The 57,671-nt window shown below is 35.4% G+C and carries 46 protein-coding genes (2 of these 46 only partly in view); 23 read left to right on the top strand and 23 right to left on the bottom strand.

Annotation, left to right across the window (positions count from 1 at the left end):
• On the bottom strand, nt 1-604 hold the 5' portion of the coding sequence (locus HNP25_RS04670; protein ID WP_184131019.1) for a TonB-dependent receptor. It extends 2,621 nt beyond the left edge of the window; only the first 604 of its 3,225 coding nucleotides appear in the window; its start codon is at nt 602-604; the stop codon falls past the left edge of the window.
• Nucleotides 605-898: 294 nt separating this feature from the next.
• Between HNP25_RS04670 and HNP25_RS21670 the strand changes: the two genes are divergently transcribed.
• Nucleotides 899-1,069 (top strand): hypothetical protein, encoded by a 171-nt coding sequence (locus tag HNP25_RS21670; RefSeq protein WP_221432399.1) that lies wholly within the window; start codon nt 899-901, stop codon nt 1,067-1,069.
• 214 nt (nt 1,070-1,283) lie between these two features.
• Here HNP25_RS21670 and prfB read toward each other — a convergent pair.
• Nucleotides 1,284-2,358, bottom strand: a protein-coding gene (prfB, locus tag HNP25_RS04665; protein WP_184131016.1) for a peptide chain release factor 2 whose coding sequence is annotated in 2 segments (ribosomal slippage) — nt 1,284-2,297 and nt 2,299-2,358 — 1,074 coding nt in all. Because the reading frame shifts where the segments join, the coding sequence is not laid out codon by codon here.
• A gap of 338 nt (nt 2,359-2,696) precedes the next feature.
• Here prfB and lpdA point away from each other — a divergent pair.
• The 4 genes from lpdA (at nt 2,697) to HNP25_RS04645 (ending at nt 6,574) form a co-directional block, all read left to right on the top strand.
• Nucleotides 2,697-4,091: a dihydrolipoyl dehydrogenase gene (lpdA, locus tag HNP25_RS04660; protein ID WP_184131014.1), complete on the top strand. Its 1,395-nt coding sequence runs from the start codon at nt 2,697-2,699 to the stop codon at nt 4,089-4,091.
• A 217-nt stretch (nt 4,092-4,308) separates the two neighbouring features.
• Entirely contained in the window at nt 4,309-5,025 is a 717-nt protein-coding gene (gene lipB, locus HNP25_RS04655; RefSeq protein ID WP_184131011.1) for a lipoyl(octanoyl) transferase LipB, read from the top strand.
• 93 nt (nt 5,026-5,118) lie between these two features.
• Nucleotides 5,119-5,526, top strand: coding sequence for a hypothetical protein (locus HNP25_RS04650; RefSeq protein ID WP_184131008.1), 408 nt, complete (start codon nt 5,119-5,121; stop codon nt 5,524-5,526).
• A gap of 325 nt (nt 5,527-5,851) precedes the next feature.
• Nucleotides 5,852-6,574 (top strand): 3'-5' exonuclease, encoded by a 723-nt coding sequence (locus HNP25_RS04645; RefSeq protein WP_184131005.1) that lies wholly within the window; start codon nt 5,852-5,854, stop codon nt 6,572-6,574.
• Here the strand turns inward: HNP25_RS04645 and HNP25_RS04640 are convergent.
• Nucleotides 6,571-7,026: a sterol desaturase family protein gene (locus tag HNP25_RS04640; RefSeq protein ID WP_184131002.1), complete on the bottom strand. Its 456-nt coding sequence runs from the start codon at nt 7,024-7,026 to the stop codon at nt 6,571-6,573. The two genes, HNP25_RS04645 and HNP25_RS04640, sit on opposite strands and share 4 nt — an antisense overlap.
• A 212-nt stretch (nt 7,027-7,238) precedes the next feature.
• Here HNP25_RS04640 and HNP25_RS04635 point away from each other — a divergent pair, with 212 nt between their 5' ends.
• Nucleotides 7,239-7,733: a hypothetical protein gene (locus HNP25_RS04635; protein WP_184130999.1), complete on the top strand. Its 495-nt coding sequence runs from the start codon at nt 7,239-7,241 to the stop codon at nt 7,731-7,733.
• A 3-nt stretch (nt 7,734-7,736) separates the two neighbouring features.
• Nucleotides 7,737-8,225 (top strand): GAF domain-containing protein, encoded by a 489-nt coding sequence (locus HNP25_RS04630; RefSeq protein WP_184130996.1) that lies wholly within the window; start codon nt 7,737-7,739, stop codon nt 8,223-8,225.
• 8 nt (nt 8,226-8,233) lie between these two features.
• Here the strand turns inward: HNP25_RS04630 and HNP25_RS04625 are convergent, their stop codons facing one another.
• Nucleotides 8,234-8,587 carry a YraN family protein gene (locus HNP25_RS04625; protein WP_184130993.1) on the bottom strand — a complete coding sequence of 118 codons (354 nt, stop codon included), beginning with the start codon at nt 8,585-8,587 and terminating at the stop codon, nt 8,234-8,236.
• Between the two features lie 100 nt (nt 8,588-8,687).
• Nucleotides 8,688-11,639, bottom strand: coding sequence for a M16 family metallopeptidase (locus HNP25_RS04620; RefSeq protein WP_184130990.1), 2,952 nt, complete (start codon nt 11,637-11,639; stop codon nt 8,688-8,690).
• A 342-nt stretch (nt 11,640-11,981) separates the two neighbouring features.
• On the opposite strand from HNP25_RS04620, the gene HNP25_RS04615 reads away from it, so the two are divergent.
• The 5 genes from HNP25_RS04615 (at nt 11,982) to HNP25_RS04595 (ending at nt 18,547) form a co-directional block, all read left to right on the top strand.
• Entirely contained in the window at nt 11,982-13,361 is a 1,380-nt protein-coding gene (locus HNP25_RS04615; RefSeq protein ID WP_184130987.1) for a monooxygenase, read from the top strand.
• A gap of 201 nt (nt 13,362-13,562) precedes the next feature.
• Nucleotides 13,563-15,506, top strand: a complete 1,944-nt coding sequence (locus HNP25_RS04610) for a KUP/HAK/KT family potassium transporter (RefSeq protein ID WP_184130984.1) — start codon at nt 13,563-13,565, stop codon at nt 15,504-15,506.
• A gap of 23 nt (nt 15,507-15,529) precedes the next feature.
• Complete coding sequence (locus tag HNP25_RS04605) at nt 15,530-16,591, top strand: NAD-dependent epimerase/dehydratase family protein (protein ID WP_184130981.1); 1,062 nt, start codon at nt 15,530-15,532, stop codon at nt 16,589-16,591.
• A 490-nt stretch (nt 16,592-17,081) separates the two neighbouring features.
• The gene (locus HNP25_RS04600) at nt 17,082-17,684 is read left to right on the top strand and encodes a YkgJ family cysteine cluster protein (RefSeq protein WP_184130978.1); all 603 of its coding nucleotides are present in this window, start codon (nt 17,082-17,084) and stop codon (nt 17,682-17,684) included.
• A 197-nt stretch (nt 17,685-17,881) separates the two neighbouring features.
• Nucleotides 17,882-18,547: a hypothetical protein gene (locus HNP25_RS04595; RefSeq protein WP_184130975.1), complete on the top strand. Its 666-nt coding sequence runs from the start codon at nt 17,882-17,884 to the stop codon at nt 18,545-18,547.
• Here HNP25_RS04595 and HNP25_RS04590 read toward each other — a convergent pair.
• Nucleotides 18,544-19,239 (bottom strand): AlbA family DNA-binding domain-containing protein, encoded by a 696-nt coding sequence (locus tag HNP25_RS04590; RefSeq protein WP_409012496.1) that lies wholly within the window; start codon nt 19,237-19,239, stop codon nt 18,544-18,546. The genes HNP25_RS04595 and HNP25_RS04590 overlap by 4 nt on opposite strands.
• A 304-nt stretch (nt 19,240-19,543) precedes the next feature.
• On the opposite strand from HNP25_RS04590, the gene HNP25_RS04585 reads away from it, so the two are divergent.
• From HNP25_RS04585 to HNP25_RS04575, 3 genes are all read left to right on the top strand, one after another.
• Nucleotides 19,544-20,233 (top strand): phosphoadenylyl-sulfate reductase, encoded by a 690-nt coding sequence (locus HNP25_RS04585; RefSeq protein ID WP_184130973.1) that lies wholly within the window; start codon nt 19,544-19,546, stop codon nt 20,231-20,233.
• 140 nt (nt 20,234-20,373) lie between these two features.
• Nucleotides 20,374-21,315 (top strand): sulfate adenylyltransferase subunit CysD, encoded by a 942-nt coding sequence (gene cysD / locus HNP25_RS04580; protein ID WP_184130970.1) that lies wholly within the window; start codon nt 20,374-20,376, stop codon nt 21,313-21,315.
• 95 nt (nt 21,316-21,410) lie between these two features.
• Nucleotides 21,411-22,655 (top strand): sulfate adenylyltransferase subunit 1, encoded by a 1,245-nt coding sequence (locus HNP25_RS04575; protein ID WP_184130968.1) that lies wholly within the window; start codon nt 21,411-21,413, stop codon nt 22,653-22,655.
• Nucleotides 22,656-22,794: 139 nt separating this feature from the next.
• Here the strand turns inward: HNP25_RS04575 and HNP25_RS04570 are convergent, their stop codons facing one another.
• The 4 genes from HNP25_RS04570 to HNP25_RS04555 form a co-directional block, all read right to left on the bottom strand.
• Entirely contained in the window at nt 22,795-23,328 is a 534-nt protein-coding gene (locus HNP25_RS04570; protein ID WP_184130966.1) for a hypothetical protein, read from the bottom strand.
• A 5-nt stretch (nt 23,329-23,333) separates the two neighbouring features.
• On the bottom strand, nt 23,334-24,065 hold the full coding sequence (locus tag HNP25_RS04565; RefSeq protein WP_184130964.1) for an endonuclease/exonuclease/phosphatase family protein: 732 nt from the start codon (nt 24,063-24,065) through the stop codon (nt 23,334-23,336).
• A gap of 96 nt (nt 24,066-24,161) precedes the next feature.
• Nucleotides 24,162-25,187: a dienelactone hydrolase family protein gene (locus HNP25_RS04560; RefSeq protein WP_184130961.1), complete on the bottom strand. Its 1,026-nt coding sequence runs from the start codon at nt 25,185-25,187 to the stop codon at nt 24,162-24,164.
• Between the two features lie 185 nt (nt 25,188-25,372).
• Nucleotides 25,373-25,834, bottom strand: a complete 462-nt coding sequence (locus HNP25_RS04555; protein ID WP_184130958.1) for a GyrI-like domain-containing protein — start codon at nt 25,832-25,834, stop codon at nt 25,373-25,375.
• 287 nt (nt 25,835-26,121) lie between these two features.
• Here HNP25_RS04555 and HNP25_RS04550 point away from each other — a divergent pair, with 287 nt between their 5' ends.
• Nucleotides 26,122-27,114: a YhdH/YhfP family quinone oxidoreductase gene (locus HNP25_RS04550; protein WP_184130955.1), complete on the top strand. Its 993-nt coding sequence runs from the start codon at nt 26,122-26,124 to the stop codon at nt 27,112-27,114.
• 75 nt (nt 27,115-27,189) lie between these two features.
• On the opposite strand, the gene glpK is transcribed toward HNP25_RS04550, so the two are convergent.
• The 5 genes from glpK to gldB form a co-directional block, all read right to left on the bottom strand.
• On the bottom strand, nt 27,190-28,680 hold the full coding sequence (gene glpK, locus HNP25_RS04545) for a glycerol kinase GlpK (RefSeq protein ID WP_221432398.1): 1,491 nt from the start codon (nt 28,678-28,680) through the stop codon (nt 27,190-27,192).
• A 153-nt stretch (nt 28,681-28,833) separates the two neighbouring features.
• Complete coding sequence (locus HNP25_RS04540; RefSeq protein ID WP_184130952.1) at nt 28,834-32,034, bottom strand: S41 family peptidase; 3,201 nt, start codon at nt 32,032-32,034, stop codon at nt 28,834-28,836.
• A gap of 537 nt (nt 32,035-32,571) precedes the next feature.
• Nucleotides 32,572-32,997, bottom strand: a complete 426-nt coding sequence (locus tag HNP25_RS04535) for a Fur family transcriptional regulator (RefSeq protein WP_184130949.1) — start codon at nt 32,995-32,997, stop codon at nt 32,572-32,574.
• Nucleotides 32,994-34,910, bottom strand: a complete 1,917-nt coding sequence (locus HNP25_RS04530; protein WP_184130946.1) for an ABC transporter ATP-binding protein — start codon at nt 34,908-34,910, stop codon at nt 32,994-32,996. Before HNP25_RS04530 ends, HNP25_RS04535 begins: the two co-directional genes overlap by 4 nt.
• Before the next feature lie 165 nt (nt 34,911-35,075).
• A complete protein-coding gene (gene gldB / locus HNP25_RS04525) occupies nt 35,076-36,110 on the bottom strand; it encodes a gliding motility lipoprotein GldB (RefSeq protein WP_184130943.1) in 1,035 nt (344 codons plus the stop codon).
• Between the two features lie 74 nt (nt 36,111-36,184).
• Between gldB and HNP25_RS04520 the strand changes: the two genes are divergently transcribed.
• A complete protein-coding gene (locus tag HNP25_RS04520) occupies nt 36,185-36,949 on the top strand; it encodes an outer membrane beta-barrel protein (RefSeq protein WP_184130941.1) in 765 nt (254 codons plus the stop codon).
• Here HNP25_RS04520 and HNP25_RS04515 read toward each other — a convergent pair.
• Together HNP25_RS04515 and sppA are read right to left on the bottom strand one after the other, a co-directional pair.
• Nucleotides 36,946-37,443, bottom strand: coding sequence for a SixA phosphatase family protein (locus HNP25_RS04515; RefSeq protein WP_184130938.1), 498 nt, complete (start codon nt 37,441-37,443; stop codon nt 36,946-36,948). The genes HNP25_RS04520 and HNP25_RS04515 overlap by 4 nt on opposite strands.
• Nucleotides 37,444-37,588: 145 nt before the next feature.
• Nucleotides 37,589-39,364, bottom strand: coding sequence for a signal peptide peptidase SppA (sppA, locus tag HNP25_RS04510; protein WP_184130934.1), 1,776 nt, complete (start codon nt 39,362-39,364; stop codon nt 37,589-37,591).
• 223 nt (nt 39,365-39,587) lie between these two features.
• Here sppA and HNP25_RS04505 point away from each other — a divergent pair, with 223 nt between their 5' ends.
• The gene (locus tag HNP25_RS04505) at nt 39,588-41,468 is read left to right on the top strand and encodes an ABC-F family ATP-binding cassette domain-containing protein (RefSeq protein WP_184130931.1); all 1,881 of its coding nucleotides are present in this window, start codon (nt 39,588-39,590) and stop codon (nt 41,466-41,468) included.
• 73 nt (nt 41,469-41,541) lie between these two features.
• Here HNP25_RS04505 and HNP25_RS04500 read toward each other — a convergent pair whose 3' ends face one another.
• From HNP25_RS04500 to hpt, 4 genes are all read right to left on the bottom strand, one after another.
• Complete coding sequence (locus HNP25_RS04500) at nt 41,542-43,107, bottom strand: glycerol-3-phosphate dehydrogenase/oxidase (protein ID WP_184130929.1); 1,566 nt, start codon at nt 43,105-43,107, stop codon at nt 41,542-41,544.
• A gap of 221 nt (nt 43,108-43,328) precedes the next feature.
• Entirely contained in the window at nt 43,329-43,781 is a 453-nt protein-coding gene (locus tag HNP25_RS04495; RefSeq protein ID WP_184130926.1) for a hypothetical protein, read from the bottom strand.
• 294 nt (nt 43,782-44,075) lie between these two features.
• Nucleotides 44,076-45,158 (bottom strand): alpha/beta hydrolase, encoded by a 1,083-nt coding sequence (locus tag HNP25_RS04490; RefSeq protein WP_184130925.1) that lies wholly within the window; start codon nt 45,156-45,158, stop codon nt 44,076-44,078.
• Between the two features lie 285 nt (nt 45,159-45,443).
• On the bottom strand, nt 45,444-45,983 hold the full coding sequence (gene hpt / locus HNP25_RS04485) for a hypoxanthine phosphoribosyltransferase (protein ID WP_184130924.1): 540 nt from the start codon (nt 45,981-45,983) through the stop codon (nt 45,444-45,446).
• A gap of 192 nt (nt 45,984-46,175) precedes the next feature.
• Between hpt and HNP25_RS04480 the strand changes: the two genes are divergently transcribed.
• A complete protein-coding gene (locus HNP25_RS04480) occupies nt 46,176-47,414 on the top strand; it encodes a tetratricopeptide repeat protein (protein ID WP_229202789.1) in 1,239 nt (412 codons plus the stop codon).
• Between the two features lie 468 nt (nt 47,415-47,882).
• Nucleotides 47,883-50,819 (top strand): DEAD/DEAH box helicase, encoded by a 2,937-nt coding sequence (locus tag HNP25_RS04475; RefSeq protein WP_184130923.1) that lies wholly within the window; start codon nt 47,883-47,885, stop codon nt 50,817-50,819.
• A 2-nt stretch (nt 50,820-50,821) separates the two neighbouring features.
• Here HNP25_RS04475 and HNP25_RS04470 read toward each other — a convergent pair whose 3' ends face one another.
• Entirely contained in the window at nt 50,822-51,073 is a 252-nt protein-coding gene (locus HNP25_RS04470) for a hypothetical protein (protein WP_184130922.1), read from the bottom strand.
• A 59-nt stretch (nt 51,074-51,132) separates the two neighbouring features.
• Complete coding sequence (locus tag HNP25_RS04465) at nt 51,133-51,699, bottom strand: hypothetical protein (RefSeq protein ID WP_184130921.1); 567 nt, start codon at nt 51,697-51,699, stop codon at nt 51,133-51,135.
• Between the two features lie 200 nt (nt 51,700-51,899).
• On the opposite strand from HNP25_RS04465, the gene uvrA reads away from it, so the two are divergent.
• The 3 genes from uvrA to HNP25_RS04450 form a co-directional block, all read left to right on the top strand.
• Nucleotides 51,900-54,788, top strand: coding sequence for an excinuclease ABC subunit UvrA (gene uvrA / locus HNP25_RS04460; RefSeq protein ID WP_184130920.1), 2,889 nt, complete (start codon nt 51,900-51,902; stop codon nt 54,786-54,788).
• A gap of 465 nt (nt 54,789-55,253) precedes the next feature.
• On the top strand, nt 55,254-56,453 hold the full coding sequence (locus HNP25_RS04455) for an MFS transporter (protein ID WP_184130919.1): 1,200 nt from the start codon (nt 55,254-55,256) through the stop codon (nt 56,451-56,453).
• Nucleotides 56,454-56,611: 158 nt separating this feature from the next.
• On the top strand, nt 56,612-57,671 hold the 5' portion of the coding sequence (locus HNP25_RS04450) for a sigma-54-dependent transcriptional regulator (protein WP_184130918.1). Its footprint extends 308 nt past the window's final position; the window shows 1,060 of its 1,368 coding nt (coding positions 1-1,060); the start codon lies at nt 56,612-56,614; its stop codon lies off the right edge, out of view.

The raw sequence follows: 57,671 nt of genomic DNA, 5'->3' as shown, positions 1-57,671 counted from the left end.
ACATACTACGTGCGTTTACTCCATCCATTGTTACGTTGGTAGATGAAGTACGCTGACCGCTAAAACTACCATTTTTACCTTGTAAGGGAGAAAGGGCAGTTAAAGCCGAAAAGTTTCTGCCTTCCATTGGTAACTGTTTCATTTGTAGAGAAGTAACCGCAATGGCAGCACCAGCACGCTCAGTTTCTTTGTTGATAAATGAATTAGCACTCACTGTCACTTCTGATAATTGTGTACTTCCCTGAACAAGCTTAGTATCAATCTTCAATTTATCACCTTGGTTCAAGGCATAATTTGAAAGTTTTTGGCTTTGATAACCTACAAACGAGAACGAAATTGAATAGGGTCTTCCTAAAGGAAGTTGTTGTAAGTAATATTCGCCTTTTTCATTGGTTACTGTACCCGTCTGGAAACCTGTTGATTCGTTTCTAACACGAATAGTTACTCCAGGCACAACTTCGCCTTTTTCGTCTAATACTTTTCCAGAAATGGTAGCATCAGTACCTTGTCCGAAAGACATATTACCCAAAAGAGTAATGAAAAATAGTAAAAAGAGCTTTTTGAAATAACTCTTTTTTGAGGAGTAAAGAGTAAGGATTTGCATGTTGAAGATGGATTAAGTGAATTGTTAAACACAAAATTATCTTCAGTATTTGGCGATAAACGGTTTTAAATATTACCAAATTATAACCAGCCCAAAAGTTAAAATGGGCATAATGCTAGCTTCATATGAGTAGGCAAGCGTAGCAGTTTTGATAATTGTTTATTATTATTTGATTAGCATATTCTTTGAGGAGGAGGATTTTTAAAGAAGTGTTCCCAATTAATTGAAGGCATTGAATTTTGTGTTGGTTTTGCGGTTTTCTTCGGTTTTTGAAGCAAAAAAGATACTTAAAGTATGTCGATAGATACTTTAAGTATATCACGAGATACTTTTTACCGCAAAATACCGCAAAAAAATATCTCAATACATACTTCAAGTATGTCGAGCGATACTAAATACCGCAAAATACCGCAGAAAAGTATGTCGATAGATACTTTGAGAATGATTCGTGATGTTTTTAGATGAAAATTAGGATAAACAGAGGTGTAAACAAAAAACGGTAACCGCAAGGGTTACCGCTACTTATAGTCTAATTTTTAATCTTGATTTTCTATAGAAAGCAAAAAAATCCTAAAGTCTTCAAGTCCAAAATCCTTCAGTAAGCTCAAGAACTGTCGCTATGATGAGATAGTCAAGAAATTCAAAATCTTGTTTTTAATATCTTGTCTCTTTTATCTAACTAAGCTTCCATCAAATAAGCCTTAATAAACTCATTAATTTCACCATTTAGCACGGCATCAGTATTAGACGTTTGATAATTCGTTCGGTGGTCTTTCACTCGTCTATCATCCAACACATAACTTCTGATTTGTGAACCCCACTCAATTTTCTTTTTACCGGCTTCTACTTCTGCTCTGGCAGCATTACGTTTATCAATTTCGATTTGATACAATTTCGATTTCAAAAGTCGTAAAGCAACTTCTTTATTCATCAATTGCGAGCGTTCTTGCTGACAAGCAATGATAATTCCCGAAGGTCTGTGGGTTAAACGAACCGCTGTTTCTACCTTGTTTACGTTTTGTCCACCAGCACCACCCGAACGGAAAGTATCCCAATCAATATCGGCTGGGTTTACTTCTATTTCGATGGTATCATCTGCCAAGGGATATACATATACCGAAGCGAATGAAGTATGACGACGAGCGTTTGAATCAAAAGGTGAAATTCTTACCAAACGATGTACGCCATTTTCAGATTTTAGATTTCCGTAGGCAAATTCTCCGTCGATTTCTAAGGTAACAGATTTGATACCCGCTACATCGCCATCGTTGTGGTCGGCTTCTTTTACTTTGAAACCGTTTTTTTCTGCCCACATAATGTACATCCGCATGAGCATACTTGCCCAGTCTTGCGATTCCGTTCCGCCAGCACCCGCATTGATTTCAAGTACTGCCGACATACTATCGCCTTCTTCGGACATCATTTTGCGGAATTCTAGTTCAGCTAATTTTTCTTCTAATTTTGCCCCTTCTGCATCTACTTCATCCTCACTTGCTTCGCCCATTTCGTAAAACTCCCAAATCGTGTCAAGGTCGCCAACAAAAGTATTGAGTTGGTCGAAACCGATTGTCCAAAACTTCAATGCTCTAATCTTTTGCATAGTCGATTCTGCTTTTTTAGAATCCGACCAAAACTCTGGGTCGAGCGTAATTACTTCTAATTCTTCAATCTGGAATTTCTTATTATCGTAGTCAAAGATACCCCCTCAAAGCCTCTACTTTGGCTTTCAGGTCATTGAACCTGTCTTTTGTCATGCGTTAAATTGATGTTTTAAGTTGTTTTAGTCCAACCAACATATTGAATGCTTTCGGTTTTTAACAAACAAAGATAAGTATAAAAGTAAAGCCTTCTGCTTTTTTAATGTAAAGGCTTTTTTCTATAAAATTAATTACCAAAGAGTAACCCTTTTTGAAAATCTTTTGTTGGCAATAAAAAGAGAAAAAAGGTAGTTGTGATCAGGGAATCTTAACGGAGTAATTATCAAAGGCTTGTCACTCATTCAAAAACTTCTTACTAAGCCCCTTTCAATTCCCCGCTTATCCTTATCTTTGTAGCATAAAATTTGAAATTACCCTTAAAAAATAAAAATTAAATGGCACAAGTTTATGATTTAATCGTGATTGGCTCAGGTCCTGGTGGATATGTAGCGGCAATCCGTGCTTCGCAATTGGGTTTGAAGTGTGCGATAGTGGAGCGTGAGTCTTTAGGTGGTATCTGTCTTAACTGGGGTTGTATTCCTACAAAGGCATTGCTAAAATCTGCACAAGTATTTGAATACATCAAACATGCTGCCGATTACGGAATCACGGTTTCTGAATCTCATGCCGATTTCGGAGCAGTCATTAAGCGTTCTCGTGGTGTTGCCGATTCTATGTCAAAAGGTGTTCAATTCTTGATGAAAAAGAACAAAATTGATGTAATCATGGGTAACGGGAAAGCCTTGAAAAACAAAAAAGTTGAAGTAACTGCAGCAGACGGAAAAGTAACAGTTTATGATGCTAAGAACATTATGATTGCTACTGGTGCAAGAGCAAGAGCTTTACCAAATATTCCAATTGATGGCGTAAAAGTAATTGAATACCGTAAAGCAATGTCATTAGAAAAACAACCTAAATCAATGGTTGTAATTGGTTCTGGTGCTATCGGTGTTGAATTCGCTTACGTTTATGCAGCAATGGGAACGAAAGTAACGATTGTAGAATTTTTACCAAACGTTGTTCCTGTTGAAGACGAAGACGTTTCAAAGGAATTAGCAAAACAATATAAAAAATTAGGTATTGATATTCATACAAACTCTTCGGTAGAATCAGTTGATACTACTGGCGAAGGCTGTAAAGTATCAGTAAAAACACCAAATGGTAATATCACGATTGATTCAGACATCGTATTATCAGCAGCAGGTGTAATTTCAAACCTTGAAAATATAGGTTTAGAAGAAGTAGGCATCATTACTGATAAAGGTAAAATTTTAGTAAATCAATGGTATGAAACTAACATTCCGGGCTATTTTGCTATCGGTGATGTTACGCCTGGTCCAGCTTTGGCACACGTAGCTTCGGCAGAAGGTATCATTTGTGTTGAGAAAATCGCAGGACATAAAGTTGAGCCTTTAGATTATTCAAACATTCCGGGCTGTACTTATTGTACTCCTGAAATTGCTTCGGTAGGTTTAACTGAAAAGAAAGCTAAAGAAGCGGGTTACGAAATCAAAGTTGGTAAATTCCCATTCGTAGCGTCTGGTAAGGCTACTGCGGCTGGTGCAAGAGATGGCTTTGTAAAAGTAATTTTTGATGCTAAATATGGTGAATTCTTAGGAGCTCACATGATTGGCTACAATGTAACTGAAATGATTGCAGAAGTAGTAGTAGCTCGTAGATTAGAAACGACTGCCCATGAAATCATGACTTCTATTCACCCACACCCAACCATCTCAGAAGCTATCAAAGGAGCTACTGAAGCAGCTTATGGTTGTGCTGTTGATTTGTAATAAATAAGTATAAATAGATAGTCGAATCCCTTTTCTTTTAGAAAAGGGATTTTTTTTGTAACACGAGTTTCCAACTCGTTATTATTCACGCACGAGTTGAAAACTCGTGTTACAGGGGGCATTTGTTTACACAAAAGCGTAATTTTAAAGAAGTTTTCAAGCGAAACCATAACTACAGAAAATGCGTTGATTAATCTTAGTGATAAATTAGAAGAAAGTGACTCAGAATAAAAATGTAATTTTCCAGTATCTGGGATTAATAGATTATCAAACCGCATGGGATTATCAAGAAAAACTCCATGCTGAAATTGTTGCGATAAAACTAAATAATAAACATTTATCGCTTGAAAATCAGGAGATAACGCCCAATTATTTGCTTTTCTGTGAACATCCTCATGTTTATACTTTAGGCAAAAGTGGCAAGCCCGAACATCTTTTATTAGATGAAAATGGTTTAGAAAAATACCAAGCTAAGTATTATAAAATCAATCGTGGGGGCGATATTACTTATCACGGGAAAGGTCAATTAGTTGGTTATCCGATTTTTGATTTAGAGAATTTCTTTACAGATATTCATAAATACATGCGTTTTTTGGAAGAAGCCGTGATTCGTACTTGTGCGGATTTTGGTATTGATGCTGGTAGAATTCAAGGTTTAACAGGCGTTTGGATTGACCATCTCGAACAGAAAAATCCAAGAAAAATCTGTGCAATGGGCGTAAAAGCCAGTCGCTGGGTAACGATGCACGGTTTTGCCTTGAATGTAAATACAGATTTGAATTATTTCAAACACATTGTTCCTTGCGGAATAGACGACAAAGCTGTTACTTCCATCGAACAAGAGTTAGGCAAACCCCAAGATTTCCAAGCCGTTTCCGATAGCATGGCGAAACATTTAAAAGATATTTTTGGAATTGAAGCGATGAATATTTAGCTTTCGGATTTCGGATGTCAGCTTTCGGCTCATAAATACATGAAAAGAAGCTGACATCCGATGTCCGAAAGCTGACAGCTTATAAATTAACCCATGAAAAAAGACATAGAATTCCCCAATGTTGAAGGCGTAAAAATTGCGATTGCCAGAAAAGTAAATGAGTACAATGAAGTAGAATGGGACGTGTATTTAATCAACCGTTTGTCCATTCCTTTAGAAACCGTTTTTGTGAATTCACGTGGTTATGGTGTTAATCCAGATGGACAAGAAGCAAAAACTTCTCAACTCAGACATTTTTATAAAGAAGTACCTGCACGAGAAATTATCAAAGTAGAAATCATCACTCCAGATGTTTTTCATTTGAATAATGAATATTGGGTGAGTTATTATATTGGTAATCAGATTTTTGATAAAAAATTTATCTTTGTACCTGAATCAATTCGTGAGGAAAATTTGATGCTTATTAATCAATTGAATTTAGAAGGTGTTTTGCATGAGTAGGTTTTTGAAGACTTTAAGATGAAAGATACAAGAAGCAAGATACAAGAAGCAAGACATTTTTGGACTTTAGGACTTGAAGATTAAAGACACAAGAAGTAAGAATTTTTGATTTTGAGAATTTCAGACTTTAGGATTTTAAGATAAAAGATTCAAGAAGCAAGAGACAAGATAAGATTTTAGGCTTTAAAGCTAAAATACCATTAATTGATAATTATAAATACTCAAAGCTGATAGCTCGTTGCTCACAGCTGAATGATTAACATCTACATTGCTCAAGGCTGATAGCTCATTGCTGACAGCTCAAAGCTCATAACTCAAAGCTTATATGGACTTTCAGAAGTTTGCTAAAAACCTATTATTTATCGACATTGAAACGGTTTCTGGAGAAAGTAATTTCAATTTACTTTCCGACAGAATGAAAGCTTTGTGGCAACATAAAGCCAGTTTTTTAGGTAATCCCAATCAATTAAATGAAGAAGAATTTTACTTTGACCGTGCAGGAATTTATGCTGAATTTGGTAAAATTGTGTCGATTGGTTTAGGTTTTTTTCATTGGAATGAAGAGCAAGAAATTTGTTTGAAAGTAAAATCTATCAGCGGAGACAACGAGGCAGCACTTTTGCGTGAATTCAAAAATCTTATTGAGAAAAAGTACAAAGCTGATTTGGCATTTTGTGCCCACAATGGAAAAGAATTTGATTATCCCTATTTGTGCAGAAGAATGTTGGTAAATAGCGTCGAAATTCCAAGGGCTTTGCAGATTGCTGGCAAAAAACCTTGGGAAATTCAACACTTTGATACTTTAGAAATGTGGAAATTTGGCGATAAAAAACACTACATTTCGCTGGATTTATTGGCTTGTATTTTTGATATTCCAAGTAGTAAAGGGGAACTCAGTGGCGATAAAGTAAATTTTACTTATCACAAAGAAAACGATTTGCCAAAAATTGCTTCCTATTGTCGTGAAGACATTATTGTTTTGGCACAAGTATTTTTGAAGTACCAAAATATGGATTTGGTGAAGGAAGAAAATATCGAAAGAATTTAAGATTTCACTTTTGTGTCATCGTACTTTTTTGGTGCATACAAAAAACCAAAAGCCTCTGCACCTTCACGCTCATGTACTTTGTGATGAACATAATGTGCTTTCATGATACGTTTCATGTAAGGATGTTTTGCCACAAATTTGATTTTGATTCTGCGGTGAACAATCACATCATGGAAAATAAAGTAGAAAATTCCATACATCGTAACGCCTAAGCCAATCCAAAATAAGTACCAAAAGTCTGGATTGAAATTCCCCAAAGCAATTGTTGCGATTGAAACCGTAGAGAAAACCAAAGCAAACAAATCATTTTTTTCTAATACTTCATTATGATGCACATGGTGCGAACGATGCCAACGCCACATAAAACCGTGCATGATGTACTTGTGTGTAAACCAAGCCGTTCCTTCCATCAATAAAAAAGTACCGAATAATAAAGCAACTCTGATAAGCATTTTGATTAAGTTTATGGGATGAATTCAGTGTCCAATCAATTATAGACTTAACCAAAAGTACGAGATTTTTGTTTGCATTGTGTCTTATTTGAGATGGGATTTCTGACAAATGGGCTTCAATGCTTGTTTTCACTCAATCGATTCCGACTATTTAGGAACTGATTTTACTTAAAATCCATTATCTGTTTAGTGAAAAAGAAAACACAAAAACTATGTTTATTCCTTTTGAAAAAATGCCAGATTATGCCCGTGTTTGGGTATATCAAACCGATAAAAATTTAAGCGATGCTGAATTTATTTATGTGCAAGAAACCCTTGAAGCACAAGTAAATCAATGGGCGGCACATGGTGTGCCATTGGTAGGTTCTGTGAAAATATTTCATAATCGCTTTATCGTTGTAGCGGTGGATGAAGTACAGAATCAAGCTTCTGGCTGTTCAATTGATGCTTCTACTCGTTGGTTAAAAGAACTTGGTGCCGAAATGAATCTTAATTTCTTCGACCGTTCTATCGCTTTTATTCATGAAGATGCTATTCAAAGTGTAGAAATGTTGAAAATCAAAGCAATGGTAGCGGAAGGAATTATTCATCCTGAAACCTTAATTTTCAACAATCTAGTTGCTAATATTGGCGATTTTAAAAATACTTGGCAAGTAAGTGCAGCCCAAAGCTGGATGAAACGTTACTTCCAAAATACTACTGTCTAAAATATGTCTGAAAGTTTATATCTTCCATCAACGACGAACCGTCAAGAAATTTATGAAAGTTTATTGCCACAAATCAAAGCACTTGTTGCTGGTGAAAGCGATTTGACGGCAAATCTTGCTAATATTTCAGCCGCTTTAAAAGAAGCTTTTAATTTCTTTTGGGTTGGATTTTATCTTAAAAAAGAAAACCAATTGGTGTTAGGGCCTTTCCAAGGGCCAATCGCTTGTACTCGTATCCACTTCAATAAAGGTGTTTGCGGACATGCTTATACTACCAAGGAAATTGTGATTGTGCCAGATGTTGAGGCTTTCCCTGGACATATTGCTTGTTCTTCTGCTTCAAAATCTGAAATCGTTTTACCTGCGAAGGATAAAAATGGAGAAGTATTTTTAGTACTTGATATGGATTCTGACGAGCTAAACGATTTTTCGGAAGTAGATGCCGCAGGTTTATCGCAAATCATTCAATTGATTGAAGCAATGGTAGTATAGATTTTCAATCAATAAAAAGCATCTTCAAAATGTGATACTTCAACAGTGTCGTTCTTGAAAATTACAGCTACAATATCAAAGCGAATTTGTTGATGCCAATTGTTTTTAAACACATAAAAGTCGGCGGCTTTGGTTACCATCGCTACTTTGTGTTTATTCACACCAATTTCGGGCATTCCGAATTTTGTGTTGGTAAGTGATTTTACTTCAACGAATACTAGGAAGATTCCTTTGCGTACAATCAAGTCAATTTCTGCTCGACCATAGCGATAATTTCTGTGTAGGATTTTGTAGCCTTTTTCAATGAGAAAATTGGCTGCGATGTCTTCGGCTTTTTTGCCTGTTTCAAGGTGTTCTGCCATTGTTTTTCGGTATAGGGTTTCGGCTATCAGTCATCAGCTTTCGGATATCATTTTTGATACCTGAAAACTGATGACCGATAACCGAAGACTGATAGCTAAATTAATATCCAAACACGTCTTCCAAAGTCAATTTCTTTACTTCTCCGTATTTTTTCAAATCTTCTAAGTTTACTTTTTTCTCAGAAGCAACAATGCACATCGAATATGGTTTTTTAGCCAATAAAGTATCTTGGAATTTCTTCAAATCGGCCAAAGTTAGTTTATCCAAAGCCTGATAAATCGCCTGACGCTCATCTGTTTTTACGCCTTTGTCAAGACCATTCAGATAAGTATAAATGATGTTGTCTTGCGTAATTCTTTCTGTCTGATAATTCTTTTTCATGCTTGCGATAGCAGTTTCCAAATTCTTTTCAGACGAAGGAAATTCGTTCAATAATTCATCCATTCCAGCAATTGATTCATGAATTTTATCTGCTTGTGTACCGATGTAAGCAATCATACGATACTTCTCATCTTTGGTATTTGGTGTTTGGTAAAAAGCATAAGTAGAATATGCCAAAGCCTTAGACTCACGAATGGTTTGGAATACAATTGACGACATACCACCACCGAAGTAATTATTGTATAATTCTACAATTGGAGTTTCTGATGGACTAAACGGAATTGTTGGACGCACCCAGTTGATTTCAGCCTGAACCATGTCATAATCTGTAAATAATACTGCTGGTTTAGTTGGCGATTCCATTTTGAAATCTGCTATTAGAGGTAAATCAGCTTTGAAAGTAGTATTGATTTGGTGAACGCCTTTCAATGCTACCGCTAACTCTTCAACAGATTTTGGTCCATAATAAACTACAGCATGTTTGTACGAGAATAAATCGTGCAAGAAACTGATTAAATCCTCTGACTTCAAGGCTTTCAATTCAGCATCTGTGAACTGTAAAGTATTTCTTGGATTTTTAGCACCATAAGATGCGTAAGTAGCCAAACCTTGTAAAATTGCTCCTTTATTTAATTTAGCATCGCTTCTTTGCTTTAACAATCTACCTTTTAGTAATTCTAAAGCGGCATCGTCTTTCTTGCATTTAGTTAATAAATCTTCAAAAAGACTTACTGTTTTAGCAAAATTTTCGTTCAAGCCCGACATCGCTAAAGTAATGTGGTGGTCGGTATATGAAGTATTGAAATTACTCGCTAAACGATAAAATGCAGTACTGATTTGTTCAGCGTTCATTTTATCAGTACCTACAAACTGTAAATATTGTAAGGCAATTGGCAATACTTTGCTATTCCAAGAACCCATATCAAAACGGTAGCTTAAACGGAAAAGGTCGTTATCTGTATTTTTAACAGTCAACGCTTCTAAAGTCCCAACTTTACCTTTTTTAATATCTTTATTAAAATCCAACCATTTTGGTTCGATGTTCGACATCGCCGTTGTGTTTACATCTTTCAAAAATTCAGACTGTGCTTCACGGTTTACTTCTACTGGCGTAATGGCTGGCTTATCAACTTTAGTAATATTAGTGTCTGTTCCTTTGCGTTTGTAAACAATTACGTAGCCATCGCCACAGTATTTTTTAGCGAAATCCATTACATCTTGTTTTGTTACTTTGCCCAAAGCATCGTTGATAGCCACATAATCAGTCCAATTATTAGCTTTATCGGCTACAAAACTTTCAAGCAAGCTATAAGCACGAGAAGAATTGTTTTCTAAACCTTGAATGGCATTCATTTTATAATTGGCTGCAATCGCTTTGATGATAGATTCATCAAAAGTTCCAGATTTCAATTTATCTAATTCGCCTAACAATAATGCTTTTACTTCATCAAGACTTTGGTCTTTTTTAGGTGAACCAGTCATTTGCCAAACGGCATAATCTTTGTTCCATTCTGGGCTACAGCTTGCTCTTAATACTTTTTGAGCTTTCACTAAGTTTAAGTCAATTAAACCAGCTTTTGAATTCGACATCAATTCATCTACAATTGTACCAATGATTTTCTCTTTAGCATTTAAAGAACCAGACCAACGCCAAGCAATGGTAAGGGCATCTGGAGTAGGACCAAATACTTCACGAACCAATGGGGCAGTAATTGGTGCTTCTGGTGCTGACTTGTATTCTTGCACTGGTTTTGCAACCATGTATTTGAAAGAAGCTTCAATTTTTTTGATTAAAACATCAGAATTGAAATCGCCCACCATGATGATTGCCATGTTGTTTGGCACATAGTATTTTTTGAAGTAATTGCGGATTTCAACCAAAGAAGGGTTTTTCAAGTGTTCAATCGTTCCAATAGTTGTTTGTTGTCCGTAATTATGTGTTGGGAACAATGCAGCGTTACGAGCTTCATAAACTTTCCAGCCATCGTTATCTAAACTACGATTTTTTTCTTCGTAAACTGCTTCTAATTCTGTGTGGAAAATACGAAGAATTGGGTTGCGGAAACGTTCGCCTTGTAATTTCAAAAAGCGGTCGATGGCGTTAGCGGGAATGTCTTCTGTATAAACTGTTTGTTCATAAGAAGTAAAAGCATTCGTGCCTTGTCCACCCATCGAAGCCATCATTTTATCGTACTCATTAGCGATAGCAAATTTGGCAGCTTCTCCAGATACTCGGTCGATTTCCTTGTAAATAGCTTTACGTTGTGATGAATCTGTTGTTTTATTGTACTTTTCGTAAAGAGCATCAACTTGGTCAAGTAATGGTTTTTCTTTTGACCAATCAAGCGAACCAAATTTGTCAGTTCCTTTGAACAACATGTGTTCTAAATAATGGGCAAGACCAGTATTAGTTCTTGGGTCGGTATTAGAGCCAGCACGAGTAGGAATCAAAGCAGCGATACGTGGTTCTTTGTGGTTTTCGCTAAGGATTACAGTCAATCCGTTAGGTAATGTGTAAAAACGAGCTTTCATTGGGTCGTTACTTACATATTTGTAAGTATAGCCAGCAGAAGAGGCTGTTTTCCAATCAAAAGTTTTTTGAGCAAATGCTAGCGTGTTTAGAAGTAGCGATAACACGACTCCCAGCAGAGATAACCTAAGGTTTTTCATGCGAAGTAGGTTGGTTGAATTTTAGAAAAAGAAACAATTAATAGATTTACTGACAAAGTAACTATTGTTTTTTGATAAACGGTATTGTTAGTTGAATGTTTTGAGCGTTATTTTCAAAGATGGTGTTTTTGCTTCAAAAGTTGCACAAAGATTAAATGATGATTCGTAAAATGCTTTTATTCAATTATATGCTAAAAAAGTTTTTTACAAGAAATCAGTACCTTTTTGTATAATTTGCCGTACTTCACTTACGTAAACATTTCGTTCATTCGTTTATCTATTATCAAGAGTGTTTATTCATGTTAAATCAGAAATTTTAGGAAAATCCAATACAAGACGATTATGAAGAAGTACCTTTATTATAATATTATCTTATTGTCTTTTGGCTGTTTAATAATAGCGTCGTGTTCTAAAAATGCAGTAGATGATAAACAACCAGCCAAAGAAACTTCAAGTTTTTCTTTACTGCAAGATAGAATCATCACACCTACTTGTGCTACGGCGGGCTGTCATGCTGCTACTTCAGATGCCACTTATGCACAACATGGATTAGTACTAGAAAAATCGGTCACTTATGCCAATTTAGTGGGTGTTGTGCCTAAAAATGAGCTTTCAAAAGCAGATGGACATCTCAGAGTAAAAGCCTTTAAATCTTTAGAGAGTTTGTTTTACCATAAATTGAATTGGGATGCCTCTCATCATGGAGGCAAGCAGTATGCTTCGCCAATGCCTTTGGGTGGAAAGGCTCTTTCGGTTGGACAAATAGAATTTGTACGTCGTTGGATAGAAGCAGGTGCACCCAAAACTGGCGATGTGGTGGATAAAACTTTATTGGACGATACAACGCCAAGTACTTCTACAAGCGATGATTTCAAAACCATGCAAACTCCTCAAGAAGAAGGAATGACAGGTTATCAAATGAAAGTTGAAAAATTTACCATTCAGCCAAATTTTGAAAGAGAACTTTTTATCAGAAAAACAGTAGGCAATACAGTTGATGTTTATGTGAATAAACTTAAGTTTCAGTCTCGTCCCAATAGCCATCACATGGTTTTATATGATTTTAGGGATAAAAGTACAAGTACTTTACCAGCCATCAATACCATCAGAGATTTGCGTAATGCAGACAATTCATTAAATCTATTGACGGCAATTCAAATGTCAAATCATGTTTTTTTAGGCGGAGGAACAAATGCTAGTCAGGAATATACTTTTCCAGAAGGAACAGCTTTACTCTTACCCGCTGGCATGACGATTGATTTGAATCCACATTATTTTAACAAAACTACAGATATTCATTTTGGCGAGAATAATGTAAATCTTTACACGGTGGATAAATCAAAAGTAAAATATGTGGTAAAAACCATAGATTTTAATAACACTAATTTCAGTTTACCAGCAAAAACCATTACAACAGTTACGAAAGATTTTAAATTTAATACAGCTGTAAAAGTGGTTTCATTGACTTCACATAATCATAAATATGGACAAAAATTTGTGATTAAAATTCTGGGTGGTGTTAGAAATGGGGAAGTAGTTTATGAAAGTACCGACTGGGAACATCCAGCGATTATAAACTATTCGACACCAATTACTTTGAAAAAAGGAGAAGGACTTACATCCATCGTTACTTATAATAATACTTCCGATAAAACTATTTCATTTGGACTAACTTCTGAGGATGAAATGGACATTATTTTTGGTTATTATTATGAAGAATAAAGTGAAAAAGGCTAAAAAAAGGGAACTAAAAAATGATAAAGACTTCTAGGAAATTAGAGGTCTTTTTTTGAATGATGGAATTAATCCAGAAGAGGTATTATATTTGCTTGCAATTCAGACAAAAATCTGCCTTTTTTTGAATAAAATTTTACTTAACCAATAAAAAATTGTAACCATCGGTGTTATAATTGCTTCCTCTTTATGGAACATAAAAGTATGGACAAAGCAACCGCAGCGGGTCTGCTGGTAGCGATGGGAATTATTTATGGTGATATTGGTACTTCGCCACTCTACGTAATGCAGTCGATTATTGGTACTGTGCCAATAGATGAGAGAACTGTTCTCGGCGGACTATCATGTATTTTTTGGACATTGACGCTGCAAACCACCTTCAAGTATGTAATCTTAATTCTTCGAGCTGACAACCGTGGTGAAGGTGGTATCTTAGCTCTTTTCGCATTGGTGAGACGTCATGCAAAATGGCTTACTTTTCCTGCTGTAATTGGAGCCTCAACACTTCTAGCAGATGGAGTAATTACTCCGCCAATTTCGGTAGCTTCTGCCATTGAAGGGCTTCTGAAAATTTATCCTGATCTTCAAACGGTTCCGATTGTACTCGCTATTATTACGGGCTTATTTATGTTCCAAATCTTTGGTACTAAAGTAGTTGGTAGAGCTTTTGGTCCAATTATGTTGATTTGGTTTTCGATGTTGGCTTTCTTTGGAATTATTTGGATTGCACAAGACTGGACAGTTCTAAAAGCATTATCTCCATATTATGCCTACGATTTGTTGACAAATTCGCATGGAGGAGAAAGCGGATTCTGGCTTTTAGGAGCAGTTTTCTTGTGTACAACAGGAGCAGAAGCTTTGTATTCTGATTTAGGACATTGCGGTCGTGGAAATATTAGAATCAGTTGGATTTTTGTAAAAATCGCCTTGCTACTTCAATACTTCGGACAAGGAGCATGGTTGATTTCACAAAATGGACAATTACTAAACGGACGTAAACCAATTTTTGAATTAATGCCAGAATGGTTCTTGATTTGGGGAATTGCTATTGCTACCGCAGCAGCCGTAATTGCCAGCCAAGCCTTAATTTCGGGTTCTTTCACTTTAGTTTCAGAAGCTATCCGTTTGAATTTTTGGCCCAAGGTTCGTTTACATTATCCTTCCGACCAAAAAGGACAATTGTATGTGCCAAGTATGAATATTTTCTTATGGTTGGGTTGTGTAGGCGTGGTTTTATGGTTTAAAGAATCTGCCAATATGGAAGCTGCATACGGTTTAGCGATTACCATGACGATGCTAATGACCACCGCTTTGATGGCATATTACCTCCATACTCGAAAAGTTGATATGTGGTGGGTCGTAGGTTTTATCATTCTTTACGTTTCGATTGAAGGGGCTTTCTTGGTAGCAAACCTTCGTAAATTTGTTCATGGTGGATATGTTTCATTGTTTATTGCGGCAGCGATTATTGCTTTAATGGTAATTTGGTTTAGAGCCAATATCATTAAAATGCGATTGACTGAATACGTAAAACTCGCTGACTATATTGAACCTTTGAAAGAACTTAGCCGAGATATGAGTATTCCTAAGTACGCAACGCACTTAGTATTTATGTCGAATGCGGCTAGAACCAGTGAAATAGAATCTAAAATTATTTACTCTATCTTTCAAAAACGCCCAAAAAGAGCAGATATTTATTGGTTTGTCCACGTTGATACGATGGATGATCCATATACAATGGAATATAAAGTAAGCGTTATTGAGCCCGACGATGTGATTAAAGTAAATTTCAGATTGGGTTTTAGGGTTGAACAAAGAATAAATCTTTACTTCCGAAAAGTAGTAGAAGATATGGTGAAAAAAGGTGAAGTTGATATTACTTCTCGTTATGAATCCCTGAATAAACAAAATGTAATTGGAGATTTCCGTTTTGTAGTGTTAGAGAAATTCTTGTCGTTTGATAATAAATTATCGCTTATAGAAGGTTTAATCATGAAGGCTTACTTCTTTATCAAAGACTTTACTCCTTCAGAAGACAAATGGTTTGGGCTTGATACCAGTGCGGTAAAGGTTGAGAAAGTACCTTTGATTATTCGTCCAGTAGAAAATGTAGTATTGAAAAGAGTAGATTAAACCTTAATTTATACATAAACATCTTGAAAATTCTTATCACAGGTGGAGCAGGTTTTGTAGGTTCTTCGCTCGCCATTAATATTAAAACTAATTATCCTTCATACGAAGTAATTTGTTTGGATAATTTAAAACGCAAAGGTTCAGAATTGAATCTGCCTCGTTTAGCAAAAGCTGGTGCTATTTTCGTTCACGGAGACATCCGTAATAAAGAAGATTTTGATGCTTTGCCAATCGTGGATTTTGTCATTGAATCTTCCGCAGAACCGTCAGTTTTAGCAGGTTTGGAAGGAACTCCAGACTATTTGATTAATACCAATTTAGTAGGAACAATCAATTGTTTAAACTATACTAAAAAGTGCGGAGCTGCTTTTATATTTTTATCTACAAGTAGAATTTACCCAATTAAAGCGATTGAAAAATTGAATTTTGAAGAAGCAGAAACCCGTTTTGTGCTTTCAGATGAACAATCAGTTCCAGGTGTGTCTTCAAAAGGTATTGCAGAGAATTTTCCATTGGATGGGGCAAGGTCATTGTACGGAGCAACAAAATTGGCTTCTGAATTAATGATTCATGAATACAATGAGTTTTACGGCATGAAAACCGTTATCAACCGTTGTGGAGTATTGACTGGTCCTTGGCAAATGGGTAAAATTGACCAAGGTGTAATGGTACTTTGGGTGGCAAAACATTACTGGCAACAGCAATTAGCATACATTGGTTATGGTGGTTCTGGTCGCCAAACTCGTGATATGTTGCACGTAAAAGATTTATATCGTTTGATAGATTTCCAATTACATAATATTGATAAAGTAAACGGAGAAATACTGAATGCTGGTGGAGGTGTTGAAGTAAGTGCTTCTTTACAAGAACTTACTCAAATTTGCCAAGAAGTAACAGGCAAAACCATTCCAATTAGTAAAGTAGCTGAAAATCGTGCGGCGGATATTCGTTTGTACGTAACAGACAATACAAAAGTAACAGCTTTAACAGGTTGGAAACCTGAAATTTCAATGAAACAAATTGTGACTGAAATCACAGAATGGATTACTGAAAACGAAGAAGCCTTGGCTTATGTATTGAAGTAATGATATTGATTTTGCATGAGTCATCCCGAATTTTTAAATCACAAAAAAGCGGTTGAAATTAGTTCTTCGACCGCTTTTTGTGATTGATAGGCAACGAATTCCTACTGTTTGAGCGAAGCGAGTTTAGGAATTCTTGATTTTTTTGTTACTTTTTGTATCAAGACAAAAAGTAAGGACGAGAACAAATCCAAAAAACTTTTAAATCTTCTAAAACTCGCTATTTTAGGAGAAAATTCGGTATGACTCATGTTTCTAAGAGTATTTTATGCTATCCAAGTCGCTTTGCTTTCTTTAATGACCATTGGCTATACTGATACTTTTCATAATTGCTGTTCAGACACCTATTTAAGAATAGAAGATGAGTAAGGCAATCTTTATAAATTTTATAGGCTTGAATTATCAGCTATTCTACCTACCTTACATCGTAGCCAGAGCTTTCCGTAAATATACGTATAGGGTTAAATATTTTTAACCCTAATGAGGAAACGGAATGAGGCTAGCTGAAAAAGTAAATGCTGTAACAAATTTTTATACCGAGCTAAATGCCGATTTGGCTAATTTACAAGCAAAAAGTGGACTGTCGTGTTTAAGTGGCTGTTCTAACTGTTGTAAGTCGCCAAATGTTGGAGCAACTATCTTAGAACTTCTTCCCTTCGCTTATCATCTTTATCAAGAAAACAAAGCCGAGCTTTTTTATGATGAATTGGTAAACAATTCTCAAACGGATGTTTGTATGTTGTATAAACCTGCATTAACTCCTTTAAACAATGGAGGTTGTAGCGATTATACTTATAGAGCCATGATTTGTCGCCTTTTTGGTTTCTCTTTTAGAAGAAACAAAGAAAACAAACCAGAAATGGTTACTTGTAAAGAAATTAAAACAGCTTATCCTTTACCTTATCAGGAACTTACGCAACAAGCAGAAGCAGGAATGTTAGTGCCACAAATAAGTTATTATCATTCAAAACTATCAGCGATAGACTATTCGCTAAGTCAAGAACAATACCCCATCAACAAAGCGATAGAGCTTGCGTTAGAAATGGTTTTAAATCATTTTTATTATACTGACAGCCTCGAAACGATTGAAATTTAATGTGTGTTATTTGTTTAGACTTGAAATAAGTTGACATCCATTAGATGATGAAATTCCACCAAATAACGCCTTCTTTTACGCTTTTCATTTTTATAGGAAGAAATATTCAATATATACCACTCAAATAATTGACAGTCAGAAAACTAGCAATATAAAAAAGTTGTATATTCGTTGATTATAAATAAACCGAACTGAATATGAAAAGACTGATACTTATTTTGATATTCTTCCCTTTTTTATCACAAGCACAAATTCAGGTAAGTAGTGGATTGAGCTATGTAACAGAACCAAGTTTTGGTGAAGACGGTGCTTATACAGGTTCGGGTATAGACATCAGTTTGCGTAAACACCTCACCGAAAAATGGAAACTCACAGCTTACTCTGGTATTAATAAAATGAGAGTAACCTTGGCTGTACAATCGAGGTTTGATTATAGCACTAAAATTTACGGATATTATTACAAAGATGTTGTTCCTGTTTCCTTCGGGGCAGAATATTACATCTGGAACAAAAAGTTTATTAAGCCTTTTGTTGGATTAGAAACTGGTGCTTATTTTACGAGTTATCAAACACAAATCGACCCAAATTATCTGTCTTTTGCCAAAAATATACCTGCTGGAAGTTCTATCAATTGGGGATTTTCACCCAGTTTAGGCATTCAGTTTCAAGAAAATGCCGACAGATTAGGCTTATTCTTAAAAGTAAAGCATACAGGAATTGTATATGGCAATGCAGGCTTGTCGAATATATTCAGTTTTAGTGCAGGTTTTACTTTTAAATTTGGAAGAAAAATTATGTGGAAACCACCTGTAATTGAAGTACCAACGCAAGCTCCATATTATGAAACAAAAGATTTGTATTAAGCGACTGAGTACCAATCAGCTGTTTCATGTGCTTGAATTTTTAGCACATTCGCCAAAACAAGTAAAACGAGTGTTCTTGAAGCCAGCCAAGGTGGAATACTCGCAATTTTAGCAAATTCAGCTAAGGTGATTTGTTTGTTGACTGATAGATAAGTCATCAATACTTTCTCTTTCTCTCCAAAACTGAACTGAATTCCTTCTTCGTTTTCACGTCTCAAAATTTGTTTCATTTCTTTACTTGCTTGTACCGAACGGTCAGCGACTCTAACATAAGCTTTTCCCATTTCTTCGGTTTCTAGCTGTACATAATGGGGTTTCTTCTTGCTTTTAGGAATGGTAATGACTAATACTTCACGGTCGTCGGTTACACTGATGCGTTCAATATCGTAAGCAATAGGAGGGAAGCAGTTTCGTTCTATCGCTCGCACCAAAATATACTCATCTTCATCTACAAATTTTAGTCCCGGAATACTTTTGTCATCTCCAACACCAATCAATAAAGTACCTCCTTTGGTATTAGCAAAGGCAACAACTTCACGAACAATTTTTTCAGGATGGTTTGCTTTTAGTTTAAACTCAAGTTGAAGGTTCTCTCCCTGACGGACAAGGCTCTTTAAATCCTTTAAACTCATTCCCGACACACGACTGTGATTCTCAGTCTTTTCAAAATAGGATACAAGTGCCTGATTCATACAGATTTATGATTTAGGTATGCTTATAAACAAAGATGGATTTGTTTTAAAGATAACAGATTTAGAAATACATTACTTTTTTTAGTTTAAAAATATTTTAGACAAAATCTACCCAATTAATAGACTTTATATGTTTTTTTTAATAGACTTTGTCTAACTTTGCACTCCTAATAACTTAGCTACCAATAATTAAACTATTTGCTAATGGATAAACAAGTCTAAAAGCTGAATAGTTTGCCAAGTGTAACTAAGCGAGATGAAATTTTGTTAAGCTCAAAATAGAGGATAAAATTCAGGATTGCTTATGTCAGATTTAAGTCAATTAAAACAAGCCTTAGAAGGTCTTTCGCTTACAGAAGGGCTTAGTTACATGGCTGAAAACTATGGAAACGTAGTTTTTTCTTCATCGTTTGGTCAAGAAGACCAAGTAATTACCGATGCAATTTTCAAAAATAATATCAACATCAAAGTCTTTACCCTAGATACTGGTCGTTTGTTTCAAGAAACTTACGAGTTGATGGATACTACCAAAAACAAGTACGGTAAAGAATTTGAAACCTACTTCCCGAACACTGCAAAAGTAGAAGCTTTAGTAAAAGAAAAAGGTTTTAATAGTTTTTACTTTTCTGTGGAAAACCGTAAAGAATGTTGTGGAATTCGTAAGATTGAACCTTTGAAAAGAGCTTTGGCTGGGGCTGAAATCTGGATTACTGGTTTGCGTTCAGAACAATCTGAAAACCGTTCGGATATGGAAGTTGTAGAATGGGATGCCAACAATAATGTGATTAAATTCAATCCATTGATTCACTGGACTTACGAAGACGTTTTGGCTTATATCAAAGAAAACAGAGTACCCGACAGTCCTTTGCACAGAAAAGGTTTTATTTCTATCGGTTGTGCCCCATGTACCAGAGCTATTCAAGAAGGTGAACATCCACGTGCTGGTCGTTGGTGGTGGGAAGCTTCACAAAAAGAATGTGGACTACATAGTTAGTGATGAGTTGTGAATTGTGGCTTTCAATAATTTACAATTTAAGATAACTAAGATTGCTTGATTATATATAATAAAAATCTCATAGCTTAAAGCTCACTGCTAATAGCTAATAATCAAAGAATTAATAAATATTAATAAATATGGTTGATAATTTAAAAAATCCGAGTTCAGAAGTTTCTGTTCCGAAATTCGGTTTTTTCCCTCGTGAGTTAGAAGACGAAGCAATCTATATTATGCGTGAAGTGGTTGCTCAGTTCGAGAAACCAGTACTTTTGTTTTCTGGCGGGAAAGATTCTATTACTTTGGTGCGTTTAGCCCAAAAAGCTTTTTATCCCGGCAAAATCCCCTTCCCATTACTCCACGTTGATACAGGACATAATTTCCCTGAAACCGTTGAATTTCGTGATTGGTTAGCCAAAGAAACGGGTGCAGAATTAATTGTACGCTATGTACAAGATTCTATCAACCAAGGAAAAGTAAAAGAAGAATCTGGAAAATATGCTTCTCGTAATGCTTTACAAACGGTTACTTTATTAGATGCTATCGAAGAATTCAAATTCGATGCTTGTATCGGTGGAGCAAGACGTGATGAAGAAAAAGCTCGTGCCAAAGAACGTATTTTCTCAGTACGTGATGATTTTGGTCAGTGGGATGCAAAACGCCAACGCCCAGAATTATTTGATATGTTGAATGGTCGTATTGCGATTGGTGAAAACGTAAGAGTATTCCCGATTTCAAACTGGACAGAATTAGACGTTTGGAATTATATCAAAGAAGAAGAAATGGCAATTCCTTCTATTTATTATTCGCACAAACGCCAAGTAATCCAACGTGATGGAATGCTTTGGGCTGATTCTGAATTCTTGAATAAAGATGCAGACGAAATTCCTTTTGAAGAAACCGTTCGTTTCCGTACTGTTGGTGATATGACTTGTACTGCTGCCGTCGCTTCTGAAGCGATTGAATTAGACGATATTATCGGCGAAATTCTTTCCGCAGAAATCTCTGAACGTGGTGCCAGAATCGACGACAAACGCTCGGAAGCAGCCATGGAAAAACGTAAGCAACAAGGATACTTTTAATTAATTGAGTGATTGAGCGAGTTAGTGATTGAGTGAATAGTTAATATTCAAATAAAATCACTCAATCACTCAATCACCATTCACTCAATAGAAAAATGGACATACTTAGAATAGCAACAGCAGGTTCGGTGGATGATGGGAAAAGTACCCTCATCGGACGACTTTTATACGAAACAAAATCAATCACTCGTGATAAAATTGAAGCACTTGAAGCGGCTTCAAAACGTAAAGGTTTAGACTTTTTAGACCTTTCTTTATTAACGGATGGACTTATCGCCGAACGTGAACAGGGTATCACTATCGACGTTGCCAATATTTATTTCTCGACTCCAAAACGTAAATACATCATCGCAGATACGCCCGGTCACTTTGAATATACTCGTAACATGGTTACTGGTGCTTCAAACACAAAGGTTTCTATGATTTTGGTGGATGCTCGTAACGGTGTATTAGAACAAACTTTTCGTCATTTTTTCATTTCATCAATGCTTCGTATTCCGAAAGTAATTGTATGTGTGAACAAAATGGATTTAGTGGGATATTCAGAAGAACGTTTCAACGAAATCAAAGATGCTGTTCAAGCGTTGGCTGATAAAGTATCTTTTGAAGGACAAGAAATTACTTTTATCCCGATGTCTTCTTTGTACGGACAAAACCTTTCTACGCAATCAACAGAAATGCCTTGGTTTACAGGAGCACCTTTGTTGGAAGAATTAGAAGAAACTAATTTCGACGAAATCAAAAAGCCAGCACGTTTCCCAGTACAATTTGTAGTTCGTCCTAAAACAGAAGAATTCCACGATTACAGAGGTTATGCAGGTAAAATTTCCAGTGGTTCTTTCTCGGTTGGAGATGAAATTACGGTTTTACCAACGGGACAAAATTCTAAAATTGCCACGATTGAAAAATTCGGTACGCAATTAGAAAAAGCAGGAGCAAAAGAATCAGTAGTAATTACTTTAGAAACTGACGTAGATGTTTCTCGTGGTAATATGTTGGTGAAGTCAACTTCAACACTTGAACCATTGAAAGAAATCACCGCAAGAATTTGTTGGATGGATTCAAAACCATTGATTTCGGGCAAAACATATATTCTTCAACACGGTATCAATGATTCAAAAGCAAAAGTAATTGCTTTGAATAATAAGATTGACGTAGTGAATCAAGACACGATTGTAGATGCCGTTTCGGAATTGAAATTGAACGAAATTGGAGAAATCGTATTAAAAACTGCGAAACCAATTTTTGCAGATAAATACGAATACAACCCTGCAAACGGAGCCTTTATTTTAGTGGACGACCAAACAAATTCAACCGTTGGCGTTGGCTTTGTTTTATAGGAATAAAGATTTGATGATAATGAAAAAGCTCCAAACTCTGGGGCTTTTTTTGTGAGGTTTACGTTTTGTGATTCTGTGAAATATTTAGTGTATAAGCATAAGCATACTTTTTTGAAGGAAATAATAACTTTATAATCTTCTACCCAATAATGATGGATATAGTCTCTAGATTATTGTTATCATTCTTACTGTATGAATAATTAGATTCTTTTCTTAATGAATCCCATACTCTTAAATATTCTACTGTTGGGTTATCCCTATTTTCTTCCCTGTTAATAGAAATATATTTAAACTCACACAACACTCTTTGAAAAATCTTCTTACCTAACTTCTTATTTTTAAATGATTCTGGAAGTCCATCAGATATATGAAATGTATTGTTTTTATATTCTTGACATTCAATATAACAAGAAACTAAAAAACCAAGGTACTCATAAGTACTATCTTTCCATATCTTCTCATTTATTATTAATTTATCGGTTTGATACGTAGGCTGATTGCAAATTAATTCCCAAAAGCTATTAATTTTCTTTTGCTGTAGACTAGGTAAGTGTATATCAAAGAAAAGTACTGAATTCTGAATCTCAGTAACTTTTAGCTGTAAATCATGGAAATCAATATTCTCAAGTTCTTTATCTATTAAATCTTCTAAATATAAAATGGCGTCTTTCATTTGTATTATTTATTTAATTGTCTCATATTATCTTCAAACACAACTATCATCGGCGAATGGTCGCTTAAATGCTTCCATTTTTCAAAAGGTTCTATGGTAACATTACTAAGATTATTGACGAATTGCATTGAAGCAAAGCAATAATCAATGTGATATGGTTTCAGCGTATTGCGGTGTAAGAAAAAAGTAGGCTGAGATTCCTTTCCTTGTTTTTCTTGAGTAAAAGTATGATATAGACTTTCAATATTTATTTCTTTTAACTCCTTTACTACGTCTGAATGATTCCACCACCTGTCCCATTCATCCCAAATGGTGTTACTATTAAAATCACCAATAATGATAGTATTAGTTAGATGATGTTTATTTATCTGTAAATATTTCCAGAACTGTCCGATATAACCAAAGTTTGGTGAATTGTTTTGATGTGTCCAAACAGCAAGTAATTCAAATTGTTTATTTACAGAACAAGGAAGGAAATGTTTGACTTTGTGTCCATTATAAATATCTGACCAATTTAATCGCTGTAAATCAATATTTTGTTTCGCAAATACACCAATACCTTTACTCTTAATATCACCAGCCCATAAATAGTTTACAGCCCAATCTACGTATTTTTTATCTTTTGATTCAGCAGGATTTTCACATTCTTGAACAATAATCAAATCAGCATCGAAGTCTAAAAGACTTTCAAACTTTTTTCTAAAAGCTCCATTGCAGTTCCAAGTAATAATTTTCATTTTGTTATATCTATTAAAAGTATATTTGTAGCACGAGTTTCCAACTCGTTAAACTTCAAGAAGACTCAGCGAGTTGGAAACTCGTACTACTGCTATCTACTTTAACCATTCCATCCATTCTTTAGCGACTTCATTCCCACGATAAATTTTATCAATAACTTTTCCTGAAGTATCTTTTTTCAATTCAAAAAATTGATGGTCATGGTTTGGATATGCTTTTAATGTTAGGTTCTTTTTCCCTTTTTCTATGAAGTCTAATGGTAAATAATCTAAGCCAATTGTGATTTCTTTATCATCCGTTCCATAGGCGATATAAAGTGGAATCTTAATCTTGAGTAAATTATCTAGATTTTTTCTTGAGAAAGAATGCCACGCATAATACGTGTCACCAAAGCTTTTATCTGTTGATTTTGGGTTTTTACAAATATCTTCCCACAACTTATAAAGTTCTTCAATTTGTTTTTGCGCAGTATCAGCATCTATTTGACCTTGTTTGACAGCATCTCTAATCTGATATATTTCAAATTCAAAACGCCTACCAGCATGACCAGAGAAAAGGATAGTATGTGTGATGAATTGATTATAGTTCGCTACTAAATTAGCTCCAACTGTAAAACCTTCTGAACCACCACAGAAAACAATTTTACGAGTATCAACCCAAGGTTGTTTTACTAAATAATTAATAACTTGATTACACTGTTCAGTTGCCTTGTCAAGATTATTGTTTTCTTGATATTTTTTCGTGAAAATTTTTGGGTCTCCAGTTTTCAAACCTTCTTCTAGCTGAGTCATATAAGTAGAATCAGCAAGAAAAACTGTTCCTGATTTTTGTATCATCACAAAGTGATAGTCTTTTTGATAAGGCTTAATTCTAAAAGGTAATTGAGGATAAAATTTTCTTTGATAGAGTTCAAGTAAAGGTCTTGGCTGAGAACCTTGTCGGAAGAGAAAAAGTGGTTTTTTGATTTTTAAATCTTCTTTTGTGCCAAAAACAATAAAGGTTGTAGTGTCTTTTTTATTAGGAATGTGGAAGACTTGGCAAAGATTTTCTAGTTTGTCTGTTTGTGCGAATCCAAGGTTTGTAAAAAAGATTAGAGAAAGGAGTAAAACTGTTTTTTTCATAGTTTTCAGGAAATGATTTATGAAACAAAACAACAGGTTTTAACGCTAAAAGGCAATCTGTTTAACACTTTTTAAGCAAAAGGAAGTATAAATCTTAACGAGTTGGAAACTCGTGCTACGGTTTTCATCGTTCGGACATTGATGCCCGAACGATTACTTTTAAAACGAGGCTTTATCCCAATCACCTACGCTATCCCCAACAAAATCTCAGTAACATTTTCCGAAGAAGTTAAGTCCACCCAATTGATATAAACTTCTCTGGTTTGAGTTGTTGGTTTGTGTCCTTGTGCAAAAAGTTGTTTGAACATTTCTTCATAAACAGGCATCACATTACTGAAATCACCATGATGTGTATAAGCCAAAGCCTTGAAAGAAGGATGTTCTAGCAATTCATAATGTGCAGGAATTGTTACTTCTTCATCGCCCACAGGCAAGGCAATTTCTAAGATAAAAGGCTTTTCTACATCGCCCGTTGCACCCCAATAGATAAACTCCATATTGCCAGCAATACTTAACCCTAATTGTCCGACGGCAGTATAAAGGGCATCAACTTCACGTTCTGCAATGGCGTTTACATTTAAAAGGGTGGTTTCTGTACGATAAATAAAATACTTTTGAGCGGGTACTTCTTTTACTTGTGTGTTCATTTGATTGTTGAGGTTTTATTATGATTTTTTTGATTAACGATACAAAGTAAATCTGGCTTACTGACAACAGTATGTCAGTGCAAAAATGCTTTTTTAAATTTAAATTTTATTAAGTATTTATAAACCTATAAGGATTTGATGTTAAAATGTTTATTATTAGGTAATTATATGAATTATTATAGGTTTAACTAAATGCTTGCAAGTATTGTAATCGCTTGACTTTCAGTATTTTTTTGTGGAGGTTTACAGCTTTAATATAGCTTCCTTCACAAAACAAAAACAAAACCATGAACCATTCTTTTAAAGCTTTGCAGATTATAGAAAGTGCTGATAAACAATATACACGAGCGATTGTTCAAAGAGCGATTGCAGATTTACCTGTAGGCGATGTTTTAATCAAAGTCCATTATTCAGCCTTGAATTATAAAGATGCTTTATCGTCAATCGGGAATAAAGGTGTAACAAAACAATTTCCACATACGCCTGGCATTGATGCTGCTGGTATTGTAGCAGCTAGTGATTCTCCAGCATTTAAAGTGGACGATGAAGTAATTGTTACCAGTTACGATTTAGGCATGAATACTTCGGGTGGTTTGGCTGAGTATATCTCTGTACCTGCAAAATGGATTGTAAAATTACCCACAGGATTAAGTTTGAAAGAAGCTATGATTCATGGAACGGCTGGATTAACCGCTGGTTTGTGTGTCAATGCTTTAATCAACCACGGATTAAAACCTGAACAAGGAAAAGTTTTAGTAACAGGCTCAACAGGAGGAGTAGGTACTTTGTCGATTGCTATTTTAGCTAAATTAGGTTTTGAAGTCGTAGCCGTAACAGGTAAACCCGAAGCTGTTGAATTCTTAAAACAAATAGGAGTCAGTGAAATTGTAAGCAGAGAAGCCCTAGATGACCAATCTAGTCGTCCATTATTGAAATCAATTTATACAGGCGTAATTGATACTGTTGGTGGGAATATTTTAGCGACTGCTTTGAAGTCTTTAACTTACGGAGGTTCGGCTGCCATTTGTGGTTTGGTTGCTTCTGCGGAATTACACACAACCGTTTTGCCTTTTATTCTTCGTGGAAATACTTTGTTTGGAATTGATTCTGCCGAATGTCCGATGTCTTTGCGTGAAAGTATTTGGCAGAAATTAGCATCCGATTGGAAACCAACAGATTTAACAATACTCGCCAAAGAAATTACTTTAGAAGAAGTACCCGCCCAACTGGATTTGATGTTGCAAGGAAAAGCTTTTGGGAAAACAATTGTTAAATTATAATTTTATGAACCGTAGCACGAGTTTCCAAACGTCAAATTACTCTGACACGAGTTGGAAACTCGTGCTACGATTTTATTATTCTTCCCACTCAAAACTACGAGTAACGGCTTTTTTCCAATAATGATAAAGGTTATCTCTTTTTGAAGCTTCCATATCTGGCTTCCAAGTTTGTGCGATTCCCCAATTTTGTTTTAAATCGTCTAAATCTTCCCAGTATCCTATTGCCAAACCTGCTGCATAAGCAGCACCCAAAGCGGTGGTTTCAATCATCGCTGGACAAACCACGGGTACATCAACCATATCTGCCTGAAACTGCATTAAAGTTTCATTGACTACCATTCCGCCATCTACTCTTAATGATGAAATCTCAATTCCTGCATCTTTTTCCATCGCTTCTAATACTTCTAAGGTTTGAAAAGCAGTAGCTTCTAAAGCTGCACGAGCAATGTGTGCTTTGGTAACATAACGAGTAAGCCCAACAATCACACCACGAGCATCCGCTTGCCAATAAGGTGCATATAAGCCAGAGAAGGCTGGCACGAAATAACAACCGCCATTATCTTCTACCGAATTGGCTAACGTTTCAATTTCTGCACTATTTTTAATGATTTCTAAATTATCACGAAGCCATTGTACTAAAGCACCTGTAATAGCAACAGAGCCTTCTAAAGCATATTGTACTGGATGATTACCAAACTGATATGCAACGGTAGTGAGTAAGCCATAAGTGGATGGCGTGATTTTCTCGCCTGTATTCATCAACATAAAGCAACCCGTTCCGTAAGTATTTTTAGCTTCGCCTGCGGCAAAACAAGTTTGTCCGACTAATGCTGCTTGTTGATCGCCTAAATCTCCTGCTACTGGTACGCCTGAAAGTACGCCACGAGCTTCTCCATAAATTTCACTGCTTGATTTAATAGCGGGCAACATGGCTTTGGGAATATTTAACTTGGTAAGAATGTCGTCATCCCAAGCTAAAGATTGCAAGTTCATTAATTGAGTTCTGCTTGCATTGGTAACATCCGTAATATGAATGCCGCCATCTGTTCCGCCTGTTAAATGCCAGATGATAAAAGTATCAATATTTCCAAAAATAGCAGTTCCTTCTTCTGCATCTTCCCGTAAACCTTCTACGTTTTCTAAGAGCCATTTTAATTTTAATCCACTAAAATATGTTGCCAATGGCAAACCTGTTTTTGCTCTAAAACAATCTGCTCCGCCTTCATTTGCTAATTCAGCTACCATATTGCCGACACGAGTATCTTGCCAAACGATAGCATTATAATATGGCTGACCAGTAAAACGATTCCAAACAACGGTTGTTTCTCGTTGATTGGTAATGCCTACTGCTGCAATATCTAAGGGAGAAAGGTTTGCTTTGCCTAATGCTAAACCGATTACTTCTTGGGTATTGCTCCAGATTTCATCTGAATCGTGTTCCACCCAACCTGCATGTGGATAAATCTGAGAATGTTCTTTTTGTCCGACAGAGATTTGATTGCCTTGTTTGTCGAAAATGATGAAGCGGGTACTGGTAGTCCCTTGATCGATTGAGCCGATATACATTTTTATGATTGCTTTTGACAGTTAAATTAGAGCGATTGTTTTAATCGAAATTTAGTGATTTCAGCAAACATTACCATTCATGAATGGAATTAATATCAGTCTTTTATTACTATTGAGAGAAATATTTCTCTCAATAGTAATCTTTAATGTATTTTACTTCTTAGCGTCAATATCTTTCAAAAGTGTATCTACTGCGACTTTCAATTGCTCGTCTGTTCCTTTGGCAATCCAGTCTGGAGTATTTTCAACGATAATATCAGGAATGGCTGCACCCAATTCTTGGTTTTTATCAGTTGCTTTAGTGTACCATCCTCTTCCCGGTAATCTTACAAATGAACCATCCATTAAAGATTTCCCTCCCGTAGAAATTACTGAACCATTGGTTGGTAAACCTACTAATTTTCCAATGCCTAAAGATTTATAAGCATGCGAGAAGATTTCTGCATTAGAATAACTTCCTTCATTACAAAGTGCGATTGAAGGTTTTGTCCAAGCGGCATAAACCAAACGTTCTCCGATTGGATAATACTCTCTGAACTTTTTCTTATCTTTTTCTAAATCAGTACTTGCACCTCTTGGAATAGTATAAGCATGTTGTTTGTAGTTCAAAATCGTCATTAAATAATCGGTTGTTGAACCGCCACCATTATAACGAACATCAATCAAGATACCTTCTTTCCCATAACCAGCAGCTGTAAATTCTCTTTCAACTACTTCAAAACTTGGGAAATCCATTCCTTTGATGTGAATATACCCTAAGCGACCATTAGAGAATTTCTCTACTAATTTCTTTCTGCTGTCAACCCATTCGTTGTATAAATTATCGCTGATACTTTGTGTAAGACGAACTACAACTTCTCTGTTTTTTCCATTGGCATCGCTAACATTTAAGAGTACTTTTTCATTAGCCAAGCCGTTTAATAAACCATAGAAGTTTTCACTTTCACTTACTGCCTGTCCATTTACAGCCGTAATTACTTCTCCTTCGTTGATTAAGCTCTTACTTTTAGTCACTGGCGTTTCTGGTACTACGTGGTTTACTTTCATTCCTGTTGCCGTTGGAATCAATTCAGTTCCTAATAAACCTGTAATTTCTCTTTGTGTTTCAGCACGGTCTGGTGCTGTTAAGCCCATGTGGCTTGAGTTTAATTCACCCAATAGTAAATTAAACATATCTCTGAAATCATTTGAAGTACTGGCATTGATACAACGCTCTTTGTACTTATCGTGCAATTGTAACCAATTATTTCCGTGGAATTTAGGATCATAAAAACCATCACGAATAGTTCTCCATGCTTCTTCAAATACTTGTGTGCGTTCTGCCAAATAATCAATTTTCATTTTAGCAACGAATGGCAAGGCCTCAGGCAATCCTGTTTTCACATCAACACGAGAGAGTGCACCACCTATTTTTGTGTAATAAATGTACTTGCCTTCTTTATCAAGCGTCAAATTATTAGGGTTGCTTCCACCTTTGGTAATTTCTTTTAATTCTTTGCCATCCCATTTAATACTGAACAAATCTCTTCCTTTTGCCGAGCTACTTGTGGTTGTGTAAAAGAAGGTTTCACCATCTTTTGAAATCACAAATTCGCTTTCATTACCAGGGAAATTTGTTACTTGTACTACTCTTTCATGAATATTGTCAAAATCAATCACAATTGGTTTTACTCCTTTTTTGTCTGGTTTAGCATCGGCTGCTGGAGTTTCTTTTTCTTGCCAATCTTGTGTTTCTTTCTCCCAGTCTTCTTTTTTCAACCAAACAAACCAAACATCTGCACTACGAGCAGCGCTTCTTTCAGAGACAAAACCTAATTTTGAACCATCCGCACTCCAAAACGGATTTCCATCGCCACGTGGGTGCATAGATACGTTGACAGGCTTGCTTGAATTATCGGCAGTTCTGATAAATACTTCTTGGTTAAAATATAAATCTCCTTGACTATAAGCTAAATATTTGCTGTCTGGACTCCAAGCTATATCACTAGGTTTGTTCCAGCCTTCACTTAATATTTTTTCGTTCGTTAATTTACCATCAGCACTGATGTCTGCTACTACAAAATTTCCTCTGCCTTTAATGTAGGCTATTTTCTTATTATCTGGCGAAATCACTGGCGAAGATTCATCTTCCGTAGTTTTTGTAATTTGTGTGATTTGATGTTTCAGCGATTTAAAAATATTACGTTCTGAAGCATCGGATGAATTCACCAAATACAAGTCGAAATTGCCATTGTTTCTATCACTTGTAAATAAGAGTGTTGAATCATTCAACCAAGTAGGAGTAATATCACGGAAAGCGTGTTGAGAAACATTGATACTCTTTGTTTTTTCTTTATCTGCTTCTTTGATAAAAACTTCACCACGAAGACTATACGCTAGTAATTTGCCATTTGGTGATACTTTGTATTCTTCTAAGCCTGTCGCAAATGTTTTTTGTTCAGCAGCATCAAAACGTTCGTCGGCATTAATGTTTACATTAATTTTTGCAACAGAACCATTAGCTACATTGTATGTAAAAAGCCCCATTTCTTTTTCAAAAACAATGGTATTGCCATCTTTTGAAATACTGAAATGACGAATTGATTCATCCTTGAATTGTGTTAATTTTTTAGGAGTACTTTCTGCTTTTCCGTCGCCAGAAATTTTGATTTGATAGAGATTATACGCACCATCAACACTGCTCAAGAAGTACAATAAACCATTTTTCCCCCATTGTGGAATAATATCATTGGTTTCAAACAATGCAATTTTATTAAAGCTTTTTGCTTTGGTATTATAAATCCAAATATCTCTGTTTGAGCTTCCATCATAAGCCTGACGAGCAACGGGATTGATGTCTCCACGTACAAAAGCAAGCAAATTCCCATCAGGAGAAAGTACTGGCTCAAAGCCTACGGCATCAAGCATTCTTGATTCAGTTCCTCCTTTTGCACTGATTGAATATACTTCTTGCGGACGTTCGATTTGCTTAAATTCACGACTGGTAGAGAATAAGATTTTATCTGCTTGCGTCCAGCTTGCTACTAAATCCTGACTAGAATGGAAGGTTAAACGTTTTGGTAAACCACCTGTAGAAGGCATTACAAAAATATCATTATTACCAAAGCGTGTACCTGAAAAGGCGATTTGCTTGCCATCTGGACTGAAAATCGGATTACTCTCATAAGCTTCGTGAATAGTTAATCGAGTAGCGTTTCCTCCTGTACTGGGTACTGTCCAAATATCTCCTTGATAAGTAAAGGAAACAACAGAACCATCATTATTAATACTTGGCTGGCGAAGTAGTAATGGACTTTGTGCCAATGTACTGCCTGCCGAAAGCATTGAAAAAAATAGATAAAGATGTTTTTTCATGAATAAGAAATCGTTTGATGAAGATTTAAGCTACAAATAAGTAATAATTTGCTGAATTATTAAATTATCAAAAGATTATTCGCCAAACAGCATCAATAAAGCTATGTTTGTTTAGTGATAAATTAAAATGATGATTTTTAAAGCAAATTATCGTTTCTATACAGAAACAGAGCATTTCTATATAGGAATATTATTTTCCTGTATAACAATGGAATATTTCCATACAGGAATAGGGTTTTGTTGTATGTCAATGAAGCTGTCTTCTTGAAGTTCTACAAATCTTTAAGTCCTAAAATCTATGCAATTAAAGTCGAAAGAAAAGTTAAATATAAGTACAAAAAAATGGGCTATCCATCTCTGAATAGCCCATTGCTTAATGTCTAAAGTATTGAAATACTTTAAACTATAATCTTGCTTCTTGTGTCTTGCCTCTTATATCTTCAAAGCCTGAAGTCTTCAAATCCAAACTCCTAAAGTCTTCCCAAAAAATCTTGCTTCTTGAATCTTGCCTCTTCTGTCTTCAAGTCCTAAAGTCCATTAGCGATTACAACTCTTACAAATTCCCTGTACCAACAAATTTGTTTCCACACGTTTGTAACCTTCTGGAAGGATAAAGTTTGGAATCACCACATGGTCTAAACAAGTAGTTAATCCGCAAGCTGTACATTTAAAATGCACATGGTCATGATGATGCGTATGATCTCCTGCATGGCAATTATCCTTGCAAAGTGCATACTTTACGCCACCCTCATCATCCAATACTTTATGAATCAATCCTTTATCGACAAACGTTTTTAGCGTTCTATAAACAGTTACTCTATCGAATTGTTCCGTAAGTTGTGCTTCTACGTCGGCATGAGCAAGAGCATGTTCTTTGTTCATGAAAACATCCAAAATACCTTCACGACAATCAGTCTGGCGAAGGTTATATGTTTTTAATGTATCTTTTATTGCTGGTTTCATTCTATCATCATTGCATTATCAAACTGCAACTTTACTAAGTTAGCATAAATTCCTTCATCAATCAAAACCAATTCATCATGCGTTCCTTTTTCGGCTATTCCGCCATCTTTCAATACATAAATAGTATCGACATTACGAATTGTAGCCAAACGGTGAGCAATAATGACCGTCGTTCTATTTTGCATTAATCGGTCTAAAGCATCTTGCACCAATTTTTCAGATTCCGAATCCAAAGCACTTGTAGCTTCATCTAGCACCAAAATAGCAGGGTCTTTCAAAATAGCACGGGCAATGGCAATTCTTTGACGCTGACCACCCGAAAGCTTCACGCCACGCTCGCCGACGATGGTTTTGAATCCTTCAGGGAATGAATTGATAAATTCTAAAGCATTTGCTTTTCTGGCTGCTTCAATCACTAATTCTTCTGTTGCTTCTGGATTTCCATAAGCAATATTTTCATAAATCGTTCCACCAAAAAGCATTACTTCTTGTGGTACAATGGCGATGTTTTTTCTTAAATCAGTAATGTCAAAAGTATTGATGTTTTTACCATCCACTAAGATTTCGCCTTTTGCAAGATGATAATAACGCATCAACAATTGTACAATCGTAGATTTTCCTGCTCCTGAATGACCCACCAACGCTATTTTCTCACCTGATTTTACTGATAAAGAAATGTCTTTCAACACTGGCATATCTGGACGAGAAGGATATTGGAAAGCTACATTGCGATATTGAATTTTTGGTGTTCCAGCATTAGGAATTTCTGTTTTAGTTACTTTACTTGGAACAGTAATGTCGGTAATTTTTACTTCAGATTCTTCTCCTAAAATTTCTAAGATACGTTCAGAAGCACCTACTGTTTTTTGAATTTGTGCATACATATCGCCCAAACCACCCACAGAACCACCAATAAAACCTGTGTAGATAATAAACGTGAAAAGGTCTTTAAAGGCTAATTCTCCTTGTAAAACCAAGTTTCCACCATACCACACTACGCCCACAACTCCACCAAACAATACGAAGATGATAAAGGAAATAAAACCACCTCTGAAAGTAGCCGCTTTCAAGGCATAATCAACCACTTTTTGTACGGATAAACCATAGCGATGTGCTTCAAGGCTTTCGTTGGTAAATGCTTTTACGACATTGATTGATTGTAGGGTTTCTTCAACGATGATATTGGTAGCAGCTAATTCGTCTTGTACTTTCTTTGCATTTTTACGGATGAATTTTCCGAAAATAATGGCAGCAACCACTAAGAAAGGGAAAGTTAATAACATAAAAAGCGTTAGCTTACTTGATAAAAACGAAATCAAAATAATACCGCCAATCAATGTAAATATCTGGCGGAAGAGTTCTGCCAAAGTAATAGAAAGAATATCTTGTAATTGAGAAACGTCGGTTGTGATTCTACTCATTAATTCACCCACACGATTTTTCTCGAAAAAAGGCACAGGTAAAGTAATGATTTTAGAATAAAGTGCATTGCGGAGGTCACGCATAGACTGCTCCGATACTCTTGTAAAAGTAATTACTCTAAAGAATGAGAATACCGATTGAAGAATTAACAGCCCCACAAAAATTAAGGTTACTTCATTCAAGGTGAATTTAGGGGCTTCCTGAAAAACATTTTGCAATTTGTCTGTTACCATTCCACTACTCATTCCTGTAGTAGCGTTTGCCATTTGTTCTGGTGAAACAATTGCTCCAACCATTTGCCCCATTAATAAAGGGATACTCATGGTGGTGATTTGAGAGAGTATCAAAAACACAAAACCTATGGCAAATGTGCCTTTATAAGGAAGGGTGAATCTGAAAATCTTTAAAGCTTTTTTGAAACCTTCTTTACTTACTTTTTTCTTATCTTCTGGAGAAACTCCTGCTCCAAAACTGCTACTTCGCTTTGCCATTATTGGGTTTAATTATTAATTAGCCTTCAGCCATCGGCTTTCAGCTTTGAGTCAATGTTTTACTTGCTTTAGGCTCTAAGCCAATTGTATGTGTTTTCTATAGGTTTTACAAAACTAAGGCTGATAAAAATCCAACATCCGAAATCTTCAATCCCAAATCGAACATCATTCTTCGTCTGGTAATCCTTTATAATTTGATTGCTCAAAGATTTTTTGAGCATCCGTTTGCTTCATTAATTCTTGAATCGTCAGTTTTTCATTTTCATCAAAGTACTTTCCAACAATTCGCCAACCTAACCAACGACCAATAGCTCCTGGGCAAGATGCTCCAATTTCTGCCGTTACTGGTCTTTCCATGATGTACTTTGCTTTGATAGGTGCATCGTTGGTATAGAGTAATTTGTTATCAATAAAATGTGCCCAAATATCTTTCTGAAAAGTATAGCAGTCAGTCAATTGTGCATCAGAATATCCAATAAACAAACTATCTGCCTTCGATGGCATCATTGTATGTCCGAAAACATAACTTTTCCCATACCAAATCATATCAGATAATAACGATTTTTCAGACGGTTTGGTTGCATTGTATTTGGCAGAAAGTAAAAGGACAGCCTGTGGTACAATGGCATTGGGTGCGGCTTTTCTTAATTGATAATCGTAGATGTCTGGTAAGAATTTACCTTTTTTCCCCATGAAATAATCAAGTCCAATAATAATTAATGAGTCCGAAATCATTAATTCTGGACTACTTAGTACATCTTGAGCAAAAAAACCTGTAAAAATTGTAATAATTTTGGGCTCTTTAAAGTCAGGATAGTAATATTTGAGATGCTGGAAAGCTTCTTTAAAGTCATCTTCGAGCTGAGTATTTCCGAAAAAAGCAGGTTCTTGAGATTGTTTGTAAAAATCTTGAAAGGCTTGATTGGTAATCACTGGCAATAATCTTTCCGCTAATTTCTCAAAATCTTGGGGTAAAGCCTGAAAGTAAGTACTGGTGAAGCTTTTGTGTGTATTGAAAAAATTGATGAGTTGAATTTTATCTTTGCATGCAAGTAATTCTTTGTCAAGTCGTTGAATAGTAATATTTACTTGCACTTTACTTACATCAGGGTCAGCATTTTCATTTTCTTCAGAAGAGCAAGCAAAAACCAGACATAAGACGAAAATGGAGATACAATATATTTTTAATTTTAGAAGCATAGCTTTTGGATTAATAGTTTTACCGCTGTCAGCCGTGTTTTAATTGAAAACAACTTATTTAACAATACAAAATTATGAAGAAAAACGCATTCTTAGTCCTTTTTATTCTGTTGATGGCATCCAGTGTCTATTCTCAGAATTATGGATACGGTTCCAGATACAGCAGTGGCTACCGTAGTGGTTTGTATAAAGTAAAAATTGGCTTTAAGTTTTCCCCGAATATTACACTCAATGAAGTGGAAACTTCTAAAGATTTTAGGGATTTAGATGCTTCGGGTATTAACTTGAAAATGAGCTTAGGCCCAATCATTGACCTTTACTTTGCCGAGAAGTACGCTTTTAGTACAGGTTTATGGTACACCGTCAAAGGCGAGAGTTATTCAGTTGGTAATAATTTCTATAATAATGGATTGTTTGTGGAATATCCGCTCAGTACTGATGAACGTACTGGTAATAAAGCCGCTTTCAATTTGCAATACTTGCAAGTACCCGTAACGCTAAAGATTTTTAGTGATGGTGTTTTCTCGGACACACCTGTTTACTTGCAATTCGGAGGAATAGTTGATTTGAAAATTGCAGAAAAACCAATTGATAAAGCAAGTAATCCACTTTTTCAATATAGTCAAAGAGTAGGTAACCAGCCCAGTATATTTAACATGGGCGACATTGGTTTATTATTAGGTTTAGGATTTGAGAAAAGACTTGGAGGAAGCGATGATTCGTTTATTTTCGGGATACAATATCAAAGAGGACTCACAGAAATCAATAATACAAAAGCTTACAAAGATTTAGTCACGAAAAATGGTTTAATCTTGCTTGATTTAGGCTTGAAGTTTTAGAACTTTTCAGCCTTGAAATCAATTACTTTTTTGCCTTTCATTTTTACGAGATAAAGGTTGTCGTATTCGGTATCTAGAATGATTTTCAAATCAAATTTTACGCCTAAAAATCGAATAACTTCTGGAACAGTATTAGAATGACCAATGATTAATATGTTTTTACCTTGTACTTTATCCTGCTTGATTTTATCAAAAAAGTAAGCAGTTTTAGCACTGTAAATAGCCGTATCTATTTTTTGATTGATTCTTAAAGAATCTCCAGTTTGTTGTACTCTTAAATATTCTGTAGCGTAAATTTTAGCTATTTTTTCATTGGCTAATCGCTTGGCTAAAATACCAGCACGTTGATGTCCAGCAGTATTTAAAGGACGAAAATGGTCATCGCCTTTATACACTAAATCTTTCTCGGCATGACGTACTACAAAAATCGTAGCTTCTTTGGCACAAGAAGAAAACAACAAGGTAATTCCAAAAAAGAATATTAGTTTTTTCATTTCATCAAGCCTTATTGATTATTTATTCACAGATTTTCTTTTAATCCGTAAATAATAATTTGGGTTGTCTGGAAAATATTTCAGCGTAAATCTACTGGAAATATTCCCTGTAAATTTACGCTGAAATTATTATTGTTACCTGAAATTACTTAAACTCAATTACTTCTGGCATTAAAGTCATTAAGCCTTCACGAGCTTTCAAATCTTGAATTTGTTTTACGTAAGGAGCTAATTCGCCGAATTGTGCTTTCATGATTTTCGCTTGAACAGCATCCTCTTTTTTGTCGAAAATCTCTTCAAAGAAAGATTTTGGTTGAGGATAGAATCTCGCTTTGTAGTCACCTTCTTTCAATTTCGCCTTTTTTGCTGCAATTTTAATCGCATCTTCTAAACCACCTAATACATCCACTAATCCATTAGATTTAGCTTCGATCCCCGACCAAACGTGTCCGCCAGCTAAAGATTTCAATTTTTCGATACTCATTTTACGTCCTTTCGCTGCTTTAGAAGTAAAGGTTTCATAACCTGCATCGACACTTCTTTGAAACCAATCTTTTTCAAAGTCTGTCATTTCACGAGTAACCGTTGGGAAATCAGAGTGAGCGTTGGTATTTACACGGTCGTTGGTGATTCCTAATTTATTTTTCAAGAAATTTTCAAAGTTGAAAAACTGAGCAAAAATCCCGATTGAACCTGTAATCGTTGTAGGTTCGGCTACAATCGTATCCGCAGCCATCGCCATATAATAACCGCCAGAAGCCGCATAATCAGCCATTGAAGCAATTACTGGTTTTACTTTCCTTGCCAATACAACCTCTCTCCACATCACATCAGAAGCCAAAGATGAACCACCCGGACTATCAATTCTTAACACGATGGCTTTTACTTTTTTATCATCACGAGCTTTACGTAATTCTGCTACCCAATCATCTGAGCCAATATTTCCTTTGTCAGCTTTTGAGCCAATAATTGCTCCTTCTCCTACAATTACCGCAATTTTGTTCTGCGTATCATTAAAAGGAATAGCAGAATCAGCTTTTAAGAATTTTGAAAGATTTACAAAATCAATTTTAGATTCAGATTCTTTTTTAAGCGTTTTTTTGAAATCGGCTTCAAACTCATCGTAATAGCCAACATCTGTTACCAATTTTGCGGCTAAAGCACCTTTAGGTTTGTAAGCTAATAACTCGTCAGCTACTTTTTTTAGCGTTGCCACATCCACATTACGAGAAGCAGAAATTTGTTCAAAAATATGGTTATTGATGCTATTCAACAAAGTAGAATATTGTGCTTTGTTGGCATCGCTCATATTTTCACGGAGGTAAGGCTCAACGGCAGATTTATATTCTCCCACTCTGAAAACCACAGGTTTGATGTCCAATTTATCCAAAGCTCCTTTGTAAAAACTTACTTCGGCACTGATACCATTGAAATCTAAACCGCCTGCTGGATTCAAGTAAATTTTATCCGAAACAGAAGTAACATAATAGCCTTTTTCAGTAAATGATTCACCGTAGCTATAAATGAATTTTCCAGATTTTTTGAAGGCTAAAAGAGCATTTCTGATTTCTTCCAATTGTGCATAACCTGCTTGAGGATAATGAGCTTGAAGGTAAATTCCTTTGATGTGACTATCAGCAGCAGCACGTTTAAGGGCTTCACGAATTTGTACCATTCCGATACTTTCGTTACTATCCATAAATGGCCCGCCTAAATCTTTGAAAGGATTTTCGTCATCGCTTACATTTTCTTCGATAGCATGATTAAGGTCTAATTTTAAGACAGAATTGTCTTTTAAAACAGTAGTATCTTCTGAAGAACCTACCGCAGCAGCAATACCAACGAGTATAAAAACACTAACAATAGCGAACAAGATTAATCCTACAACGGTGGCTAAAACATATTTAAGAAATTGCAACATAAGATTTTTGTTTTGGTTTTTAACGCTTACAACTTACAAGATTAATCAATATTCAGATAAGTCATAAACCCAAAAATAAATTTACTTGTTTCCCCAAAAAAAGTTTATATGTTCAATGGAGAATTGACTTGATGGGAGGACGGATTGCAAAGTATGCTATTTACATAAGTTGATTTCTCTCAAGTCTCTACCCTTTTACAGCTTTACTTCCTACCTTTGTGATATGAATTATTTATCAGCAGAAAATATCTCGAAAAACTACAGCGAACGTTGGTTATTTCGTAACATAAATTTTGGTATCTCTAAGGGAGATAAAGTAGCGTTAGTCGGACAAAATGGTGCGGGTAAAACTACTTTAATGAACATTTTAGCAGGTTTGATTCCTTCTGACGAAGGTACAGTAAGTATCCGCAAAGGGATTTCGGTTGGCTATCTTTTCCAAAACCCTGATTTTGACGAAAATCTTAGTGTAATGGATACCCTTTTCACGGGTGATTCTCCTGCCAATCAAGCCTTGAAAATGTATGAAAAAGCAATGGAAAATCCAGAAGATTCTGATTTACTGTCGGATGCTCTGGAAATGATGGACAAACACGATGCTTGGGATTATGAAAGCAGAGTAAAACAGGTTTTGGGGAAATTAGGAATCCATGATTTTGAACGCAAAATTTCTCAGCTTTCTGGTGGACAACGCAAGCGTGTGGCAATGGCGAAAGTATTAATCGAAGAACCAGATTTGATGATTTTCGATGAGCCTACCAACCACTTGGATTTGGAAACGATCGAATGGCTGGAACAAACGCTTTCTGCACAGAATATTACATTACTTTTGGTAACGCACGACCGTTATTTCTTGGACAGAGTGTGTAATAACATTGCTGAATTAGATAACGGAACGATTTATCCATATCGTGGAAATTATAGTTATTTCTTAGAAAAAAAGGCTGAACGTGAAGCTTCGGAAGCAGCCAGTATCGACAAAGCCAAAAATACTTTACGCACAGAATTAGAATGGATGCGTCGCCAACCGAAAGCTCGTGGAACGAAAGCTCAGTATAGAATTGATGCTTTTCATGAACTAAAAGACAAAGCATCTCAAACGAAAGACGATTCAAAAGTGACTTTGAACGTAAAAATGTCTCGTCAAGGAAGTAAGATTTTGGAAATTGAAGGATTGAATAAAGGTTTCGGAAATCAAAAAATTGTAGAAAACTTCTCTTACATTTTTCAACGAAAAGACCGTATCGGAATTATTGGAAAAAATGGTATCGGGAAATCTACTTTCTTGAACATGATTACCCAAAATCTACAACCAGATTCTGGAAGTATTACCACGGGTGAAACCGTTGTATATGGCTATTATACTCAAGGCGATTTGGACTTTAAACCGGGCGATAAAGTAATTGATGTGATTAAAGATATTGCGGAGGTTGTTACGGTTGGAACGGGCGAAACCATTTCTGCCAGTCAGTTTTTAACACACTTCAAGTTTGAGCCAAAAGTACAATATGCCGCTGTTGATAAATTATCTGGTGGTGAAAAAAGACGTTTGCAATTGATGAAAGTACTCATCAAAAATCCCAACTTTTTGATTCTTGATGAGCCTACCAACGACCTTGATATTCAGACGTTGAATATTTTAGAAGATTTCTTGATTGCTTTTGGCGGTTGTTTATTGTTGGTTTCTCACGACCGTTACTTTATGGATAAATTGGTAGAACACCTTTTTGTTTTTGAAGGCGACGGACAAATCAGAGATTTCCCCGGAAACTATACTGATTACAGAGAATGGTTGGAAGAAAATGAAATTACTTTAGGCGAAAAGCCAAAAGTGAAAAGCGAACCAGTTTCTACGAATAATCATAAATTAGAACCTTCGGTTCAGGTTTCGACGACCAAAAGAAAGCTTTCTTTCAAAGAACAAAAAGAATATGATGATTTAGGAAAAGCTATTGAAAAATTAGAAAAGAAAAAGGCAGAACTTACTGAAAGACTCAATAATGGCGGTAGCTACGAAGATTTGACAGCTTGGGCAAAGCAAATCGAAGAAACCACCAACGAACTTGATGAAAAAGAATTACGTTGGTTAGAGCTTTCTGAGTAATTTGAAGTGCTATTTATTTCATTTCTATTGAGCGAAGTATTCCCTCAGTAGAAATGAAATATTTTTTTGCCACTTATCTACTAAATTGTACTAAAAAACTTTCCACCATTTCCTCCGATTCTTTCGCCACTTTCGCATCTCTCAACGCCAAGCCTAATCTTCTTTCCAAAATGTCTTTACTGGTCATTGCCATTTCTTCTTGAATTGTATAAACAATTTCTGCTTTAATGAATGGATGATTTGGATGAATCAATGCTTTTAATTCAGGTTGATTGTCGGTTAGTTTTAATACTTTTTCGGCGAATGAACCATATTTTTTCATTAAATGCTGTGCAACCTCCGAAGGTACTTGATATTGTGCTGAAAGCTTTTCCCAATCATCAAAACGATAACCTTCTGCACCATGCAATAGTTGATGTTCCGAAGTACAATCCGCAGGTATTTGTTGCCAAAGATGCTCATAAATTTGGTCGATGGTGTCTTTTGCCATCAATCGGTAAGTTGTCCATTTCCCGCCCATGATACTTACTAATTGACTATTTTTATCAATTTCTACTTCATGGTCACGAACCAGAGATTTGGTATCAGAACCTTTTTCTGCTTTTCCAAGTAAAGGTCTTTGTCCTGCAAAACCGCTGGTTATTTCTGCTGGATTTACTTCTTTTTCCAGATAACGATTTACATAACTCAGTAAATAAGGGATTTCATATTGCTCTAAAGCTGGATTTTCAGAAAGTTTGTCTTCTTCATCAGTTGTTCCTACCAAAAGATGGTCTTGCCAAGGAATGATAAAGAGTACTCGTCCATCATCCGTTTTTGGGACTAAAATAGCGGTTTCATTCTTCATTAAAGAAGCAGGGAGAACAATATGTGCTCCACGACTTACTTTCATTCTTGGTTTTAGTTTTGGGTTTGCCATTTTACGAACATGGTCTGCAAATGGGCCAGTAGCATTGATAAATACTTTAGATTGAACCAAGAAAGTATTCTCATTCAAAGTATCATTGATATGAAGTGTCGTTAATTTTCCTTGACTATCTTTTTCAAATCGAATGGCTTCGGCATAATTTAAGATTGTTGCACCTAAAGTTTCTGCTTTTTGAAGTATTGCCAAACAGTAACGAGCGTCGTCGAGTTGCCCATCGTAATACAAAACTGCCGAAGTAAGATGTTCCTTTTTTAACTCAGGAATTGTTTTTAAAGCTTCTTTTCTAGATAACCATTTGCTTGCTCCAATGCCATGATTTCCTGCAATCCATTCATAAAGTTTTAGTCCGATAGTCAAATAAATTCCTTCTATCCAAGAGTAACAAGGCGTTAACAAAGCCAAGGGACGAGTAAGATGTGGTGCATTTTTTATCAAGGTGTCTCTTTCGTGTAAACTTTTTTGCACCATTTTGTACTGCTCCCAATCCAGTTTTTTTACTGCTTGTTCCAAGTAACGAACGCCTCCATGAATCAACTTGGTGGACTTTGAAGTGGTTTGTCCAGCAAAGTCATATTTATCAATTAATAGTACTTTCAAACCTCTGAGGCTTGCATCCAACGCAATGCCTGCACCAGTTGCCCCTCCACCGATAATACATAAATCAAATTGTGCTATAGTCGAAATTTTTCTTAACTGTTCTTTACGATTCATAATGGAATTATTACCTGATGATTTACAAATATACCAATAATTGCCAATGTCAAAGATTATCAAAAATATAAGATATTCAACGAAAAAAAATGCTTTATTGAAGTATCATCCTTTTGAGAGAAAACTAAAGTATAAAAACAAAAAAAAGGCTCATCTACTTACAAAATTGTAAATAAATGAGCCTTTTATAAAGTTGTTAAATCAATTCAAATGTTAAGTCATTATCTAATTAATAATTTCATTATATGCTTACCAGGATTTAGCGAACCTCTCCCATTTTCTGGATATAAATCAGCAACCCCAATTCGATGAGATTTATAAGTTTTAATTCCATCAACTGTTTTCTCCAGACGATTCCAGTCTTTAACAATGTTATTTTGCTTATCGTTTATCTCGCTTGTAGTTCTAAAGTCTATAGTTTTGTCATCGAATTTTACCGAAGCATCATAGACAGTAATAAATCTACCACCTTGATCAGAATACTCACCTTCAGAAAATACAGGTTTAACAGAAATAAGTGTAACTGATAAACTATCTCCATCTATAGTAATTATTTTTTGTTCACCTTCTTGTATGATAATGGAAGTTTCTGCTATGCCAATGACATCAGTATTGCTGCACGAGCATAAAATACAGGCGAGATAAATAATGCTGATTATCAATTTATTTTTCATATTTTCCTAAGATTTATGATTCTAAGTATAACTGACGTCAACATATAATGGAATCAATATACCCAAAAGTAAATGATTCTATTCTTAATGTGACTATCAAAAGCCTAGACACAAATAACATACAAATAGTTGTAAGCTATTAAAGGAAAAAACGCAAATTGCCACGCTTGAAAGCGAACGCCAGATTGCTTGGATAGTAGATATTACCAAGCACAGGAGTAAGACTTTTCTGGAAAAAAAAGTCCCTTGCGTGCCTACACACATGTCATTAAAAACAATTTTAACTAATAACGTTTACTGATTAAAAAATAACCATTCTATCGCTTTAGGAAATTCTTTGCCCCATTGGTCTTCGTTGTGCATTCCTTCTGGTTCATAAGAAAGATTGATTTCCGTTTTTCTAATGCCTTGTCTTTGAAATGTTTGTTTCAGTTTCTCAACATTCGGAATCATCATTGTTCCTTCATCGCCACCAGCGTAAATATAAATATTGGTGGGTAAATGAGAAATAAAATCAATGGCATCAAAATAAATATTGGGAGAAACCCAAAGCGATGGAGAAAATACCATCAATTTTCCAAATACTTCTGGAAACATCAAACCCGCATAAATACTGATTAATCCGCCTAAAGAACTTCCGCCAATACCTGTGAATTCTCGTTCTGGCAAAGTTCTAAAATTTTTATCAATGTATGGCTTTAATGTTTTTGAGAGAAACTGAGCATATTTTCGTCCTTGACCTTTTCCCATTTTTGGGTTGTTGTAAGGAGAATACTCTTGATAACGTTGTTCGCCACCATGTGCTACCGCAACGACAATTACATCGCCGTGACCACGAGCTGCTAAAACAGCTAATTGTTTATCAATGCCCCAATTACCAAACTCAGAACCACCACCAAATAAATTTTGGGCATCTTGTAAATAAATCACAGGATAATGTTTCTCTGAGGTTTCGTAATTATGAGGAAGTAAAATATAAACAGCACGTTTTCTATCAAACTGAGGAATTTCAAATTCATCAGAAATTAAGCGAATATCTGGCATTAAATTTCCAGAAAGGTTTTCGCCGTCTAGTCGCCAGTGTGGTACAAAATCTTTTAAAACACCTGTTTTTACTTTGGCAATTCTGTTTGCGGTCGGTTTACCAAATTCATCTAATTCTACTTGATTCCATCCGCCTTTTGTATATTTATATTCAAAGCTTTCTGGTAATTTAATAGTATCTGGTAACTTCAATATGTATTTTCCGTCTTCAACTTTGTTTAAACGGAACTCTTCTTTATTGGGAAGCCATTCGTTGAAACTGCCTGAAATATAAACAGGACGATTATCTTCAACGGGGGTGGTTAGTTCAAAATATAATACACTTTTACTCATTCTTTAGTTGTTTGTCGAACCGCAAATTTAACTAAATAAAGTATGATATTTAGCTTTAAGTCGGCTGTTTTCAGTCTATTAATCCTGTTTTTGTGTTAAATGGACACAAAGCAAGTAAGAGTGATGAATTATGAATGATGAGTTTTAATTTTAAAGTGTTGATATACAGGTGCTTATTTTTAAAAACATCGCCGTGTTTTTCTTCGACTATGTATAATAATAGTTAAGAAAATAGAAGTTAAATTTTTATTTTATCCTAAATCATACAATCAAAAAACAAAAAACTTACTCGCTCAACACATACAAGTCTGCTAAATTTCTTCCTAATCCGTCGTAATCTAAACCGTAACCCAACACAAATTTATTTTCAATCTCGAATCCAATGTATTCAATATCAATGGGTTGTTTCAAAGCTTCTGGTTTCTGAAAAAGCGTTGCGATAGTCAAAGAGCTTGGATTTTGTGCCAGCAATTGTTTTTTGATTTCAATCATCGTCAAACCAGTATCAATAATATCTTCAATAATGATAATATCACGATTTTCGATACTTTCTGATAAACCTAAAATTTGATGTACTTTTCCCGTTGATGTGGTTGCTTGATATGATGAAACTCTCAGAAAAGTAATTTCACAAGAAACCGTAATTGATTTCATCAATTCGGCAGCAAACATAAATGAACCATTCAAAATGGCTAAAAACAAAGGTTTTTTCCCAGTATAATCTTGATTAATTGATGAAGCGAGTGCAGCGATTCGCTTTTCTAAAACACTTTGTTCGATAAATACTTCAAAATGTTTGTCGTGTACTTGTATCGTGGATTTCATAAATACTTGGTTGCTAATTTGTAAAAATACGCTAAACCGAACGTTTAGACAAATCCTTTAAATGAGGAAAGTATTTGAAGAAATATATTCTCAAATCTTCACAACACTTTTTAAGATTGCTTTTCGTTGTATCATTCGTTAGAGCAATACTTAAAATTTCCTTAAATTTACATCCAGAAAAGACAATCATCCATGAAAAAAATATTTGATTCCTCGATTTATATAAAAGTATTCCTCTTGTGTTTTTTGATGTTTTCACAACAGCAAATCGCCAATGCACAATGGTGGAAGGACACCGAAAAAGCAGAACAGGAACGTTCAAAAGGAATGCTTTTGCTAACGGCTGAAGTGCAGATTGAAGCTACGCAGGCAATCAATCACATGTATAATTTTAAGTTTTATGAAGCCGAACGTGAATTCAATTATTTGAAAGTAAAATATCCAGAACATCCACTTCCTGAATTTTTATTGGGTTTGATGGAGTGGTGGAAAATTGTACCTAATACCGAAAATGTAATTTACGACGAACGTTGTATTGATTACATGGACAAGAGTATTGAAAAGGCAGAAAAAATTTGGGATGATTCTGAAAACCCAGAAGCGGCTTTCTTTATGGCGGCTGCTTATGCTTTTAAAGGACGTTTACATTCTGAAAGAAAACATTGGACGAAAGCTACTTTTGCCGCCAAAAATGCGTTGAAGTATCTCGACCGTTCAAGAAGTTTTTCGGATTTTAGTCCAGAATTGATGTTTGGTGACGGACTTTATAATTACTATTTTCATTATGTAAAAGAAAATTATGCCATGCTTCGCCCAGTACTTTGGTTATTTCCAAAAGGTGATAAACCCAAAGGAATCAGTCAGTTAGAAAAAGTAAGTTATAATGCTTTTTATACACGTACAGAAGCACGTTACTTTTTATTACAGATTTATGGCATGGAAAACATGAACGAAAAAGCCTTGAATTTGTCGAAATACACTTATGAAACTTATCCTGACAATCCGTTCTTTCAAAGATTTTATGCAAGAAGTGCTTTTGTAGCGGGTAGAGTAACCGAAGCAAAAACGATTGCCAAAAGTATCCTTCAAAAAATAGAGGAACATTATCCCGGTTATGAAGGCGTAAGTGGTCGATATGCTGCATATATTTTGGGTTATTATGCCATGAATTATGATAGAGATGCCAAAGAAGCAAGAGCTTATTATCAAAAAACGATAGATTTTGCCAAACAAACTGGCTCTACCAATTCAGGTTATTACTGGTCATCAATGATTGCTTTAGGAAAAATTGCTTCGCAAGAACAGGATTATGACAAAGCGATTGAATACTTCAAACAAGTAATTGAAGATTCTGAACGAAAATCTTCGCAAAGAGAAGAAGCAAAAAAACTTTTAGCTGAAGCAAAAAAAGCAAGAAGAAAGAAAAAGTAGTGATTCAATCATGATAAAATCTTTCATAGATTTACCACAATACAAACATGAGTCATCCCGAATTTTAAAATCATAAAAAAGCGGTCGAAAAACTAATTTCGACCGCTTTTTTATGATTGATGGACAACGAATTCCTACTGTTTGAGCGAAGCGAGTTTAGGAATTCTTGATTTTTTTGTTACTTTTTGCATCAAGGCAAAAAGTAAGGACGAGAATAAATACAAAAAACATTGAAATCTTTTAAAATTGACTTTTTTGTGAGAAAATTCGGGATGACTCATGTTTTGTTTTTTAATGCCGATTCTCCCAAATTTGTGATGAATTATTTGGGAAGTCTCATCATATTTGCCTATATTTAAAATTCATAATTAATCAAATAAAAGTATTTCTCGCTCTGTACAGCAATTTCACCGTTAAAAATTCATTACCTCTACTGTATTTCAAAACATTGAATCTATTTAACATATCATGAAAGTTTCTACTTCTCAGCCATTTCAAATTATCTATTCGGTACTTAGTCATGAGTACCTCGGATATCTCTTTGAAGCTTTTGTTGTTCAACTCGACGACAAAGAAGAACTTACTTTATTGAATCAGAACGTATCAATAAAAAATATCAATGAGTTTGCACATGGTTTAGATAAAAACGATTTGCAACTCGTAAAACTGATTAATTCTCTTCAGTCAGAAAATATTTACAAAAAATTTGTAGGCTTAAAAAAACGTTCAGTTGTCGATTTTTTCTTGAAAGTATATGACCCACAAAAAGGGGAAAAAGCTTTACAAGAAATGATTGCTACTTATGTAGAAAAAGTAAAAGCCGAAATGTTGCCTTTGTTGCTTGGGAAAAAACTGTTCATCATGGGCAGTGATGGTAATCCGATTTGGCAACAAGTGGAAGTATTACCCGAAAAAGCGACCGTACTTTTTCATTTTATGAGAAACATCGATAATACACATTATTTTCCGACGATTAAATATGCGGGATCTAAAGTGGATTTTCAATATAAAAATGCCTTTATCGTTTGCGATGAACCCGCTTGGATTATCATCGAAAATAAGCTTTACCATTTTGCCAAAGAAGTAGATGGCAAGAAACTTCGTCCTTTCTTACAAAAGCGTTTTATCGTGATTCCTAAAACGATTGAGGAAGATTATTACCGAAAATTTGTTTCGTCTATCATTACCATGTTTGATGTTTATGCAAAGGGTTTTGAAATTCGTTCAGAAGCATATTCTGGTATTCCAATGCTGAATCTTGCTACGGATAAAAGCCTCCAACCTGTAATGGCGGATGCTGATGATATTGATAATCAGAAAGATGATGATTTAGAATTGTCGATAAGCTTGGCTTTTCAGTATGGCGAATATGCTTTTAAGTTTGACAGTTTTTCAACCGAAGTAAATGTCAGCATGGAAAAAAAAGGCGATGACTACGTTTTCCATAAAGTAAGAAGAGATTTGACCTTCGAAAAATCTACTTTAGCTATGCTTGATACCTTGGGCTTGTCGCTTAAAAATGGTAAAATGGTTTTACCAAAAAGTGAAGCTTTTGCTTGGATTCAGAAGAACTATCATGCCTTAACCGAAGCAGGTTTTGCCATAGAACAAAGCGTAGAAGACGATGGTAAAAAGTACTTCTTGGGTTATTCAAACATCGAAGTAAATATTACAGAAGGTAACGATTGGTTCGATATCAATGCCATTGTTCATTTTGGAGATTTTGAAATTCCTTTTCTGAAACTTCGTAATTTAATTTTACAGAAAAAGAAAGAATTTACTTTGCCCAACGGAGAAATTGCCGTAATTCCAGAAGTTTGGTTTACTCAATATTCAGAATTATTCGCCTTTATCGAACATCATACTGAAAGAGATGGCTTTATCCTGAAAAAACACCACCTTTCTTTGGTGCAAGATTTACAGAGTGAATCATTAGCGACAGCTGTACTGAGTAGAAAATTAGAAAAACTGAGAGATTTCGATGAAATCCATGCTTATGATTTGCCCAAAGGTTTCAAAGGAAGTTTGCGTCCATATCAAAAAGCGGGCTACGATTGGATGCGTTTTTTGAACGATTATCATTTTGGTGGTTGCTTGGCAGATGATATGGGTTTAGGAAAAACCGTTCAAACTTTAACGTTATTACAATCGCAAAAAGAGCAAAAAATAGCCCAACCAAGCTTATTGATTTTGCCTACTTCCTTGATTTATAATTGGGAAATGGAAGCCCGTAAATTCACCCCTGAACTAAAAATATTAACTTACACAGGTACTTATCGAGATAAAAATATTGAAGTATTCGATAATTATGATGTTGTATTGACAACTTACGGCATAATCAGAATTGATATTGATTTACTGAAAAATTACCGTTTCAATTATGTGATTTTGGACGAATCGCAAGCGATAAAAAATCCTTCTTCTTACATCACTAAAGCGGTAATGCAATTGAATTCTCGCAATCGTTTGGTGCTTACTGGAACGCCACTTGAAAATAGTACGATGGATTTATGGTCGCAAATGACTTTCATTAATCCGGGATTGTTGGGAACTCAACACTTTTTCAGAAATGAATTTCAAGTTCCGATTGAAAAAAAGGGAGATGATTCAAAAATTCACCGATTGTATTCAATCATCAAACCTTTTATGCTGCGAAGACATAAATCGCAAGTAGCCACAGAATTACCGCCGAAAATAGAGAGTGTTCATTATGCACAAATGTCGGAACAACAAGAAAAGGAGTACGAAGAAGCGAAATCGTATTTTAGAAACTTGATTCTAGCACATATCGACGAGCAAGGAATGGCGATGTCGCAAATGATTGTGCTACAAGGTTTAACCAAACTGAGACAATTGGCGAATCATCCAAGAATGGTTGACCCTGAGTATGAAGGAGATTCTGGAAAGTTGGAAGACGTGATGGATAAATTAGAATCTATTTTAGGAAAAGGACATAAGGTGTTGATTTTTAGTCAATTTGTAAAACATCTTGACCTTTTCAGAGAACGCCTCGACAAAGAAGCTCGTCCTTATGCGTATTTGGATGGAAGTACGCACGACCGTCAGGCACAAGTAGAGAAATTTCAACAAAATGAAGATATTCAAATTTTCTTGATTTCTTTAAAAGCTGGAGGTTTGGGACTCAATCTTACTGCTGCCGATTATGTCTTTATTTTAGATCCTTGGTGGAATCCTGCGATTGAGGCACAAGCCATCGACAGAGCACATAGAATCGGGCAAGTAAATACGGTATTTACTTATAAATTCATTACAAAAAATACTGTTGAAGAAAAGATTTTGGCATTACAACAAAGTAAACAACGCCTTGCGAATGAATTGATTACGACAGAAGAAAGCTTTGTAAAGTCTTTAACCAAAGATGATGTCTTGGCTTTATTAGAATAAAATTACTTCTTCTCTGCACTAACCAATTTATCAAATTTTATTTTCATGAAATAGGTTAGAGCCGTTAAAATAATTGTGATAATGATTCCTTCTTCAAGGTAATTAGTGCTTGAATTGGTTGGGTCTGCGTACCAAACATAAATTAAAAAGCCTATCAAGATAATTTCTGCAACAATAAATACAGAAAGAATCCCCAAGATGGTAGATAAAAGAACAGGACGAAGTTTATCAAAGACTGATTTCTTTTTTTCCATTTTTTCAAAAAAATAGGCGGATTGAAAACCCGCCTTATATGATTGTAGTAAAGTATTTTTTAGAAGAAAAATCCACCAACACGTAATACTATTGGACTTCCGTAAGGAGAATTAAACTCTTTATAAGTAAGGTTGTATAGAGCGGTGATTTGAAAACCTCCAAACCCAAAACCAAGACCTGCCAAGGTTTGTACAGGATATTCAAATGAAGCACCTGCTTGTTTATAATAATACTTTTGTAGTTCAGCCTGAGCAAACATATTCGATGCAATATTATCCAAGAAATGCAGACGATACTGTCCGAAAACTCTTGGCCCGTACTGGTTTAGCGAAGCAAAGTTTCTTTGTTTGTAATATTGATAGTCAACAGCAACACCAACGATAAAATCATTAGTAGCCTGATAACCAACCATCGGTGAAATTCCAATTACAGTAGGGTTACCGAATTGTAAACCGCCAAGACCGCCACCAAAACGTATTCTTTGGCTGAAAGGTAAATCTCTAACATCTTGTTCCTCGTCTAAATCCCGAACAGAACTATCTTGTTTGATAACAACAGGAGCTTGTGAATAAGAAGTTGTATAAGCAGCAATAGAGATTAGAATGATAAAAAGTAATTTTTGCATGGTTATAATTTATTTTTCCTAGAAACCTTAATAGAATCCGCTAATTTAACGCAAAGATTATCTATTTTCTTGTAAAGCATGAAACAATCTTTTTGTAAAACGTGTCTCTTAATAAATAGGTTTAATTTCCTACTTCTTTTATCAATATTTGATTGTTGAAAAGCCAATTTTCGCAGCCCAGAATTTCTTATCTTTGTTTCATGAACAATTCCGAAATCATCAACCAGCTTCCTACTGCTTTTGAAGACCTTGACCCTAAACGTTTTATTATCATCAAAGGGGCAAGAGTAAATAACCTAAAAAATATTGATGTTGCCATTCCACGCAACAAATTAGTCGTGATTACGGGTTTGTCGGGTTCGGGGAAATCTTCTTTGGCTTTTGATACACTTTTTGCTGAAGGGCAACGAATGTACGTAGAAAGTCTAAGTTCTTATACTCGTCAATTCTTGGGGCGAATGGAAAAACCTGATATCGATTACATCAAAGGAATTTCGCCAGCCATTGCCATCGAACAGAAAGTTTCGAGTAAAAATCCACGTTCTACGGTAGGAACAACTACCGAAATTTACGATTACTTAAAATTACTTTTTGCCAGAATTGGAACAACTTTTTCGCCTATTTCGGGCAAAGAAGTACGTAAAGATACGGTGACGGACGTTGTGAATTACTTGTTCTCAAAAGACGAAGGACAAAGAGTAATGGTGCTGTCGCCATTGTATTTGAAAGAAGGACGGAAGCTTTCGGAAGAAATGAAAATTTTACTTCAAAAAGGCTATACTCGTATTGTCATTGACGGAGAAACAAAATTTTTAGAAGAACTTTTAGAAGATAAAGAAGCACTGGAAAATCTTCCAGCCATAGATTTATTCAGTAATAATTATAAAATTCTCATCGACCGTGTAGTAATTAAAAAGGAAGCTGACGGTCAGCCAGACGAAGAAACACAATTCCGTCTTTCGGATTCTATCCAAACCGCTTTTTTTGAAGGAAATGGTACTTGTTTCGTCGAAATTGTCGGTGATGAAACCAAAATGTTTTCGGATAGATTTGAAGCCGACGGAATTGTTTTTGAAGAACCTTCTTTGAATTTATTGAGCTTCAATAATCCTTATGGAGCTTGTAAACGCTGTGAAGGTTTTGGTAGAATACTTGGGCTTGACCCTGATTTAATCATTCCTGATAAAGGCGTTTCGGTTTATGAAGGTGCGATTGCTCCGTGGAGAACCGATAAAATGAGCGAGTGGCTGATTCCGTTACTGAAAAATGGAGCAAAATTCGATTTTCCAATTCACCGACCTTATAAAGATTTAAGCGACGAACAAAAAGAATTACTTTGGACGGGTAATGAGTATTTTCAAGGTTTGGACGATTTCTTTGTGATGCTTGAAAAAGAAACGCACAAAATTCAATATAGAGTAATGCTTTCACGCTACCGTGGACGAACTACTTGTCCAGATTGTAAAGGTTCACGTTTGCGGAAAGATGCAGGTTATGTAAAAATAGGAGGGAAGTCAATCATAGATTTGGTACTTATGCCTTTGAGTGATGTAAGTGATTTCTTCAAAAATCTTGATTTACCCGATTATCAGTATGGCGTTTCCAAAAGAATTTTAGTAGAAATTGAAACTCGTTTAGAGTACATGGAGAAAGTAGGTTTGGGCTATTTAACGCTCAACCGTTTGTCTTCAACACTTTCAGGAGGCGAGTTTCAACGCATCAAATTGGCTACTTCTTTGGGCAGTGCTTTGGTAGGTTCGATGTACATTTTAGATGAACCTTCTATCGGTTTACATCCGAGAGACACACAAAGATTGGTTTCAGTGTTGGAATCGCTGCGAGATATGGGTAATACCGTAATCGTGGTAGAACACGAAGAAGAAGTAATGCGTGCAGCTGACCAAATTATTGATATTGGTCCAGATGCAGGAAGTAATGGTGGAAAACTGGTTTTTCAAGGCAATTGGGAAACGATTAATTCGCTTGAAAATCAAGTAAATCCAGTACAAGCCTTTTCGCATACAATTAATTTTTTAACTGGAAAAGATACGATAGAAGTCCCCAAATTCCGTAGAAAATCAACCAGTTTTATTGAAGTAAAAGGAGCTTATGAGAATAATTTAAAGGATATTTCCGTAAAATTTCCATTAGGAATTTTGATTGCTGTAACGGGTGTAAGTGGTTCTGGAAAATCTACGTTAATCCGTAAGATTTTATATCCAGCTCTGGGTCGTCATTTGGGTACTTATACCGACGAAGCAGGTAAATATGCCGAAATCAGTGGAAGTATTGGCAAGATTGAAGCCGTAGAAATGGTTGACCAGAATCCAATTGGAAAATCGTCTCGCTCAAATCCTGTGACTTACGTAAAAGCTTATGACCAAATTAGATTGCTGTATTCTGAACAACCCATTTCAAAAGCAAGAGGTTATAAGCCTGCCCATTTTTCATTCAATGTAGAAGGGGGACGTTGTGAAACCTGTCAAGGTGAAGGCTTCGTGACGATTGAAATGCAATTTATGGCAGATGTAAAATTGAAGTGTGAGTCTTGCGGAGGAAAACGTTTTAAACAGGAAATTTTAGACGTAAAATACAACGACAAAGACATTGCAGATTTATTGGACATGACCGTTGATGAAGCGATTGAACTTTTCAGAAAAGACCAACCGAGACTAGCCGATAAATTATTGCCTTTACAAGAAGTAGGTTTGGGCTATGTAAAATTGGGACAATCGTCTAATTCACTTTCGGGAGGAGAAGCCCAAAGAGTAAAATTGGCGAGTTTCTTAGGAAAAGGAAACCCTAACAAAGGGAAAACACTTTTCATTTTTGATGAACCTACCACAGGATTACATTTTCACGACATCAAAAAATTATTGAAGGCTATTAATGCTTTGGTAGAACAAGGCGATTCTGTGATAATTATTGAGCATAATATGGAAGTGATAAAATCATCAGATTATATCATCGACTTGGGGCCTGAAGGAGGAGAAAAAGGAGGTTTCGTTACCTTTGAAGGAACGCCTGAACAAATGACCAAGATAGAAGGAAATTACACGGCTGACTTTTTGAAGGAAAAATTGAAATAATTTACTCATTTTTACTTTATGGCGGTAAAGTTAAAATGATTTAGTTGTTCTGTTGGCTAGTGTTAATGAGTTGTTTTTTCCTGATTAATCTTTGATATGTCAGTGTTCTGAGCATACCAATTTTAATCTTTCGTTTCAGTGCGTCTGTTTCTGACTTGTAAGTGTTTTGTCCTTTCAGTAATTCTTCGACGATATTAGTTACTAAGACTTCAACGGATTCCGCTGTTAGCATAAGAGGCTTTTTTTTCATCGCTTTTGGCTTGTCTAAGGTGAAATATGCTTATAAGGCTATATGCTATTAATTCTGAACATAAGTTAATATTTTTGTTTGACAATAAAATAATTTTCTCCTGTTTTTTTGTCAAACAACACGTTTTTTTATCTTTTAAAACATTGAAAATAAATCAAACGCTTATTTTCTGACAACATTAATAGCTTTTCAATACTAAATACCTTTAATACCCGATGTTTGCTAAATCGTTACAACTTTATAGAAATGCTTACTTAGGATTACCCAAATCTGTATGGTTACTTTCTGGTGTAATGTTTGTCAATAGAAGCGGTACAATGGTTTTGCCTTTTTTGTCGCTTTACTTAACTCAGAAACTGCATTTTAGTGTAACTGACGCTGGTATTGTGATGGGCGTGTATGGAACAGGTGCATTATGTGGTACTTTTTTAGGAGGCAAACTGACAGATAAAATTGGGTTTTATTATATCCAATTTTTTAGTTTACTCTTTGCTGGAACGATGTTATTGGTGATAATGCACCTGACTAATTTTTATGCTATTTGTACAGGAGTATTCATTTTTACTTTATTTGGAGATAGTTTTCGTCCTGCCAATGCGGCTGCTTTAGCATATTATAGCGAAGCTGAAAACCGTACTCGTTCATTTTCTTTGAATCGGTTGGCCATTAATTTAGGTTGGTCGATAGGTGGCGGAATGGGCGGAATTCTTGCTGAAATCAATTACGATTTACTCTTTTGGGCAGATGGAATTACTTGTGTTGTAGCAGCTATTTTGTTAAGGGTTTTACTGAAAGCACCCATTCAAAAAAGTAAAATTCATGCTGAAAAGAGTATAGAAAAACCACAGATTCTTTCGCCTTATCGAGATAAAGTATATTGGTTTTTTATGGTTTGTGTAACCTTATACGCCATTTCATTTTTTCAATTATTCAGTTTAGAACCTTTGTATTTCCGAACGGTGTATCATTTGCCCGAATCGCAAATTGGTTTATTAATGGTTTGTAATGGCTTGATGATTGCTTTTATCGAGATGATTTTGGTACATCAATTAGATGGAAAATTCCTAAAAACAAACTTAATTGCCATTGGAACTGCTCTAACGGCTTTATCTTTTTGGGTTTTTAATACCTATTTCTTTGTGGGAATACTCTGGATTTCCATCATTTTAAATACTGTGGGAGAAATGTTTGCGATGCCATTCATGCAAAGTTTTTCGATAGAACGTTCGGATGAATCTAACCGTGGACAATACATTGCGATGTACACCATGTGTTATTCTTTTGCTCAAATTTCTTCACCAACTATTGGCTCACAATTGGCAGAACACTTTGGTTTTACTACTTTATGGTATGTAATGGGAGGTTTTTGCGTGTTATCAACCTTGGGTTTTATGTATTTAAAGAGATTGAAATAAATCTGATGCAACCTTTGTTAGCAATATTGTATCTTTGAATAAGCTGTCAGCTTTCAGCCATGAGCTTTGAGTTATCAGTTTTTGAACTTTTTAATTATAACCGCTTACTCTGTTTAAAAAAGGCTTACAGCTCAAAACTCATAGCTTAAATCTCCAACATGTCTCTAAAAAACGCCAAAATATTAGCTATCGACGATGACCCAGACGTACTGGTTGCTGTGAAAATGTTACTTCGTCCTGAAGTAAGAGAAATCGTTACCGAAAAAAATCCTGAACGCATTCAATCATTATTGGCTCAAACTCAATTCGATTTGATTTTGCTGGATATGAACTACAAAAGTTCATTGAATACAGGAAACGAAGGCATTTTTTGGTTACGTAAAATCAGGGAAATCAATAAATCAGTAGCTGTAATTATGATTACCGCTTATGGCGATATTGATTTGGCAGTACGTTCGGTGAAAGAAGGAGCAACAGATTTTGTATTGAAACCTTGGCGAAATGAAAAACTATTAGTTTCTATTGAAGAGGCTCTTGAAAAATCTGCTTTAGAAAATCCCATCTCAAATAAAAATAAAAAAAGTCCAGCTCCGACCATTATCAATTCTTTACTTGGTAAAAGTGAAGCCATGCAAGATATTTTCTATAAAATCGAAAAGATTGCTCCGACGGATGCCAATATTTTGATTTTAGGAGAAAACGGAACAGGAAAAGGAGAAGTAGCAAAATTGATTCATCAAAAATCAATGAGAGCCGGAAAACCTTTTGTTCATGCAGATTTGGGTTCTTTAACCGAAAGTTTATTTGAATCAGAATTGTTCGGGCATAAAAAAGGTGCATTTACCGATGCTCGTGAAGACCGTGCTGGTCGTTTTGAATCTGCCAATAAAGGAACTTTGTTTTTGGATGAAATCGGGAATATTTCTTTGCCTCAGCAAGCAAAATTATTGACTGTTTTGCAAAACCGAGAAGTAACTCGTTTGGGAACAAATGCACCGATAGCGATTGACATTCGTTTGATTTCTGCGACAAATGCCCCAATCAAAGAAATGTCGGCACAAAATCAGTATCGCAAAGATTTAATTTATCGACTCAATACCATAGAAATTACATTGCCGCCACTTCGTAGTCGTGGCGATGATGTAGTTTTATTGGCAGAGTATTTTACAAAGACTTACGCACAGCAATACCACAAAAACCTTGGTGAAATTGACGAAA

It is taken from the genome of Arcicella rosea (genome assembly GCF_014204325.1).
In the GTDB taxonomy this organism is placed as follows: domain Bacteria; phylum Bacteroidota; class Bacteroidia; order Cytophagales; family Spirosomataceae; genus Arcicella; species Arcicella rosea_A.
Note: the sequence above shows the minus strand (reverse complement) of the source record. Positions and strands in the feature narration are given on the sequence as shown.

Coding starts and splice junctions, on each gene's coding strand:
- HNP25_RS04550 (WP_184130955.1), top strand. CDS start 26,122: ATGAACCATTCTTTTAAAGCTTTGCAGATTATAGAAAGTGCTGATAAA.
- HNP25_RS04645 (WP_184131005.1), top strand. CDS start 5,852: ATGGACTTTCAGAAGTTTGCTAAAAACCTATTATTTATCGACATTGAA.
- HNP25_RS04560 (WP_184130961.1), bottom strand. CDS start 25,187: ATGAAAAAAACAGTTTTACTCCTTTCTCTAATCTTTTTTACAAACCTT.
- HNP25_RS04500 (WP_184130929.1), bottom strand. CDS start 43,107: ATGAATCGTAAAGAACAGTTAAGAAAAATTTCGACTATAGCACAATTT.
- hpt (WP_184130924.1), bottom strand. CDS start 45,983: ATGAAATCCACGATACAAGTACACGACAAACATTTTGAAGTATTTATC.
- HNP25_RS04530 (WP_184130946.1), bottom strand. CDS start 34,910: ATGGCAAAGCGAAGTAGCAGTTTTGGAGCAGGAGTTTCTCCAGAAGAT.
- HNP25_RS04470 (WP_184130922.1), bottom strand. CDS start 51,073: ATGGAAAAAAAGAAATCAGTCTTTGATAAACTTCGTCCTGTTCTTTTA.
- HNP25_RS04640 (WP_184131002.1), bottom strand. CDS start 7,026: ATGCTTATCAGAGTTGCTTTATTATTCGGTACTTTTTTATTGATGGAA.
- HNP25_RS04600 (WP_184130978.1), top strand. CDS start 17,082: ATGAGGCTAGCTGAAAAAGTAAATGCTGTAACAAATTTTTATACCGAG.
- HNP25_RS04535 (WP_184130949.1), bottom strand. CDS start 32,997: ATGAAACCAGCAATAAAAGATACATTAAAAACATATAACCTTCGCCAG.
- HNP25_RS04615 (WP_184130987.1), top strand. CDS start 11,982: ATGAAGAAGTACCTTTATTATAATATTATCTTATTGTCTTTTGGCTGT.
- gldB (WP_184130943.1), bottom strand. CDS start 36,110: ATGCTTCTAAAATTAAAAATATATTGTATCTCCATTTTCGTCTTATGT.
- HNP25_RS04455 (WP_184130919.1), top strand. CDS start 55,254: ATGTTTGCTAAATCGTTACAACTTTATAGAAATGCTTACTTAGGATTA.
- HNP25_RS04565 (WP_184130964.1), bottom strand. CDS start 24,065: ATGAAAATTATTACTTGGAACTGCAATGGAGCTTTTAGAAAAAAGTTT.
- HNP25_RS04575 (WP_184130968.1), top strand. CDS start 21,411: ATGGACATACTTAGAATAGCAACAGCAGGTTCGGTGGATGATGGGAAA.
- HNP25_RS04540 (WP_184130952.1), bottom strand. CDS start 32,034: ATGAAAAAACATCTTTATCTATTTTTTTCAATGCTTTCGGCAGGCAGT.
- HNP25_RS04520 (WP_184130941.1), top strand. CDS start 36,185: ATGAAGAAAAACGCATTCTTAGTCCTTTTTATTCTGTTGATGGCATCC.
- HNP25_RS04480 (WP_229202789.1), top strand. CDS start 46,176: ATGAAAAAAATATTTGATTCCTCGATTTATATAAAAGTATTCCTCTTG.
- HNP25_RS04515 (WP_184130938.1), bottom strand. CDS start 37,443: ATGAAAAAACTAATATTCTTTTTTGGAATTACCTTGTTGTTTTCTTCT.
- sppA (WP_184130934.1), bottom strand. CDS start 39,364: ATGTTGCAATTTCTTAAATATGTTTTAGCCACCGTTGTAGGATTAATC.
- HNP25_RS04490 (WP_184130925.1), bottom strand. CDS start 45,158: ATGAGTAAAAGTGTATTATATTTTGAACTAACCACCCCCGTTGAAGAT.
- HNP25_RS04570 (WP_184130966.1), bottom strand. CDS start 23,328: ATGAAAGACGCCATTTTATATTTAGAAGATTTAATAGATAAAGAACTT.
- HNP25_RS04650 (WP_184131008.1), top strand. CDS start 5,119: ATGAAAAAAGACATAGAATTCCCCAATGTTGAAGGCGTAAAAATTGCG.
- HNP25_RS04555 (WP_184130958.1), bottom strand. CDS start 25,834: ATGAACACACAAGTAAAAGAAGTACCCGCTCAAAAGTATTTTATTTAT.
- HNP25_RS21670 (WP_221432399.1), top strand. CDS start 899: ATGTCGATAGATACTTTAAGTATATCACGAGATACTTTTTACCGCAAA.
- HNP25_RS04620 (WP_184130990.1), bottom strand. CDS start 11,639: ATGAAAAACCTTAGGTTATCTCTGCTGGGAGTCGTGTTATCGCTACTT.
- cysD (WP_184130970.1), top strand. CDS start 20,374: ATGGTTGATAATTTAAAAAATCCGAGTTCAGAAGTTTCTGTTCCGAAA.
- HNP25_RS04635 (WP_184130999.1), top strand. CDS start 7,239: ATGTTTATTCCTTTTGAAAAAATGCCAGATTATGCCCGTGTTTGGGTA.
- HNP25_RS04610 (WP_184130984.1), top strand. CDS start 13,563: ATGGAACATAAAAGTATGGACAAAGCAACCGCAGCGGGTCTGCTGGTA.
- HNP25_RS04625 (WP_184130993.1), bottom strand. CDS start 8,587: ATGGCAGAACACCTTGAAACAGGCAAAAAAGCCGAAGACATCGCAGCC.
- uvrA (WP_184130920.1), top strand. CDS start 51,900: ATGAACAATTCCGAAATCATCAACCAGCTTCCTACTGCTTTTGAAGAC.
- HNP25_RS04495 (WP_184130926.1), bottom strand. CDS start 43,781: ATGAAAAATAAATTGATAATCAGCATTATTTATCTCGCCTGTATTTTA.
- HNP25_RS04465 (WP_184130921.1), bottom strand. CDS start 51,699: ATGCAAAAATTACTTTTTATCATTCTAATCTCTATTGCTGCTTATACA.
- HNP25_RS04630 (WP_184130996.1), top strand. CDS start 7,737: ATGTCTGAAAGTTTATATCTTCCATCAACGACGAACCGTCAAGAAATT.
- lpdA (WP_184131014.1), top strand. CDS start 2,697: ATGGCACAAGTTTATGATTTAATCGTGATTGGCTCAGGTCCTGGTGGA.
- HNP25_RS04505 (WP_184130931.1), top strand. CDS start 39,588: ATGAATTATTTATCAGCAGAAAATATCTCGAAAAACTACAGCGAACGT.
- HNP25_RS04475 (WP_184130923.1), top strand. CDS start 47,883: ATGAAAGTTTCTACTTCTCAGCCATTTCAAATTATCTATTCGGTACTT.
- HNP25_RS04590 (WP_409012496.1), bottom strand. CDS start 19,239: ATGAATCAGGCACTTGTATCCTATTTTGAAAAGACTGAGAATCACAGT.
- HNP25_RS04595 (WP_184130975.1), top strand. CDS start 17,882: ATGAAAAGACTGATACTTATTTTGATATTCTTCCCTTTTTTATCACAA.
- glpK (WP_221432398.1), bottom strand. CDS start 28,680: ATGTATATCGGCTCAATCGATCAAGGGACTACCAGTACCCGCTTCATC.
- HNP25_RS04585 (WP_184130973.1), top strand. CDS start 19,544: ATGTCAGATTTAAGTCAATTAAAACAAGCCTTAGAAGGTCTTTCGCTT.